Raw genomic sequence first — 55,257 nt, 5'->3', positions numbered from 1 at the left:
GGCGGTATTGGGCGCAGCCCTTGTCGGGATCGAAGACGGCCTGCACCCCCCTGCCCCGATCACAGGCAATGCTTACGATATTGAAGACCTGCCCCAACTGATGCCGGACTGGGCAACTGCAATTGACAGGTTTGAAACCGACCCCCTGGTCGCCCGACTTTTCTCGGCTGACCTGATCCAGTACCTGACCATGACCAAGCGACAGGAAGTTGAACGATTTGAACGCATCACTCCTGAAGATCACTGGCTGAGCTATCTCGAGGCGGTTTGACCCCCCTTGCCGCCTCATTCGGACTCAGCTAGAGTGAATTTGATCAAATTTGGTGACACATGAAAATCGGCATATTACAAACCGGCCACACACCAGATGCGTTGCATGGCGAATTCGGCGACTATGATGAGCTGTTTCCTGCACTTCTCGGTGGCAACGGATTCGAGTTCCAGACCTTCGCCGTGGTCGACGGCATATTCCCAAGCGGCGCGGATGACGCAGATGGCTGGGTCATAACCGGTTCGCGCCACGGCGCGTACGAAGACCTGCCGTGGATCGCCCCGCTGGAAGACTTGGTCAGAGAGATACAGCAAAGCGGAAAGCCACTGATCGGCGTATGCTTTGGGCATCAGATCATCGCGCAGGCACTGGGCGGCAAGGTCGAGAAGTTCAAGGGCGGATGGGCCGTCGGACGCACTGAATACGAGTTTGACGGCAACACAGTCTGGCTGAATGCCTGGCATCAGGATCAGGTTGTCGAGCTACCCGAAGGGGCGCGCGTTCTTGGTCAGAACGCATTTTGCGAAAACGCGATGCTGGCTTATGGAGACACGATCTGGACGGTTCAGGCCCACCCTGAATTCACCAATGGTTTTGTCGCGGGCCTGATGCGCACACGGGGAAAAGGCGTCGTCCCCGAAGACCTGATGCGCGAGGCCGCAAATCGCGAAACCGCCCCGGATGACAACGCCACAATCGCGCGCCATATGGCCGAGTTTTTAAAGAAAGAGAGAGCCTGATGGCTGATTGGACTGATAAACTGCCGGAAGCCGCCAAAGCCTATTTCCACGGACAGCGGCTGGACGAGGTTGAATGTATCATCTCGGACCTTCCCGGAATTGCACGTGGCAAGGCCGTGCCTGCCACGAAATTCGCCAAGCAATCCTATTTTCACCTGCCTGACAGCATATTCTTCCAGACCATCACGGGGGACTGGGGTGAAGCCGCAGGTGACGACGGGTTCATCGAAAAGGACATGATCCTGAAGCCCGACTATTCGACGGCTTCAGCCGCACCCTGGACAGGGGACTGGACGCTGCAGGTGATCCACGACGCCTATGACCGGGATGGTGATCCGATCCCTTATAGCCCCCGTAACGTGTTGAAACGCGTGGTCCAGCTGTATCACAACCGAGGCTGGAAACCGGTTGTTGCGCCAGAAATGGAGTTCTTTCTGGTCGCCCCCAACGTCGATCCCGCACAGGAAATCAAGCCGATGATGGGGCGTTCTGGCCGCCCAGCTGCGGCGCGGCAGGCGTATTCGATGACCGCGGTGGACGAGTTCGGCCCGGTCATCGACGATATCTATGACTTTGCCGAACATCAGGGGTTCGAAATCGATGGCATCACCCAGGAAGGCGGTGCGGGCCAGTTGGAGATCAACCTGCGCCACGGCAACCCGGTCAAACTTGCTGATGAGGTTTTCTACTTCAAACGCCTGATCCGCGAAGCGGCATTGCGGCATAATTGTTTTGCAACCTTCATGGCCAAACCGATCGAGGAAGAGCCGGGCTCGGCCATGCATATCCATCATTCAATTATCGACATGGAGACCGGCCAGAACATCTTTTCGGGCCCGCAGGGCGGCGAAACGGACGCGTTCTATCACTTCATTGCCGGGCTGCAGAACCATCTGCCCGCCGGTCTGGCCGTGATGGCACCTTATGTGAACTCGTATCGTCGTTACGTGAAAGACCACGCGGCGCCGATTAATCTGGAATGGGCTCGCGACAACCGCACTACCGGCATTCGCGTTCCTCTGTCCGGACCTGAATCGCGCCGTGTCGAAAACCGCATCGCCGGTATGGATTGCAATCCGTATCTGGGCATCGCCCTGTCGCTGGCGTGCGGCTATCTGGGTCTGGTCGAACAGGAGCGTCCGCGTCGTCAATTCTATGGTGACGCCTATGAAGGCGAAGGGGATATCCCGCAGGTCATGGGCGATGCACTGGATCTGTTTGACGAAGCCACAGCCCTGCACGAAATCCTTGGCCCCGAGTTTGCCCGTGTCTATGGCATCGTGAAACGGGCCGAGTATGAAGAATTTCTGCAGGTCATCTCTCCGTGGGAACGGGAACATCTGCTGATCAACGTCTGAGACTTTTCGTGAACCTGCTCTATTCCAATGACCGCAAGGGCGAATACCCTGCCAGCTGGTATGCCGCGACGGCAAACCCAACGGCACGCTTTCCTGTTTTGGCCGAAGATATTGTGGCGGATGTCTGCGTTGTGGGCGGCGGCTACACAGGCCTGTCCGCAGCATTGCATCTGGCCGAGGCGGGGTTCGATGTCGTTCTGCTTGAAGCCCACCGTGTCGGATTTGGTGCCTCGGGGCGCAATGGTGGTCAACTGGGCAGCGCGCAGCGGATGGATCAGGAAGACCTTGAGCGTCTTGTTGGCGACCCGGATGCCGCAAAGCTGTGGGACCTGGCCGAAGACGCCAAGGATCTGGTCAAATCACTGATCGCCAAGCATCAGATCGCGTGCGACTTGCAACCCGGTGTCGCGGTTCTGGGTCTGTCAGCTTCGGAACGAAAAGAGCTGCATGACCATGCAGGCCATCTGTCCGACCGGTATCACTATGACCAGATCAAGCTGCTGGATGAAGACGAAGGCCACAAACTGTGCCCCTCACCCGCTTATAAGGGCGGGTATCTGGACATGGGGGCCGCTCATCTGCACCCATTGAACTTTGCGCTGGGGTTGGCGCAGGCTGCGGCCAAAGCGGGTGTTCGCATTTTTGAGGGCACCGAAGTCATCGATATTGACGAAACCCGGCCTGCGCTGATCCGGACCGCCAAGGGGAACGTAAGGGCCGACCATGTTGTGCTGGCCTGCAATGGCTATCTTGGCAATCTCAACCGGACCGTCGCGGCCCGTGTCATGCCTATCAACAACTTCATCGCAGCGACCGAACCCCTTGGCAGCGAGGCTGCGCGGGTCCTGACTCAGGATGTCGCGGTCGCGGATACCAAGTTCGTGGTGAACTATTTCCGCCTCAGCGCCGATGGCCGGCTTTTGTTCGGTGGCGGCGAAAGTTATGGCTATCGTTTTCCTGCGGATGTCGCGGCGAAGGTCCGCAAGCCGATGACCGAGATCTTCCCACATCTGCGCGATGTCAAAATCGACTACGCATGGGGTGGAACGCTGGCTATTACCATGCGGCGGATGCCTTATCTGGTGCGTATCGCACCCAATATTCTGTCTGCTTCCGGCTATTCCGGCCATGGCGTAGGCACCGCGACCCACGCCGGGCAACTGATGGCACTGGCCATTCAGGGGCAGGCAGAAGGGTTCGATACAATGGCCCGCGTGCCAACCCTGCCTTTCCCCGGCGGCTCCGCCCTACGCAACCCGCTGCTCGTGCTGGCAATGACATGGTTCGCCATGCGAGACCGGCTTGGGATCTGATCCACGTTACTTGTGACAAATTGGAAAATTTCCGCTGGCACGGCGATTGAGGGCTTGGATTGCCACCTGAATAGCTTTATCTTTACCAAAGATAGAATTCGGGAAATCCAAATATGACGCTTCCACCAAACGTTCATGACGCCGAACCCATCCCAGAAGCAGCAAAAGAAGCCATCGACGCCCTGATGCAATCGGGCGACTTGTTTCGTTATACCGCCCCGCAAGATGCCCCGGTGTCTTTGCTAGAGGCCGAGTTTGCCGAACTGCTGGGCACAAAATACGCTCTCGCTGTTTCATCCTGTTCTGCTGCGCTGTTTCTGTCACTCAAGGCACTGGGTTTGCCGCGCGATGCGCGCGTCCTGATCCCCGGCTTCACATTTGCCGCGGTTCCCTCGTCAGTCATTCACGCGGACTGCATCCCGGTTCTGTGCGAAGTGGGTGAGAATTATCGCATCGACATGGCCGATTTCGAGGCCAAGCTCGACAGCGTTCATGCGGTGATCATCAGCCACATGCGCGGCCACACATCTGATATGGACGCGATCATGGCGCTGTGCGACGCGCGTGACATCCCGGTTATCGAAGACGCTGCGCATTCGCTGGGCACGACCTGGCATGGCAAAAATATCGGAACCATCGGCAAGGTTGGCTGTTTCTCGTTTCAGTCCTATAAGATGATCAATGCGGGCGAAGGCGGTATTCTGATCTCAAACGATGCTGATCTGGTGGCCCGTGCCGTCATCATGTCGGGCGCGTACGAACATAACTGGAAGAAACACAAAGGACCGCACGGCGACAACTCACCCGAGCTGGAAGAGGCCTTCGCTCGCTGGCAGAACAAGTTGCCGCTTTATAACCTGCGTTTGAACAACCTGAGCGCCGCTGTGATCCGCCCGCAGATCCCGGAACTGGCCCGTCGTGTTCGCGACGGTCTGGCGAACCACGACTATGTTGCCGGACGCTTGAATACCTCACCCCATATCGACGTGCCTGCGCCCTTGCTCCCCGAGCAGCGCGCGCCGGATTCGATTCAGTTCAATCTGGTTGGGTTGCAGGAACACGAGATTCGCGCATTTGCCGCCGCATCCGAGGCACGCGGTGTCAAAGTTCAGGTCTTTGGCCTGAGCCAGGACAATGCGCGCGCCTTCTGGAACTGGCAATTCCTACCGGAAACGTTCGAGCTTCCGCAAACACGTGACATGCTGATGAAAGCGTGTGACGTCCGACTGCCCGTACGCCTGACGCGCGCAGAGCTGGACGTGATTGCAGATATTCTGCTGGCCGCCGTTGGCGAAGTGACCGGCCCAATGCCGGTCTACGGTACCTGAGACTAGAACTGGCCCACTTAAATGGTGGGCCTTTTCCTCAGGCTCACCTTAATTCAGTTTCGAAAGCTTCTGTTGAAGTTCAGCCAACTGTTTCTTGATATCGTCAAGATCCTCTTTCGGCTCTGACTTTTCACTTTCCTTCTCTGGCGAGGACCATCTGCCAGACAACCCACCTGTCATAGCCTTCAGAAATGCCTGCTGCTGTGCTTGCAACGCTTCAAAACCCGGCATCTGAGACATCGGGTTCATGGCGTTCATGTTTTCCATCATCTTGCTTTGGCTTTCGCGCAGCATATCGAACGAACTTTGCAGGAATTGCGGCATCATGCCCCCGCCCGGCAGCATGTAGCTGCGCACCAGATCGTTCAGAACATTGACAGGCAGCACATTCTCGCCGCGGCTTTCATGTTCGGCAATGATTTGCAGCAGATACTGCCGTGTCAGGTCGTCGCCGGACTTCAGGTCGATAATCTGTACTTCGCGCCCGTCGCGGATGAACCCCGCGATATCTTCGAGCGTCACGTAATCGCTGGTCTCGGTGTTATACAGCCGACGGCTGGCATAGCGCTTGATCAGCAGCGGTTTTTCTTGGTCCGACACCGGGTACCCTCCCCAAGGATGATGCGTTGCAGCACAGGTTATGCGAGTGCAGCACAAAAAGAAAGGGCAGGTCAATGGACCTGCCCAACGCGATTGCACCTATAGGGAGGGTCGGGTGCGTTTCGCTGACTTTTCTTACTTCGCAGCAGCAGCTTTTTTAGCGGCTGTGGTAACGTCGTTGGTTGCTTTTTTAACAGCGGCGGATGCTTCTTCCGCAGCTTCTTTACCAGCAGCCATCAGCAGTTCGACGGTTTCGGTCTGAACTTTTTTCGCGATTTCTGCGAAAGCGGCCATGTTCTCGGCTGCAACTTCAGCAGACGCGCTTGCGAAATCGGTTGCTGCTTTTGCGTAGTCGGCAGGCTCTGCCTTGGCTTTCGACATCTCGGTCAGTTTGGCCAGCGTGTCTTTGGTCCATTTGCTCGAGATTTCTGCCGATTTCTCTGCTGCTTCCAGAGCAACGCCCGACAGCTTTTCATTCAGCGAAGCGGTCGATTTGAATGCGCCTTCCATCGCGGTTGTGTCCACGGGGAATGCGCCCATCATGTCTTTCATGATCGCGGTAAAGTCTTGGGTCTTAGCCATTGTCATAATCCTTTTAGCCAGTCCGGGCCCACCCCGGGTTTCATCAGCTTGAGGGCAATATGATTGCTGCAACGCAGCATTGCAAGTTTTTTCTTGCTGCGCTGCAGAAAAAATTAAGTTTCAGAATGAAATCAGGCGTTTGGTTTTGCCACTACATACGTTCCGGGTGCAGCAGCCAGGCTCGGGTGCTTCGAATCGCCAGGTTCACGGGCCGGTACCTGCTTGCCTGAACGTTTCTTAAGCCAGGCATCCCACATGGGCCACCATGACCCTTCATGAAAATCGGCTTCCTTTAACCAGGTGGCGGCGTCTGGTTTCAAATCCGGGTTGGTGTAATGCCCATACTTTTTCTTGCTGGGCGGGTTCACGATGCCCGCAATATGACCCGACTCGGAAACCACGAAAGTTTTTGATCTCGAGCCCATCTTTTGCACACCGCGATAGCAGTCTTTCCACGCCGCGATATGATCGGTTTCGCATGTGATGGCCATCAGGGGCACATCAACGTCACCGAGCTTCAGCTTATGCCCCAGTACCTCAAAGCCATCGGTCGCGAATTCATTGCGCTGGCATAGCCCACGCAAGTACTCCACCGCCATTTTCGCAGGCAGGTTGGCTCCGTCACCGTTCCAGTACAGCAAATCAAAGGCCGGGGGCACTTCCCCCATCATGTAACTGCGAATGGCCGGGCCATAGATAAGGTCACGTGATCTCAGGAATGACATTGTGCGCGCCATGATCCACGACCGCAGAACACCTTCCTTTTTCACTTCTTCTTCGATTCCGTCGATAAAATCGTTTTGAAGGAAAGGCGTGAACTCTCCCTGATCGGAAAAATCCGTCAATGCGGTGAACAGAGTCGCCGATTTGACCGACTTGTCTCCTCGTTGTTTCAGCAGTGACAGCGTCAGGCTCAGGGTGGTGCCCGCGATGCAATACCCCACAGCGTTGACCTGTTTGACCTTGCAAATCTTCTTGGCCGTCTCGATTGCGGTCAGGAAACCATCCTGAATGTAGTCTTCCATGCCTGTTTCAGCATAGCTTTCGTCCGGATTGACCCAGCTCACAACAAACAAGGTATATCCCTGCTCGGTGATCCATTTGATCATACTGTTCTGGGATTTCAGGTCCAGAATATAGAACTTGTTGATCCAGGGCGGGAACAGGACAATCGGAGTCTCATAAACCGTTTCGGTCGCCGGCTTGTACTGGATCAGTTCCATCATCCGGTTGCGAAAAACCACCTCCCCCGGCGTCGTCGCCAGGTTACCGCCGACCTCAAAGGCACTTTCATCTGCCAGTTTGACGACCAGTTCTCCATTATTGGCCTCAAGATCTGACACAAGGTTTTCCAACCCCTTGATCAGTGACTGGCCCTCGGTTTCGACCGCTTTTTGCAAGGCATCCGGATTGGTCGCCAGGAAGTTTGTCGGCGCCATCATATCGACGATTTGCTGCGAGAAATATTGCAGCCGCCTTTTGTCCTTGGCATCCAGATCGTCCACGGACGCAACAGCCTGCGCGATCGCTTGCGCATTGGTCTGGTATTGCTGGCGGATCAGACGGAAATAGGGGTTAGTTTCCCAAAGGGGGTTCGAAAATCGCTTGTCTTCTGGCTTGGGTGCTTCGCCTTCCGCGTCAGACGCAGTCAGCGCTTTCTGCGCCTCGGCAAAGTTCAGCACTGACTTACCCCAGAATTCTATCTGCTGTTCCAGTAATTTGGCGGGATTTTGCCAAGCCTCGGCCCAATAGGCACTTGCTGCTCGTGCGAAAAGCTCTTGATTCGGGCCGTCTAGCGCGGGAGTGTGGGGCCGTTTTACAGCCATGACCTCAATCAGGCGCTTCGATAACTTCTCGACCTTATCCATATTTTCTTTAAGGCGTTCAATGTGTTCTTCGGATACGTCTGGCATGTGGTCTTCACTAGTTGTCATTTTAACAATTCCCCCCTAACCTCGCTGCTATGCAGAATAACGTCGTGGGTGCTGGGGGGCAAAGCGACGAATGGTCCGAACTATCAGGCTGACACTCAGGAGGCCCCGTTTATGCGCTATATGATGACCTACGACCTGATGGAAACTGCGCGAAACACCAACCAATGGCTTGGTGCAACCGCCAGCGCGATGGCGTCCTATCCGATGTTTTCGATGGTGCCGAACCCCGCATTCAACTGGATGGCCGCTTGGGGCGAGGTTACCGAGCGTACGTTCCAGCGGATGGTTGCAAAGCCCGATTGGGGTATTCGCACGTTCACCTGCGAAGATGGCAAGGATCATCTGGTTGAAATCACGACTGTTCTGGAACGCCCTTTTGGTGATCTGGTACATTTCCGCGTCAATGGCCGGAAAGAACAACCCCGCAAAGTGCTGTTGGTTGCCCCGATGTCCGGGCACTATGCAACGTTGCTGCGCTCGACGGTCAAAAGCCTTCTGGTCAATTGCGAAGTCTACATCACCGATTGGCATAATGCGCGTGATATCCCTGTGTCCGCAGGTAAATTCGATGTCGAAGACTACACGCTCTACCTTGTAGATTTTATGAAAGAGCTTGGACCGGACACCCATGTTGTTGCCGTTTGCCAACCTGCGCCTCTGACATTGGCTGCAACGGCGTACCTGGCCGAGATTGAACCCAAAGCCCAGCCAAGCACCCTGACGCTGATTGGTGGCCCCGTCGATCCGGACGCCACGCCGACCGATGTGACAGACTTCGGCCGTCGCGTCACTATGGGCCAGTTGGAAGAAACAATGATTCAGCGCGTTGGCTTCAAGTACAAGGGCGTAGGGCGCATGGTCTATCCGGGACTGCTGCAATTGGCCTCGTTCATGTCCATGAATGCAGATCGTCACTCCAAAGCGTTTTCCGACCAGATCCAGCGCGTCATGCGGGACGAAGCCTCGGATCAGGATGCCCATAACCGCTTCTACGACGAATACCTGGCCGTGATGGACATGACTGCCGAGTTCTATCTTTCGACGGTCGAGCGGGTCTTCAAGAATCGAGAGATTGCGAGAAACGAGTTCGTGGTCGCGGGTCACAAAGTGGACATCAGTAAGATTACCGATGTTGCGGTGAAGACTGTCGAAGGTGCAAATGATGACATCTCTGCACCCGGCCAGTGTATTGCTGCGCTGGATTTGTGTACCGGCCTGCCCGACAGCAAAAAGGCAAGCCACGTTGAACCCGGCGCCGGTCACTATGGTATCTTCGCAGGCCGCAGCTGGCGCGACAACATTCGTCCCCTTGTGATTGATTTCATGAACGAAAATGCGCGAAAACCAAACCGTCGCGCGGCCAATTCCAACAAGGTTGCTTAAGCGACATGAGCGGGCCAGCGCAAAATGGCCTTACCTTTTCCTGCCAATGCGGCGCGTTGCAGGGGCGTATTTCACCCCGCGGTGTTCGGCAAGGCACACATGTTGAGTGTTTCTGCCATGATTGCCGGGCCGCTCAACTATATTTCAAGCAGCCGGACCCGGCACCCGGACCTGTCGGGATTTTTCAGATCGCACCGGATGAAATCGAAATCAGCGCAGGAAGACAGTATCTTGCGGCGATGCAACTCAGCCCCAAGGGTATGCTGCGATGGTACGCCAGCTGCTGTAACGCACCTTTGGCGGCAACGCCCAAATCCGCGAAATTCCCGTTTGCTGGCGTTATCGTCGGCCGGGTTGCGGGTGGAGCTTCGGCGCTGGGACCCGTCACGACACGTGGGTTTGTTCCCCAACCGGACGGAAAGCAGAAGCACGAAAAATCTGGCCCCGCCATTCTTGGGCTGTTGCGCAGGGCCGCCGGATCGCGCCTGTCCGGGCGGTGGAAGAACACACCGTTTTTCGACCAAAATACTGGTAAACCCGTGGTGACGCCAACTGTCATTTCAAAGACCGAATGCGCGACGCTTTACCAGTAATCAAACCGTTGCTGGGCGTCCAACCAGGTTTGCAGCGCCTCATTGACGAGGTCGGGCGTTTCGAGGGTCGGCAAGTGACCAGCCTTTTCAATAACCAGCAGTTCCGCTCCGGGTATGAGCTCTGCCATGAAAGAATGCCGTTTGACCGGTGTCAGAGTGTCATGCGCACCGCACAGAACCAACGTGGGTACCTTGATGCGACGCAATGCGGCTTGTTGATCCGGGCGGCGTTGCAGAGCACGCATTTGACGCACGAAGGTTTCAACACCCAAATCCTGTGCCATTGCCAACAAGCCGTTCAGGATGGGAATGCGCTGCGGGCCCGGTGCCAGCGTGTCGGACCCCACAAGTTTCCGCAGGACCTCCTCCAACCGGCCACCCTGCGCGCCAATGATCAGGTCTTCGCGACTGGCAGCCATTTGAGGCGTGTCCGCCTGTGCATCAGTGGCCATCAGGCACAGGCGTGACACACGTTCCGGTGCCCGGCGGATCAGCTCTAACGCGACCACACCACCCATGCTTAATCCGGCCAGTGCAAACCGATGTGGAAGCTGGTCCAGCAAACCCGAGGCGATCTCTTCGATACGCTCACCTGCTGAGATTGGCGCAACGGTTACGGGTCGCGTCCGCGAAAACACCTCAATCTGAGGGCGATACAGTCGGGCATCGCACATCAGTCCAGGTAGCAGTACCAGCGGCTCGATCACGCAGGGGCTCCATATGCTCGGTATTCCGAGCCCTTGGGTTTGTAGTCAGGTTGAGAATTTATCACATTCAAACAAGCGGAACGTCACGGATAGGCGATTGCCCGAAAAGCCGGAAAGTCAGCATAGCGGGACCGTCGTGAAGCCGCACTTTCCTCGGGCTCAGCGCCCGGTTTCAGAAGGCATCCGCGTGGCGCAATGTAGCTGTCAATCCGCCGCTGCGGTTTAGGGCGCCACACCAGATTGAAAGCGCAGAGTTTCGGAAAAAACCAGATTTCGGAATAATCCAGGTGATCATGCATCCACCATGCCAAATCCCGCCAATCCCGGCCCTGCGCAAACTGATCCGCAAACCAGGGAATTACAACAGACGCCCCGGCAATCCGCGCATCCCCGTCCCCACGATCCCAGATGTGGCATTCCAACGGGTGATCATTCCGGGCGCAGTTCAGTTTGTTTTCATTGCCAAACCTGTTTAGCGACGGTGAGCGATAGCCCGAGCGCACAGCGATCCTGCCAAAGGTCTCTTCCAGCGGGTCCAGCAGAGTTTCGCAGAACGCACGTCCTGTCTCGATAGCCAGATCCGGGTTGTCTGGAATGTTCTGTTTCTGGTGAAAGTTCCCGATCTCGGAATAGAGGAAATCGCGCATGAAGAAATACCGGGACAGACGAACGCGCCCCAACGTCTCAAGGCTCCACATACTGCCCGGCTTACGCATCGTCCCTCGACCCGAGGCCGCCATCATTCCACCCCCAGCCCTTTTAGCCAGTCCAGAATACCGGCCACAGCCGCGTCGGTCTGCCCTGGCGACATCAGGCGACCGGCAATAACATGGGATGACGGATCATCCTCAGGGCCCATTGTCACCAATTTGACGGATGTTGGCGCACCCCACGCTTTGGCGACCTCGTGTGTGCGGTCAGGGCGCACCACCTGATCGTTGTCCGAGAACCAGAACAGCACGGGCACCAGGGCATTCGAGAAATCCAGCGCATAGACTTTTTCGACCAGAACGGACATCGGCACGACCGACTCCCACGGATAGACGGTAGACCAATATTTGTTCTTTTCCGGGTCTGGCCCCGATACATCGCGTTCGTCCCCCATCAGGACCGGCAACCAATCCCTTGCCCATGGCAAAGTGGGGATCCATGCCACAGACGTGTTGACCCCGAAATTGGGAGAGACAAAGACCATGCCGACAACATCTTTGCTGAGGCTGGCATCCAAAGCGGCGGCGGCTGCAAGCGTCGCACCGGTCGACGTTGAGATCACGATCACCTTGTCCCCAACAGCACGTGCGGCTGCCAATCCCTCGGCAGTGTCCAGCATCCAGCCCGAGGCAGTGCCTTCTGCCATGGCTGATCCGGTTCGCCCGTGACCTTGCAGGCGTGTGTAAACCAGATTGGCCCCCAACGCGTCTGCTACAAGGTCTGGTACTGGCCGGATTTCCTCGGAACTTGCTGAAAAGCCATGGATGTAAAGAACGGAATACGGGGTGCGCCGCTCGTTATGGCCATCTTGCCAGATTACTCGTTTTTCGACACCCGGAACGATATCGTCAAACGCGGCTTCGGTGCTTTCGAAATAAACCTGTACGCCCTCACCAAACTTGCGCGGATCAAAGCTTGGGTGCAGGTTCACCTCTTCGCGCGGGCCAAACCAGTAGACAAGGCCGCCGGTGGCAATCAACGCAAGGAACAAGCGCCCCAGAAGCCATCCCAAACGCCGCATTACGCGTCTCCCAACACATCCAGAACCGCCGCCTCGATCAAGCCAAGACATGCATCATCCGAGAATCTGTGATCGGCATCCTTGACTAAAAGAAGCTGCATGTCCGGCCCTGTTGCATGGTCCAGCAACCGAACGGCCGTTTCAGTCGAAACGGCTGTATCCGCTGTTCCCTGCAGGAAACGAACCTTGAACGGCAGGTTCAACGTGTCGCGCAGAACAAGACGCTGCCGCCCATCTTCGATCATCCGTTTGGTGACGATATAAGGCTCCATGTAATCGGACGGCAACTCGACATGCCCGACCGTTTCCAGGGCGGCTTTCTGGTTATCGGTGAATGAAGCCCAATAGCCATCTTCCGTGAAATCCGGCGCGGCGGCGATCGTGACCATACCTGCTATCCGGTCCGGCATGGCCTTGGCCAGCAAAAGCGCCTGCCACCCCCCCATGGACGAGCCGACAACAATCAGCGGCCCCTTGGTCAAGGCATCGACCGCAGCAACAGTGTCCTCATGCCAATCCCCAATGCAGCCATCCGTGAAATCACCAGAGCTTTCGCCGTGACCGGAATAATCAAACCGCAAAAAGGCCCGCCTCCGCGCCTGCGCCCAAGCTTCCAGATGGACTGCCTTGGTGCCTTCCATATCCGACATGAGCCCACCCAGAAAAACGATGGTCGGCCCTGCCCCTTCGGTCTTGTGATAAGCCAGTCGCCGCCCCTGCGGCGTCTCCAGAAAATTCGTCGCTGCCATGAAACCTTCTTTCCTTTTACTGCATCATGCACGCCCCACCCCCGAGTGCAATTCCGCCCACTTCATCTTTTTTCAAATACTCCGGGGAGCGCGAGGGGCTGGCCCCTCGCCCCTACACTTGACACAGGCATATCCACCTGCCACATCAGCCAGACGCAAATAACCCGCAACCGGGCGTTCAGTGGGCGCCAAACCGACGAGGAGAGCCGACATGGCCCTGGATTCAAAATCCGTCTCTCTCACTTTCCCAGATGGCAACGCACGTTCCTATGACGCAGGGGTTACGCCTGCGCAGGTGGCTGCCGATATTTCAAGTTCGCTGGCCAAAAAGGCCATCTCAGCCACCGTTGACGGCAAACACTGGGACCTGCAATGGCCCATCGAAGCCGATGCACAGATTGCCATCCACACCATGAAGGATGACGTCCAGGCCAACGAGCTGATCCGCCACGATCTGGCCCACATCATGGCCCGCGCCGTGCAGGAAATCTGGCCTGCGACCAAGGTCACCATCGGCCCCGTTATCGAAAACGGCTGGTATTATGACTTCGACCGGGAAGAACCGTTCACGCCCGAAGATCTTGGCCTCATCGAGAAAAAGATGAAAGAGATCATCAACAAGCGCGATCCTGTCACCACCGAGGTTTGGGACCGCGAGCGGGCCATCGAGTTCTACAAGGCCAATAACGAGCCCTACAAGGTTGAGCTGATCGAAGCCATTCCCGGGGATGAGCCGTTGCGCATGTACTGGCACGGCCACTGGCAGGATTTGTGCCGCGGTCCGCATCTGCAACATACCGGTCAGGTTCCCGGTGATGCGTTCAAGCTGATGTCCATCGCTGGCGCCTATTGGCGCGGCGACAGCAACCGCGCGATGTTGCAACGCATTTACGGCGTGGCCTTCACCGGCAAGGAAAAGCTGAAAGACCACCTGCATATGCTGGAAGAGGCCGCAAAGCGCGACCACCGCAAACTGGGCCGCGAGATGGACCTGTTTCACATGCAGGAAGAAGCCCCCGGTCAGATTTTCTGGCACCCCAATGGCTGGACCATCTACACCCAGTTGCAGGACTACATGCGCCGTCAGCAGCGCAGGGGTGGTTATGTGGAGGTAAACACGCCGCAGGTCGTTGACCGCAAGCTGTGGGAACGTTCAGGCCACTGGGACAAGTACCAGGAAAACATGTTCATTGTCGAAGTCGACGAGGAACATGCCCGCGAAAAGGCCGTCAACGCGCTCAAACCGATGAACTGCCCCTGCCATGTCGAGATTTTCAAGCAAGGTCTGAAATCCTATCGCGACCTGCCGCTACGTATGGCCGAGTTCGGATCGTGCAACCGGTACGAACCCTCTGGCGCATTGCATGGCATCATGCGGGTGCGCGGGTTCACGCAGGACGACGCCCATATCTTTTCAACCGAAGAACAGATCGAGGCGGAGACCGCCGAGTTCATCCGTTTCCTCAGCGTGATCTACAAGGATCTGGGATTCGAGGATTTTTCGGTGAAGTTCTCTGACCGCCCCGAAACCCGCGCCGGATCGGACGAGGTCTGGGACAAGGCCGAGGCGGCGCTTTTGTCCGCCACCCGTGCCGCCGGGATCGAACCGGAACTGAACCCGGGCGAAGGTGCATTCTACGGGCCGAAACTGGAATTCGTGCTGACGGACGCCATCGGGCGTGACTGGCAATGCGGCACCTTCCAGGTCGATTTCGTTCTACCCGAACGGCTGGACGCCACCTATATCGGCGCAGACGGGGCCAAGCACCGTCCCGTCATGTTGCATCGCGCCACGCTGGGATCCTTCGAACGCTTTATCGGTATCCTGATCGAGGAACACGCAGGCAAATTGCCGTTCTGGCTGGCCCCGCGTCAGGTCGTCGTCGCGTCCATCACGTCCGACGCGGACGACTATGTCACCGAAGTGGTCGAAACCCTGCGTGCTGCGGGTGTGCGGGCCGAGGCCGACATCCGCAATGAAAAGATCAACTATAAGGTCCGTGAGCATTCGGTCGGCAAAGTACCTGTAATTCTGGCCGTCGGTCACCGCGAAGTTGACGAACGCACCGTAAGCGTGCGGCGACTGGGTGAAAAACAGACCCAGGTACAACCGCTTGATGCTGTAACAAATGAGCTGGCACGCGCCGCCACCCCGCCAGATCTGCTGTAACAAACAGCACCATATCCAAAAAAATCCGACCCCTCATATGGGGTCGGATTGTAACATTTCACCCTTTCTTCATCAAAAACAGTGTATTACGCTGCAAGGGGGCAGGCCGCCCCATGACGCGCTTGTGAGACACGGGCTCGTGAATTCAACTCTGCCCACCAAGCCACTACCTTTGTCATTGTCACAAGCAGACATACCCAGTCATCAAGAGGATTACCGAGATGTCGAAAACAGCTAAATCCCTGGTTATCGCAACCGCAGTCGCAGCCGCCGTATCGGGTGCCGCAACCACAGCCAGCGCACAAGCAAAAGAAAAGTGCTATGGTGTATCGCTGGCCGGTCAGAACGACTGTGCCGCAGGCCCCGGCACCACCTGCGCAGGCACCTCGACCGTTGATTATCAGGGCAACGCATGGACCCTGGTTGACGCAGGCACTTGCGCCGACATCGAACTGCCTGCGGAAGCAAACGGCACGCCGCGCAAAGGTTCGTTGGAAGCGCTGGAACGCGACCTGCCGGCATAAGATTGGCCTGACGATTTCAAGGGGCGGGCACCATCGCCCGCCCTTTCCCTTTCGTGATCAAGGAACTGGCCCATGTTGGATGACACCTGCCGGTCAAACCGCCTGCCCGCAGCGCCGGGCGTTGGTTACAAGCCGCAACACTTCGCTCAGATACTTGAACACGCACAGCCCGTCGCATGGTTGGAAATCCATGCCGAGAATTATATGGGCGACGGCGGGCGACCCTTGGCGCAACTGCGCCACCTTTCCGAAAAGTTCCCAATCTCGGTCCATGGCGTTGGCCTGTCCATTGGTGGTGAAGGCGCGCTGGACTCCGATCATTTGGCCCGGTTGAAACACCTGGTCGGCTGGCTGAACCCTGCAAGCTTTTCCGAACATTTGGCCTGGTCTACCCATGACAGCCATTTCTACAACGATCTGCTGCCCCTGCCCTATACCGACGAAACTCTTACGCGGGTTTGTGAACATATCGATCAGGTGCAGGACACCGTCGGGCGTCAGATGCTGCTGGAAAACCCGTCCAGCTATCTGGCCTTCGAGGAAAGCACCTGGTCCGAACCTGATTTCCTGAGGGAGATTGCCAAGCGCACCGGTTGCGGCTTGTTGCTGGACGTAAACAATGTCTTTGTCTCGGCGACCAATCTGGATTTCTCACCACAAGGCTATATTGACGCCTATCCGATTGAAAAGGTGTCGGAAATCCACCTTGGCGGCCATGATGAGGATGAAGACGATCACGGTCATCCGCTGCTAATCGACAGTCACGGACGTGAAGTGGTCGATCCGGTGTGGGCCCTGCTGGATTATGTGCTGGAGCGTTCGGGGCCAAAACCCGTTCTGATCGAATGGGACACTGATGTGCCTGATTGGCCCGTTCTGCGGGATGAGGCCATTCGCGCGCAAACCGCATTGGACCGGATACCGGTATGAGCGTTTCTCAATCTGAATTCCGCGCGGCCATGATGGATGCGTCAGCGCCCGTTCCCGGTGGATTGCTGGACGGCGGTGCGCGACCGGCCGGTCGCAGATTCAGCGTTTACCGCAACAACGTTGCGGTGTCGCTGACCGAAGCGATGCATCAGGCGTTTCCTGTGATTGCCAAATTGCTAGGGGCGCAGAACATGGATGGGTTGGCCGGGATTTTCCCGCGTCAGCACCCGCCCTCCTCTCCGCTGATGATGTTTTATGGCGAGGCGTTTCCTGATTTTCTGGCAGGAATGCCCCAACTTGCCCATCTTGGATACCTGCCGGACGTGGCCCGGTTGGAGATTGCCTTGCGCAAGTCCTACCACGCCGCCGACAGCGAACCTGCACCGGCAGATGTTCTAGCCGTCGAACCCGAACAGGTCATGCAGGCCCGGTTGCAGTTTGCACCGGCCATGCAGGTGATCCGCTCGGATTGGCCAATTTTCGCGATCTGGCGATTTAACAGCGAAGAGAACGCACCGAAACCGAATGCCGGTGCAGAGGACGTGTTGATCACACGCGCCGAGTTCGATCCCACACCCAATCCACTTCCGGCGGGTGGTGCAGACTGGATCGCCTGTATGCAGAACGGCGACACAATCGGTGACGCATATGAAAAAACGACTGCCAAACTGCCTGAATTTGATCTTGGAACCACTCTGGCACTGCTGTTGCAGGGCGGTGCAATAACCTCTGTGACTATCGAAAGGCTGGAGACATGACTGCTTTGATCTCAACCTACAATAACACCATGGGAAAACTGGACCTTGCCTCTGGCTGGTTGACCCCTACGCTGGCACGACTGGTCTTTGTTGCGGTTCTTCTGGTTTATTACTGGAACTCAGCCATGCTGAAGATCGACGGATCGATCTTTTCGCCTTCGGCAGGTGCCTTTGGTCAGATATTCCCAAAAGCGGCCGAGGCTGTTCTTTATGACGTCTCCCAAATGACGTTCTTCCAACGCATCGTCATCTTCATGGGAACAATTGCCGAATTTGTTCTTCCGACCCTTCTTCTGGTTGGACTGTTCTCGCGTCTGGCGGCTTTGGGCATGATCGGTTTTATCTGGGTACAGACTCTTGTCGACGTCACCGGCCATGGCGTGAAACTGGGCAGCCTGTTCGACGCGGCGCCGTCCCTGATGGATCAGCGCACGATGTGGACCTTCCTGATGCTGGTGATCGTCATCAACGGCGCAGGGCCGATCTCGCTCGACCGGATCCTTCGCCTTAAGTAACTTAGAAATGTGCCTTGGGCTGGTCCGGTTTTCCCGCGGCCAGCCCAAGTATCCCGGCGATCCCGGCAAATGTGATCGGGAACATGGTGAAAACACCAAAACCAAAGGCGTAGTACATCGCAGCCGCTGACCCCAGCAACAAGATCCCGCCAATCAACGCGCGCGCTGGTGCCATGGCCCCGCCCGCGATTGCCAGCAAGGGCGCGATAATCGAAATGGCTTGCACCAGATCAGGATTGTCGACCTGGCTTAGAACTCCGTCAATCTCGCCGACATGGTCAACCACGACCACCTTTGCATAGCCGAAGAACCCGACGATCATTCCGATCAACCCGGCGATTACACCCAATAACATTGCGGCATTACGCATTGAAAACCCTCATTGTAGCTTTCACGCAGATAAGCACCCGTTCAGGAAATGCCAAGCTGAGCACGGGTTTCAGCTGTCCAACCCAACAACAGCCTGCCATCGACTTCGATCAATGGGCGTTTCATCAGGGTCGGGTGCTCTTTCAAAAGCTCCAAAGGGGGCTTGGCACGCTGGGTTTCGTCCAATCCGCGCCATGTCGTCGATCTGGTATTAAGCAAGTCATTGCCGAACTCGGCAAAGGCCCGTGACAGCACCGAACCCGGCACACCGTCGCTGCGTACATCAGAAAATTTGACGTCTGGCAGCGATTTCAATGCCTTGCGACAGGTGTCACAGTTTTTCAATCCATAAAGCTGCATGTCTTTGACGCTCCTGCCCATGCTTTGATTTTAAGCAATCTTGCCCGCTTCTTGCGGTTATTCTTGATTTTTTACTTCACCGTGCAATGTTGAAAAAGGCGAAACACACGAATTGGACTGTTCAGCCAGTGCCAAAACAACTTTTTCGTGGTGACGCTGACCACAGCCCCCACCAATTTGTGGGACAATGCGTAAGTAGAAGGAGACACGGGACATGCCAACCGGCACCGTGAAATGGTTCAATACCACTAAAGGCTATGGATTTATTGCCCCTGACGAAGGGGGCAAAGATGTGTTTGTACATATCTCGGCCGTAGAACGGTCCGGCCTCACCGGACTCGCAGACAACCAAAAAGTTTCGTACGAGTTGCAGGACGGACGCGACGGCCGCCAAATGGCAGCTGATTTGAAACCACTGTAACGACATCCCGCTAAACACGCGGTTGATCATTAAGGATGACGGCCAATTTCCGGCCGTTATCCATCCCCCACCGGTTTCGTTCCATTACCCTCGCGCGGGCTTGGCGTCGGCGTGGGTATTCCAGTTTTCGCCCATGGCAACGATGCAGGATGTGCCTGTCGCGTAGGTGACAACCATGGTCCAGTCCCCGTGCTGACTTGCCCAGACTTCCATAATCTGTTCCGGCCCGCGAACACCCGATGCCACGCGCCGCGCACCGAACTGCCTTTCCAGTTTCTGGTGCAACCGGAGCGTCGGTTCGCACAAAACCTCAGCTATGGGGGACTTGGCCTGCGCAGGCAAGGCGAGACCAAAAAACAGACATAACAGAGCAAAATGCAAAATGCGGGCCATGGAACAAGTGTAACAATTCCATGACGACACGTATAGACAAAAGCTATGCAGCTCGTCAGCTCTATTTGCGAATGATCGCCTCGAACTCACGCCATTCGCGCGCTGTCATCCCCGAGTTTTCTTGCGTGACCGCCTCTCCTGCCAGCATGCGTTGCAGGCTTTCGACCATCTGGGCAGACAGGTTCACCGCACCCAGCCGGTAATCCTCGAACGCCTTATACGCAAACGGCACCCAATCAGCGACGATCTTGCACATCGCCTCGGCATAAACGCGGATTTCATACTGAGCATGCGGATCGGCCCGCAGGCGCAGGAAGTGGAACAGATTATGCAGATCCACCTTCCAATACCATTGCGTATAAACGTTTGCGGGTAGGTTCATGCGGGCCAGTTCACGTGCTAGCCCCTGCTGCCCGTCCTGGCTGATCATGGACTCGTAATTGTCATAGCACCGCGTGCTGTCGGCCTTGAGGGTTTCCAATACGCGCGCGGCCTCTTCACCTTCCAACGTTGCCCCACGGCCCTGATTGTTCACTTCGGACTGTGCCGCCACATGTTCTGGGGCTGGGATATAGAACTCGCGATCCAGAATTGAATACCGTGCCGAGTATTCATTCACATTGGCGGTCCGGTGCCGGATCCACTGCCGCGCCACGAACACAGGCAATTTCACATGCAATTTGACTTCGCACATTTCGAATGGCGTGGAATGCCAGTGCCGCATCAGATACCGGATCAACCCCTCGTCATTCTGAACGGATTTGGTGCCTGTGCCATATGAAACGCGCGCAGCCTGACAGATGGCGGCATCGTCCCCCATATAGTCGATCACGCGGACAAAGCCATGATCCAGAACCTGATGCGCCGTGTACAGGTGGTCTTCCATTCCCGCCGAGACAACTCGACGCGTGGGATGCGATTGCGCGCGTTGCGCGTCGATCTCGGCCTGTTGGTCAGGGGACAGCGGCATCGAATCTTCCTTTCTGGCAATGAGTCGCCTGCTACTATATATCGCCGATCCCGGCACAGGAACCGCGATATATGCCGCAGCGGACGCAAAAAACAAATTGCTGCTGAGGGCTCTATCGACACATCGAGGCGGAGCGCTAAGCTCTTGGCAATGTGAGTCGAAAAAGGATGGCCGAAATGGCGCTGAAATATCTTCACACCATGGTCCGCGTGAAGGATCTGGAAAAATCCATGGCATTTTACGAGCTTCTGGGTCTGAAAGAAACACGTCGGTATGACAGTGAAGCCGGGCGATTTTCTCTGATCTTCATGGCCCCTCCGGGACAGGAAGACGCGCCGATCGAGTTGACGTACAACTGGGACGGCGATGACGCGTTGCCAGCCGACAGCCGCCACTTCGGCCATCTGGCCTACGGTGTCGACAATATCTACGAGGTTTGCCAACATCTTCAGAACAACGGCGTTACGATCAATCGCCCGCCAAGGGATGGTCGCATGGCTTTCGTTCGATCGCCCGACAATATCTCGGTTGAGCTTTTACAGAATGGCGAAGCACTCGAACCAGCCGAACCCTGGGCCAGCATGGAGAGCAGTGGTCACTGGTGATCCGTTGGCTGATAGCGTTTGGGCTGGTCGTTCAGGCCAGCCCTGTCAAGGCCGAGCAATGTCGCTTGGCGCTGGCCTTGGCGATGGATATTTCCGTTTCAGTCGATGAGGCCGAAGATGTGTTGCAGCGGCAGGGGTTAGCCGCCGCCTTGATTGCACCCGAAGTGCAAGAGGCCTTCTTTTCTTCACCGATGCCCGTTGCCCTGGCGGTATATGAGTGGAGTGGCCGCTCAACCCAAAATGTCGTCCTGAATTGGACAATGATCGATGACGTTGGTGATCTGCTGTTCGCATCCAGCCAAATCAGCCAATCCGTCCGATCTGACAGCGGATCGGCAACAGCTATGGGCTATGCGTTGGCATACGGTGCAAACCTTATGGAGCAAGCGCCGCAATGCTTGTTTCAAACCATTGACCTGTCCGGCGACGGCACGAACAACGATGGCTATGGGCCGCAGATCGCCTATCGGCACTTTCCCTTTCAAAACACTGTCGTGAATGGGCTTGTGATCAACGCGGCGGATTTCGAGGGAGAATTGTTCCTGATCCCTTTCTTCGAAAATAATGTCCTGCACGGGCCCGGCGCCTTTTTGGAAATTGCCACCGGGTTTGAAGATTTCGAGCGCGCCATGCGAAAGAAACTGAAACGGGAACTGAGCGGTCTGCAAATCGGTGCATTACGGAATGAAGGCCCATGATACGTCAGGTGATCGTCTTTCTGGCTTGCCTGATATCAGGACCTGCCTTTGGCGAATGCCGGCAGGCCCTTGCGCTGGGGCTGGATGTGTCGGGTTCGGTGGACAGCCGGGAATACAGGCTGCAACTGGACGGGCTGGCGTCGGCCCTGAGCCGCCCCGAGGTCAGCCAGCTGATGTTGTCGGACGGCGCAACCTCCTTACGTCTGGCGATCTTCGAATGGAGCGAGCGGGGACATGAACGGATGCTGTTGGAGTGGACAGAAGTACGGTCCCCCGCCGACCTGATCGCAATCAGTGATCGTTTGGTCCGGACCTCGCGCAGCACAGCACCGCAGGGAACGGCGGTAGGGTCGGCCATGTTATTTGGCTCTTCCCTGCTTGATCAGCAAAGGGGATGCTGGCGCCGTACGCTGGATCTGTCCGGGGATGGTAAACATAACCTTGGACCGCATCCACGAGATGTGAAAGCCAGTTTACGACATGGCGGGATCACGATTAACGGGCTGGTGATCGGCGCTGACGATCCGAAGGAAGGTGATCGGAGATATGTTCAGGTGGGTGAACTTTCAGCTTATTATTCAGCCTGGGTCATTTTGGGGCCAAACGCGTTCGTAGAAGTGGCGCTGGGCTTTGAGGCGTATGAAGAGGCCATGACCCGCAAACTTCTTCGTGAGCTGGACAGTCTTGTCCTGTCTGACGCCCGCCACTGATCAATAGATATACCTTATCTGATCCGTCCAGTACCGTTCAACGCGACGCAGCGAACTGGTGATATCTTCGATGCCTTCAAGCCCAAGCACCCCCCTGCCTTGCAGGCCTTCGGCGTGACGTGCAAACAGCTTGGACACGATATTGCGGATTTCCCTGCCTTGCGGCGTCAGGCGCACGCGAACTGAACGGCGATCAATCTCGCATCTTTGGTGGTGCATATAGCCCATCTCAACCAGTTTCTTGAGGTTATAGCTGACATTGCTGCCCTGATAGTACCCACGGCTTTTCAGTTCGCCTGCCGTGACTTCGTGATCACCGATATTGAACAGCAACAACGCCTGAACCGCATTGATTTCCAATACGCCGACGCGCTCAAACTCGTCCTTGATGACATCAAGCAACAACCGGTGCAGTCGCTCCACCAGGGCCAGCGCCTCAAGATAGCTGGTTATGAAACCCTTGGTCTCTGGCGTGGAGACCTGCATTTCCATACTCATCCGACCCTCCGATTCAGTCGCGCTGTTTGACACACGATGAACCGAAAATCCGAAAAATCGGTTAAGCGGAACTTTGCCTTATTTCTGAAAGGTTTGCGCTATGTCTGCAATCAGGTTGGCAAATCGCGCCGGAGGCTGCACCTGCCCTGTGACCCATTGATAAAGGTCCTGGTCATTTTCATGCAACAGCGCGTCATAGACATCCAGCCCGGCGGTATCCATGTCGGCCAGATTGCGACCGGCATAGGCGGACAGGATAATGTCCATCTCTTTGATGCCGCGTCGCATCGACCGCATTTGCATGCGTTTGATGCGCACATCCCGGGGTTCGCTCAATTCTTCTGCTCCAGCATCTGACGCATTTTCTTTTCCAGACGCGCTGCGCGTTCAGAACAGGCGCGCATTTCCGCACGGATGGCGCGCAGTTCGGCCACGGCAGAGGACAGTTCCATACCGCCTTCGCCCTCATCCACGGGCGCATCCATGCCGTCGCCCTCGCCGGTCAACAACCACATGATTGAGACATTGACCATGCCCGCCATCATTGACAGCCTGTTGGCCCGGGGTTCGGACAGATCGTTTTCCCAATCTGAAATTGTCGCCTTTTTGACCCCAAGACGCCGCGCCAGTTGCGCCTGCGTCATTCCCGCGGCTTCGCGTGCGCCTGCCAGACGGTCTCCGAATGTCGCAGAATCCGGACCGTACCAGTCGTTTTCATCATTCATTCGGGTCTCCATCTCACATTGTCTATACTGCTTGATCGTCACTCGGACGCACCCTATGACAGTCGGGCTGAACATACAAACCGAGGCCGAGCATGAGTTTTCTGTCTGCGACACTGTCACGCGTCAAACCTTCACCCACCATCGCCATGACAGCCAAGGCAGCCGAGCTGAAGGCCGCCGGACGTGATGTCATCGGCCTAAGCGCTGGTGAGCCGGATTTTGACACGCCCCAGAACATCAAAGACGCCGCTGTTGCGGCCATCGCAGCAGGCAAAACCAAATACACCGCGCCGGACGGTATCCCCGAGTTGAAACAAGCGGCATGTGCCAAGATGAAACGTGACCACGGGCTGGACTATTCGCCGGCCCAGATCTCGGTCGGGACCGGTGGCAAGCAAACGCTGTACAATGCTCTGATGGCGACGATGAATGAAGGCGACGAGGTGATCATCCCTGCACCGTACTGGGTCAGCTACCCCGATATGGTGCTTTTGGCCGGTGGCACCCCTGTTGTGGTCGAGACGACGCTGGAAAACAGTTTCAAGCTGACCCCAGAACAACTGGAAGCCGCCATCACGCCCAAGACAAAGTGGTTCATCTTTAACTCGCCTTCGAACCCGACGGGCGCAGGGTACAGTCGGGATCAACTGAAGGCGCTGACCGATGTTCTGATGCGTCATCCGCATGTCTGGATCATGTCGGACGACATGTACGAACATCTGGCCTATGACGGGTTTGAGTTCTGCACCCCGGCCGAGGTTGAACCCGGCCTATTTGACCGAACCCTCACCTGCAACGGGGTTTCAAAAGCCTATGCCATGACCGGTTGGCGCATCGGTTATGCTGCCGGTCCGGTCGAAATCATCGCGGCCATGCGCAAGATCCAGTCGCAATCCACCTCGAACCCCTGCTCGGTCAGTCAGTGGGCTGCCGTCGAGGCCCTGAACGGAACTCAGGATTTTCTGGCCCCGAATAACGAGACATTCAGGCGCCGGCGCGATCTGGTGGTTCGGATGCTGAACAAGATTGACGGCGTCACCTGCCCCACACCCGAAGGGGCCTTTTATGTCTATCCGTCTATCGCCGGATTGATCGGGAAGACGACGCCCGCCGGGACAGTTCTGGTAGACGACGAAGCCTTTGCTACCGCACTTCTGGAAGAGGCCGACGTAGCTGTCGTATTTGGCGCCGCCTTTGGCCTGTCGCCGAATTTCCGCGTCAGCTATGCTACGTCCGACGCGGCACTGACCGAAGCTTGCAGCCGCATCCAGCGTTTTTGTGCTTCTCTGAGGTGACCATGTCCGCCGAACTGCCTGAGTATTACTTTCGCATACGTGAAAACGGTGCTGCGGTGTTTCGGATCGATACGGAAAACCGTCAGCGCCGGATCGAGATGGACCAGATTGCCGTCATCAATATCCGCAATGGCGAGGTCAAGCCGCACGGGCAGCGGACGCTGTCAGACCGGGATCAGGCCGAGATTGCCCAATGGATGGAAGAGCGCCGGGCCCTGTTGGCCCAGCGCGACATTGACGATATCCATCGCGCGGTCGACTATCTGAATCTGACCACGCAATGGGCACAGTCCAAGGCAAGCGACACGCAGCTGGAGGATGTGACAGACAGGTTATTGATGGCCATGCACGACCTGCGTACGGTACTGGTGCGAAAAAAGGCAGATCGGCTGGAGAAAGACTAGGCGGGCTCGGCCGATGCCTGTATCTGCTGTACCGAATACATCCAGAACCGGGTCATGAGAAGCACGGCCGCGAAGGCGAGACCAAGCACCAGGCCCAGCCAGACGCCGATGCCGTCCATATGACGGACAAAGCCGAAATAATACGACGCGGGAATCCCTACGACCCAATAGCTGAGCGCCGCCATGACCATTGGGATCTTGGCATCCTGCAACCCGCGCAGCAGGCCCAGCGCAATCACCTGCGCGCCGTCGACCAGCTGAAACAACGCCGCCATGGCAAGCAATCCGGTTCCGATGGTCAGGATTTGCCCCCGCTGCGGATCATCTGTTTCCATGAACAGGGAAATCAAAGGCTCGGCGCAGGTCAGGAACAGAATGATGGTTGCCACCGACATGACCAGCGACATACCAGTCACGGAAATTGCGCCCTTTTCCAGATGCGCCCTGTCCCGACGACCCAGCGCATTGCCAGCCCGGATGGTCGCCGCATTTGATAACCCCAGGTGAACCATGAAAGTGGCTGACGCCAGATTCAGGGCGATCCCATGCGCAGCCAGCGGGACCTGACCCAGCCAGCCCATCATCACCGCAGAAGTCGCGAACAGTGAAACTTCGGCCAATGTGGTCAAGCCGATGGGTACACCCAGCTTCCATACGCTGGCAAACATTTCCCAATCCGGTCGCCAGAACCGTTGGAATAGGCTGTGCTCTGGCAACGTCCGGATCACATAGATAACAACCGCGATCAGCGAAACAACTTGTGTCGTGATCGAGGCGATTGCCGCCCCTGTCACGCCCAGTTCGGGGGCACCCCAGTTGCCGAAGATCAGCGCATAATTGGTCAGCCCGTTCACAGCCGCCGCCGCAATTGTGATCCACAAAACAATCTGCGTTCGCTCCAATGCCGCCAGATAGCTTTTCAACACCATCACAATGAGGGCCGGAAACAATCCCCAACCGGCAACTCGCAGATATTCGGCTGCGGTTTCAGCAATTTGCGGTTCCTGCTTCATGGCGATCAGGATCGGATAGGACCACCACAGCAAGGGCATGACAACCACGGCATACAGCAACGACAACCACAGCCCCATCCGGGTCGAGCGGCGAATGCTGGTTTCGTCCCCTTCCGCCGCCGCTGTGGCAACCATGGGCATGACGGCCCATCCAAATCCCGCACCAAACAAAAACAACACGAAATAATAACTGTTGGCCAAGGTAACGGCCGCCAACGCCTCGACCCCGTACCAACCCAGCATGATGGTGTCGGTCAAGCCGATTGCGTATTGCGCCAGATGACCACCAACCAGTGGCAGGCCGAGAACGGCAATGGCCCGAAAATGGGCCGGATATGTCATCACCTTTGTCATCGCTCCAGCCATATGCGCGCCATTGGCGCGGGACAAGAGCGGATCGGCAATATTTCATATTGAGACTTTTATGCCCGACCATTTCCTGAGGCCGGGCATCTTTGCAATCAGCGGGCGTCGGGGTGCAGAGCCGTACCCAGAATATGCTCGGACCGGTGGATAACGTGATGCGCCTGCCCTACGATCAGCGGATCAGGCTCGCCCACGATATCGTGATCCTTGCCAGGGTAATCCAGCGAGGACAGGAAGTGACGCATACAGTTCAGGCGCGCGCGTTTCTTGTCATTTGACTTGATAATCGTCCAGGGTGCGTCAGCCGTGTCTGTGTAAAAGAACATGGCTTCTTTCGCCTCGGTATAGTCGTCCCACTTGCTGAGGCTTGCCTTGTCGATGGGCGACAGTTTCCATTGCTTCAAGGGGTCGGTTTCGCGGCTTTTGAAACGGCGCTGCTGTTCTTGCTGCGTAACCGAGAACCAGTATTTGTATAGCTGAATGCCCGAGCGCACCAGCATCCGTTCCAACTCGGGCGTTTGCCGCATGAACTCAAGATATTCGTTGGGTGTGCAGAACCCCATAACCCGTTCCACACCCGCACGGTTGTACCAGGACCGGTCATAGAACACCATTTCGCCTACGGTCGGCATCTCCTGAATGTAGCGCTGGTAGTACCACTGGCCTTTCTCTTCCCAGGTGGGTTTGTTCAATGCAACGACACGGGCCTGACGCGGGTTCAGGTGCTCCATGAACCGCTTGATCGTACCCCCTTTGCCGGCCGCATCGCGCCCTTCGAACAACAACACAAACCGCTGCCCCGTTTCCTGCGCCCACAGCTGAACCTTCAAAAGCTCGGCCTGCAGATTGGCTTTTTGCGTCTCATACACCGACCGGGCCATTTTGCGGCCATAGGGGTATTTCCCACTTTCAAACGCCTGCCGGATTTTCTCGGGGCTGGGCGCTGAAGGGTCGGTGTCTTTGGCGAGCGTGGTCTTGATCTGGGTGGGTTCTGCGTTGGTCGTGGCAATGGCGTCCATACATCCTGTCCTTTTCTACTGTCCTGAAGGGTGGCTAGCAGAAAGCTCGGAAATGCGCTTTGATTGGTGTCAAATAGATGCCTCAAAAACCCATGATTTCCAGCGCGGATCCCTTGTTCCAATGCAGACGTCTTTTTTCAAGCTGAACGGCCATTCTTTCCACGTCAGGACATGGGGCGACAAAGCCGCGCCACCATTATTGATGCTGCATGGTTTCCCCGAATACAGCGGTGCCTGGGCCGATCTTGCGCCTCATCTGGCCGAACGCTTTTATTGTATTGCTCCGGACCAGCGCGGTTATGGCCAAAGCTGGTGTCCCGAAGGGGTGCAGAACTATACCCTGTCGCAACTGGTCACAGACATGGCCGCACTGATTGAAACCTGCGGCGCGCCCGTTGCGCTGCTGGGTCACGACTGGGGCGCATCGGTGGCTTATGGCGTTGCCATGTTCCGCCCGGAACTCGTTGATCGGTTAATCATTGCAAACGGAGTACATCCGGTGCCGTTTCAACGCGCGATGGCATTGGGTGGCGCACAATCCACAGCCTCGCAATATATCAATCTGCTGCGAGCACCCGATGCCGCACAAAAACTGTCCGAAAACAACTTTGCGATGCTGGAACAGTTCTTTCGCCACGGTATGGGGCTGGATTGGTTGACCGAAGCTCGCATGGCCGACTACAGCACTGAATGGGCCCGACCCGGTCGGCTGCAGGCGATGCTGAATTGGTACAGAGCCTCTCCGTTGGTTGTCGCCAAACCCGGTGTCCCCGCGACAGACCTGCCCGACCTGCCGCTCGACCGGTTGCATGTCAGGTGTCCGCACTTGTTGATTTGGGGGCCGGATGACAAAGCCCTTTTACCAGAAGCCACTGAGGGGCTGGAGGCGTTTGCCACCCACCTCACCCGTGTCACGATCCCTGGGACCGATCATTGGTTGCATCATCAAAACCCGCGGGCCGTGGCACAGGCCATTCTGGAATGGACTGGCCTGACGTAATCAGGCCCCGCCCGCGCGCAACGGCAAGCCAGGCAGCCTTTGTCGCAGCGCCAACGACATCTTTAGCACCTTACCGGTGCCCCCAATCGTCAGGGTTGTCAGAGTTGTTCGGCGACAACCCCAACTCATCACCATCGGTTGAGCACCCAAGCCCCAGAACCGTCCGGTTTGCATATGAAAAGTAGGAGCAAACCTGATTGATCTCTAGGATTTCGCCATCATCCCACCCCGCGTCGCGCAGGGCGCTGACATCCGCCTCGACCAGATCGCCCGGCGCTTCGGTCAACTTGCGGGCATAATCCATCGCAGCCATTTGCGCCTTATCCAGCGGTGCAGCCGAGGGATCGCGCGCCTCAATCGCTGCCCTGATCGCGTTGCCACGCACCGTATCACCCAGCAAGCGCTGAAGACCTGCAAAGTGATGCTCGACGCAATACCCGCACCGGTTCAGTGAGCTGACCCAAACCCCCAGCACTTCCAGAAACCATTTCGGTATCTTGTTGCCAGAATGATGCAGCACTGCCTTGTACATGGCCATATGGCCTTCCATCGAGTGCGGGCGAAGGCTGTGTGCCATCATGATGTTGTCTACGTTATTGTTCGGCCCGGTCACGCGTTCATAGAGTTTCTTCAACTTTCCGGTCGCGTCTTCGAACGGAACGGTTCTGATCCAGCTCATTTATTCACCTCCGCTATACCGGGATCAAAGGACTGGTTATCTGCACGGATTGCAAGCGGCATGACAGAAAACGCACAACACCTCGCGTCCCTCTTCCCCCGGACCACATCACCTGCCATAATGGCGGAAACCCAAAAACAAGAGCAGCACCCATGCCCGAAGATCTGTTGACGCCCAGCGCCACTTCTACCTATGACGCCTCCTCGATCGAGGTGCTCGAAGGGCTGGAACCGGTTCGCAAACGCCCCGGCATGTATATTGGCGGCACGGATGAGCGTGCGCTGCACCATATGTTGGCCGAGATCCTCGACAACTCGATGGACGAGGCGGTGGCAGGCTTTGCCAACCGGATCGAGGTCGAGCTGCATTCCGACTACGCCCTGACCGTCCGTGACAACGGGCGCGGTATCCCGATCGACCCGCATCCGAAATTTCCGGGCAAGTCGGCTTTGGAGGTGATCCTGTGTACCCTGCACGCGGGTGGCAAGTTCTCGGGCAAGGCCTATCAGACCTCGGGCGGCTTGCACGGGGTTGGTGCGTCGGTGGTGAACGCGCTGTCTGATTCGATGGTCGTGCAGGTGGCGCGGGACAAGCAGCTATATGAACAACGTTTCTCGCGCGGTATCCCGCTTGGCCCGGTCGAAAAGGTTGGCGCGGCCCCGAACCGGCGCGGCACAACGGTGACCTTCCACGCCGACCCGGACATCTTTGGCCATCACAAGTTCAAACCCGCGCGGCTGTTCAAATCCATCCGCTCCAAGGCCTATCTGTTCTCGGGCGTCGAAATCCGCTGGAAAACCGCCATCGATGACGGCGAAACCCCGCTTGAGGCCTCGTTCCACTTTCCCGGTGGCCTGTCGGATTACCTGAAAGAGACGATGAACGGCTCGTCCACCTATGCCGAGCAACCCTTTGCGGGCACCGTCGATTTCAACGAGAAATTCGGCACCCCCGGCAAGGTCGAATGGGCGATCAACTGGACACCGTCGCGTGACGGGTTCATCCAGTCCTATTGTAACACCGTTCCCACCCCCGAAGGCGGCACCCATGTGGCCGGTTTCTGGGCTGCGATCCTCAAGGGGATCAAGGCATATGGCGAGTTGATCAACAATAAGAAAGCCGCGCAGATCACCCGCGACGACCTGCTGACAGGTGGCTGCGCGCTGGTGTCGTGCTTTATCCGCGAGCCGGAATTCGTAGGCCAGACCAAAGACCGTCTGGCCACGGTCGAGGCGCAGCGGCTGGTCGAAAACGCCGTCCGTGACCATTTCGACAACTGGCTGGCGGCTGATACGAAATCCGCCGGCGCGATCCTCGACTTCCTCATCCTGAGGGCCGAAGAACGCCTGCGCCGTCGGGCCGAGAAGGAAACGCAACGCAAGTCCGCCACTAAGAAACTTCGTCTTCCCGGCAAGCTGGTGGACTGTTCCAGTTCAACACGCGATGGCACGGAATTATTCATCGTCGAAGGCGATTCTGCGGGCGGTTCGGCCAAGATGGGCCGCGACCGCAAAACGCAGGCCCTGCTGCCCCTGCGCGGCAAGATCCTGAACGTGCTGGGCGCGGCCAGTTCGAAACTGGGCACCAATGCCGAGATCAACGACCTGACACAGGCGCTGGGTGTCGGGCTTGGCACCAAGTTCAACGTCGACGACCTGCGCTATGACAAGGTCATCATCATGACCGACGCGGATGTGGACGGGGCGCATATCGCGTCCTTGCTGATGACGTTCTTCTTCACCCAGATGCGCCCGATGATTGACGCGGGCCACCTGTACCTGGCCTGCCCGCCTTTGTACCGCCTGACCCAGGGTGCCAAACGCGTCTACTGTCTGGACGAGGCCGAGCGCGACGAATGGCTGAAGAAAGGTCTGGGCGGCAAGGGTAAGATCGACGTGTCCCGCTTTAAGGGTCTGGGTGAAATGGACGCCAAGGACCTGAAAGAGACCACGATGGACCCCAAATCCCGCAAACTGATCCGGGTCACCATTGACGAGGACGAGCCCGGCGAGACCGGCGATCTGGTCGAGCGTCTGATGGGCAAAAAACCCGAACTGCGGTTCCAGTATATTCAGGAGAACGCGCGGTTTGTGGAGGAGTTGGATGTTTGAGCAATCTGCCCGAAACGAATACGTCAGCCCGTTCACTTGCTTGGAGAACTTTTAGAGACGCGGCTGACGAAGACTACCTAACAGCTCGCTGGGCTGCTAAAGTTCGCCTAGCTCACCAATTTTACTGGAGTGCAGGCCAGGCAATCGAAAAATATAGCAAGTGCTTATTGCTCCTCAATGGCGGCAACGTGTCGAAGCTGGGTCATGACGTTTATGGTGCTTTCACAAGATGTGAGTTCGTGGCACAAGATTTACTGCCGAGCGTGCTTTGCCCGCCTTCCTGTTTTCCTGAAAGCGTTTTGCCGCGGCGCATTTTTGCGGCACACGGCATGTTCGAACCTACGAGACAGTTTGTCTCTCGCCTACATCGCTCAGGTGATACAAAACATCGCTACCGCACTGATAGCATTCACGTTGAGTTTTTTGACTTACACAAGCTGGACGAGTTAGTTTTTTTACTTCGTCGTACTTTGTTTCCGTTAGATATGAATTATTGTAAGCACCGCAAAATTACATTTCGACAAGCACTGCGGAGCGACAGAAATCTTCAAGTACATCCGAAAATGAGCTTCGCGGCTTCGCCCAATGACCCTTCGCTTAGCGAAAAGAAAGAATTGTTCGCTTGGCGAAACTTTTCCTTTTTCCAGAGCCAAGCGATTCAACATCGCAAGATCCACGTAGGCAGTGCTTGGAAGAATTCCGAGGTGTGGATGGCGCAGCACAGAGGCTCCGAAGCGAAAGAAGCACTCGAATGGCTACTTGATAACGTCCAACTTGGACAAACAGACAAGCAAGAAATTAGGAGCGCTATAGCCGAGTCGTAGTGCGCGCAGCAAAGACGTTCGTAATTGTTGCTCTTGCACACTGAGATGCGTTTTTTTCTGGTACAGCTTTTAACATCCGCAGCATCAAGCATTGACTGGGCGGAAGACACCACAACACCACACGCGCCCTCAAAAAACCAAAATCTACTGCAATTCAAATTCCTTCGGTTTACTAATCAAACAAAGAGCCGGCTTCCCTGTGACAAGCTGGCTTGGATTTAACGATTAAGGATTTGCAATGGCCCGCCTTTATGACAGTCGAAAACGTGTTCTCGTAACCGGTGGGGCCGGGTTTCTGGGCTCGCATCTGTGCGACCGGCTTCTGGATCAGGGGCATGAGGTTTTGTGCGTCGACAACCTGTTCACCGGCACCAAGCGCAATATCGACCATCTGCACAACAACCCGCGCTTCGAGTTCATGCGCCACGATGTGACCTTCCCGCTGTTCGTCGAGGTGGACGAGATATACAACCTCGCCTGCCCGGCCTCACCCGTGCATTATCAGCACGATCCGGTGCAGACGACCAAGACCAGCGTGCATGGCGCGATCAACATGCTGGGTCTGGCGAAACGTCTGAAATGCAAGATCTTTCAGGCTTCGACGTCTGAGGTCTACGGTGACCCGACGATCCATCCGCAGACCGAAGACTATTGGGGCAACGTCAACCCGGTTGGTCCGCGCTCGTGCTATGACGAGGGCAAGCGGTGTGCCGAGACGTTGTTCTTTGATTACCACCGGCAGATGGGGCTTGAGATCAAGGTCGCCCGCATCTTCAACACTTACGGCCCCCGAATGCACCCCGCCGACGGGCGCGTTGTGTCGAACTTTATCATGCAGGCCCTGACCGGCGAGGCGATCACCATCTTTGGCGACGGCACGCAGACCCGGTCATTCTGCTACGTGGATGATCTGATCGAAGGGTTCATCCGCCTGATGGATACTGGCAAGGAGGTCACCGGCCCGGTCAATCTGGGCAATCCCAACGAATTCTCGATGAACGAGCTGGCCCGCGAGGTGCAGGCGCTTGTTGGCGCGGAAACCCCCATCAGTTTCAGGGAGTTGCCCGAGGATGACCCAAAACAACGTCAGCCCGATATCACGCTGGCGCGGACCCTTCTGAACTGGGAGCCTACGGTGCAGCTGAAGGAAGGGTTGGATGCAACGATCCGGTATTTCCGGGCGCTTCAATCAGAAGGCGCAGCCGGATAACGCGTCTCGCCGTGGCTCAGAGAATGGATCAGACCGCCGTGCCGATCAGCGCGACGCCAATCGCCATGAGGACCGCGGCGCCCAGGCGTCGCATCCAGTTGCCTTCCTTCAGGAAAATGAACCCGATCAGCGCCGCAAAGATGACCGAGGTTTCCCGCAGGGCCGAAACCGCCCCCAGCGGCGCAAAGTTCTTGGCGTAAAGCACCAGACCATACGCTGTCATAGAAACCAGCCCGCCTAAAAGGCCCGTCGTCCATATTCTGGCTGGCAGGTCTTTCAGGGTGGCGCGTTTCCTGACTCCGACAAACCCTGCAATGAACAGGTGCAGAAAGGCCCCCCACGCCCAATAGCTGAGCGTATTGCCTGACAGCCGCACCCCGATGCCGTCAACGACCGAATAGATCGAAATGCAAAACCCGGTTCCCAGCGCGAATCCCAGCGCGCTGCGCCCGACGCCCGAACGCAGCGCGGCCCAGCTGCTCAGCTGAATGCCAACTGCAATCAGGGCGATTCCGCCCCAGGCCTGCCAAGGCAGAACCTCGCCAACCAACGCCATTGCCCAAAGCGAGACCAGTGCCGGAACAATCCCGCGTGCTATGGGGTAAACCACACTCAGATCGCCATGCTGGTAGGCCTTGCTCAGCATGAAGTAATAGCCGAAATGCACGACGGTCGAGAGCAGGATATAGACAAAGCTCTGTGTGTTCGGCAGGGGCAGCACCAACACCATTACCGCTGCCGGCAACACCTGACCCAACGCGACCAGACCCAGCATGGTGGTGCGGTCCGCCGCCGTTTTCACGATGGCATTCCATACGGCATGCAGCAACGCCGCCGACAGAATAATCAGAGTGACGAACAGGGTCATGCCCGACCTTTCCCGCAGAATACGCGCAACAAGGGTCTTGGGCCCTATTCACTTGGGCGTGGTGTCTGTCAAAACCGGGATTTTTGTCAAGCCGGATTCCAGTGGTTAAAGTACCGCCACTGTCGGGGATGTGTCCGCAAGCCGCTCCTGGTTTCGTACTGTGCGCCGGTGTCTGGTAAGAAGTTACAACTGCACGTGATCCCGGTTGCAGGCAGCGTGCGACGTTCTAAGATCGTGCACATGAGTTTTGTGACTGACAACCAATTGCCCCTGCTTATCCTGTTTTTTCTGTCAGGATCGATCGGCACCGCCTTTTTGTTCCGTAAACCAGCAGGGCACAGGGCATGGAAACTGGCCGATCTGGTCTGGGTCGTGCTGGGTGGCATCGGCGCATTGGTGGCTGTTCTGGCGGGGCTTTATACGTCGGACAGTTCGCGACTGGATCGCCAGATTGATGTAGCCTACGCCGCAACATTGGCATTCGACCGGGATGCCGCACGGTTTCGTCTGCGTTTCTGCGACCCTGCTTACGATCCTGACACGGCAGTGCTGTGCGACAAGGTTGAATTCCTGTCGGCATCAACTGCCAGCAACTCGGAGTTGCCCCTGTTCATCGCCGTAACCAACGAAGTGGCCCCCTTGCAGGGCCTGCACTTCCTGTTCGGAAGTCAGGGCAAAGATGAAATGGACGAGCTGCGGGATATGACGGCCAAAGCTGATGCTTTCGATATCGACCAGTTCCTCGTTTTCACGTCTCTGGACGACAAAACCCAGGTGGCCATCGACAACATGCGCCGCAAGGTGCCCGCGATTGCCGGAGATTATCAGATCCTGGCACAAAGCTATGACGACCTGATCCAGCAAGTCGGCAAGTTGAAGGACGAGTGGGAATACCTGCAGGCCAATGCCCATATTCTGGTTCTGCAAATCGTGGCGCTTTGTCTTGTTAGCTTTGCGGCCCCGTTTCGACTGGGAAAATCTTTGGTCGAATTGCGCCGGGCGCTCAACGTCGATAGCCCCGCGCCAACACCTGTGGATCAACCCCCAGAAAATAGCGCAGAAGTGTCCACAAGTTCCGCATGCCCCGTCGAGTCCAACCTGCCTGTTCATAGCGCTCCGCGCTCGTAAAGGCACGCGACTCGAGTATTGCGATCCGTGGCAATGCGCGCACCAGCGCCACATCTTCCATCAAGGGTTGGTCCGGATACCCACCAGCCGCCAGATAGACATCACGCGGAACCAGCAACCCCTGATCTCCGTACGGTAAACCGAACAGCCTGCTGCGCAAATTGGCCCATCCGGCCACCCAGGCTGGCGCAAGCCCACGCGCGCGAAAAGCCAACCGAAACGCCGCTGGTGCGTTGGATGGCAGATGGGCGCTTACGCTCTTGGCCCATCCCTCTTGCAACACGGTATCTGCATGAAGGATCAGAAGCCAGTCTCCATCAGCATGCGCGCACCCCCGGCGCAATTGACCGCCGCGCGATGGCTCACCTCTAATGACATGCGCGCCAACATCTTCTGCTATTCTCAACGTCTGGTCAGTTGAGCCTGCATCGCTGACGATCAGGTCCCGGATCAGCCCGGAATGCACCCCTTCCATCAGGGCTTCAAGGCACGCAGGCAAGGAATCGGCGGCATTCAAGGTTGGAATCACTACAGTGACGGGTGCGGGCACGTCCGATAACCTCTGGTCTTGGCTGCGAGACTTCCTATATCACGAGGCCAAAGGCAATGACGAGGACCAAGCCATGCCCACCCGCCGCATCCTGCGCCTGACTGGCTCGGACACCGAAAACTTTTTGCAGGATCTTGTAACCAATGACGTTCAGGGATTGGGCAATGGGTTGGTCTATGCCGCACTGCTTACACCACAGGGCAAGTATCTGGCAGATTTCTTTCTGAAACGCGATGACGTTGGGGTGCTGCTGGACGTGGCCGAGCCACATGCAGATGACCTGATCAAGCGCCTGAACATGTACAAACTCCGTGCGGATGTGGTGATCGAAGGCACGGATCTGCATCTGCAGCGCGGCACAGGTCCAGCACCGGACACCGCCCTGCCCGACCCCCGTCACGCGGATATGGGTTGGCGTGACTATTCGACAGCCCCAGATGGCGATGACGGAACCGACTGGGACGCGCTGCGCGTTCGACACTGCATCCCCGAGGCTGGGGTCGAACTTACGCCAGACAGCTATATCCTCGAATCCGGGTTCGAGGCGCTGAATGGTGTGGATTTCAAAAAGGGTTGCTATGTCGGTCAGGAAGTGACTGCGCGCATGAAACACAAGACCGAGTTGCGCAAAGGCTTGCGGCGGGTCTTTGTCGAAGGATCGGTTCCGGCGGGGACTGAGATTACCGCAAACGGCAAACCCGTCGGCACCCTGTTCACGCAATCAGGCGGCCAAGGAATCGCGTATCTGCGCTTTGACCGTGCGAATGCAGACATGATGGCCGGAGACGTCGTGGTTCGCCTGACGGACCAAGCGTAACTTGTTGCCAAATCGGCACGGCCTTATCCGCCGTATGTTTCATAAAGTTTGAACCCGTTACCCAGCCCTGCCAATGTGTCGTCACAGGGGCAACACGGATACCCGCATGTTTCAGCTTTATTCCGCGATTTGGCGCGCCAGCGCCGGGCGGCAGATTATCCTCATCCTGTTATCCATTGCCATTGCGGCGCTTGCCGCTGTTCCGCTTGAATTTCAGCGCGATATCGTCAACCACCTTACGTCCAATGATCTTCACGTCGAAAAGCTGGTTCTGCTGGGCATCGGCATGATGATTGTCATCCTGCTGAGCCTCGCCCTGAAATGGGTTCTGGGTTTTCGCGCGGGTACATTGGGCGAAGACATGATCCGGCTGATCCGGCAACGCTTGCTGTGGCGTGCTACCGACCTGAAGGAAACGGGTGAAAATCTGCGCAAAGGTACCATGACGACCGCCATCTCAGCCGAGGCTGAGGAGCTGGGCAAGTTCGCAGGGGGCGCGTTCTCGGACCCGGTGGTTCAGGTTGGAACGCTGGTCAGCGTGATCGGGTACATATCCTCAACGCAGCCAGGCCTTGGCCTTATCGCGTTTTCCATGATTGTGCCGCAGATCATTATCGTTCTGGTGTCGCAACGCAAAGTGAACACGTTTGTCGCCGAACGCGTCCGCCTTTTGCGCAGCGCCACTGATAGGCTGACCACCGAGGATATCGATGCCGTCGAGCGGGATATCAATGCCCTGTTCGACGACATCTATGACACAAGGCGGCGCATGTTTCTTTGGAAGCTTTCGGCCAAGTTCCTATTGAGCGTAATCAACGGCGCCGGAACCGTAGGTATTCTGATGTTGGGCGGTTATCTGGTGCTGCAAGGAAAGACCGATGTCGGCACGGTGGTGGCCGCGATCAGCGGGCTTGGCCGGATACAGGGCCCGACCGCGTTCCTGATCGCCTTTTACAGACAAGTCAGTGCCAACCGCATCAAATACGAGCTGATGCTAGAACTATTCGGCCCGGACCCCGCGCATTACCGGTACCGCAACAGTGCATAAAAAAGACCGCGCAGCGGCTGCTTGCGCGGTCTGACACAAAAAGCGACGAAACGTCACGCGCGTTCGGAATATTCCATCGTTTCGGTGTTCACGATGATCATTTCATCCTGACCGATGAACGGCGGCACCATGACTTTCACGCCATTGTCCAGAATTGCAGGCTTGAACGAGTTCGCGGCGGTCTGACCTTTTACGACCGGCTCGGTTTCGACAATCTTGCAGGTTACTTTCTGCGGCAGCGTCGCGTTCAGCGCTTCACTTTCGTAGAATTCGACAACAATCGTCATGCCATCCTGAAGGAACGGACGACGCTCGCCCAGCAAATCCGCTGGCAATTCAATCTGTTCGTATGTTTCGGCATCCATGAAGACCAGCATGCCATCGGTTTCATACAGGAACTGCTGATCCTTCTGTTCAAGGCGCACACGCTCAACCTTGTCAGCCGAGCGGAACCGTTCGTTCAGTTTCGAACCATTGCGCAGGTTGCGCAGTTCGACCTGCGCGAAAGCGCCGCCCTTGCCGGGCTTCACATGGTCAACCTTGACCGCGGCCCAAAGGCCGTCGTTATGCTCAAGCACATTGCCGGGGCGAATTTCGTTCCCATTTATCTTGGGCATTACATAATTCCTTCACAAACGGTTGATGCGTCAGTTGCGCCTCCTATATCTGGCGGGAACATACCTGACAAGACAACCAAACCTAGTGCTGCACGTGCAGCGAGATATGCAAGTGACGCAACGCAACTATGCATATTAGCTGTATCCGAATCGCACTTTATCGGTCATAAGGACCGTCACGCCGAAAATTGCAAGAGCAAGAAAAACAAGGAAGACGAGATGAGAGATTTCGTTGACGGCACTGCCTTTAACAACGAACAAGGCAATCGTGCTCGCAAACTTTTCGCGGCCGTTGTGTTGGCCGCACTCGATGACGCCATTGCCGATGACAAGAAATATGGCAATGGTCCGGAACAAATTGCCCGTTGGGCGCGCTCACGCGATGGGCGCGAAGTGCTGTCTTGCGCGGGAATCGACCCGAACGAACGGGTTGTCAGCGGACTGATGGAGTTCGTTGGACGTGGCGTGCGGACCTCGGTCGCACTGTCGCGTGAAGAAAGCGAGCGTCGCAATGCCGCTCAGCAGGCTGAAGCTGCCTGATCCAAGGTTGTTTCAACTCAGAAAAAACGCGCTCTGCCATCAGAGCGCGTTTTTCTATGCGTATACCGCCGCGATCCCGATCCCGGGCGTCAAGGTGAGTTCGGGGCTTCCCCTGCCCGCCCAAATCAGGTCATCTGCGCCTTGACAGGTAGGAGACAATCCATGGTTCGCGCCATCATGATTCAAGGTACCGGCAGCAATGTCGGAAAATCCGTTCTGGTGGCAGGGCTTGCGCGAGCTTTCACACGGCGAGGTCTTCGGGTTGCGCCCTTCAAGCCGCAGAACATGTCGAACAATGCTGCTGTTACGGAAAACGGTGGGGAAATCGGTCGCGCGCAGGCCCTTCAGGCACGGGCGGCAAGGCGGGCGACACATACCGATATGAACCCTGTATTGCTGAAACCCGAAACAGATACCGGCGCGCAGATCATTGTTCAGGGGCAGCGCGCGGGCACCATGAAAGCCGGTGATTACCGCAAGGATAAATCCAGACTGCTAAGCGCCGCATTGGAAAGCTTTGACCGATTGTGCAGCGACGCGGATCTGGTTCTGATCGAAGGGGCAGGCAGCCCGGCCGAAACAAACCTGCGCAAGGGTGACATCGCCAATATGGGTTTTGCCTGTGCTGCGAGTATTCCGGTGATACTTGTCGGCGACATTCACCGCGGCGGTGTGATTGCACAAATCGTTGGCACTCAGGCGGTTCTGGATGACGGCGATCTTGCGCGAATTCGGGGCTTTGCCGTCAATCGGTTCAAGGGGGATGTTTCCCTTTTTGCCGAAGGGCGCGATGATATCGCCTCTCGAACGGGATGGCCCTGTCTGGGGGTTGTGCCATGGTTTCAAGACGCCTGGAAGCTTCCGGCCGAAGATATGATGGACATCCGCTCTCACACAGGCGGCACATGCAAGGTTGTTGTGCCACAGCTTGAACGGATGGCGAATTTCGACGACCTTGATCCCTTGTCTGCCGAACCCGGAGTGAGCGTCGAGATCATTCCGGCCGGACGCCCTTTGCCCGGCGATGTCGATCTGGTTTTGCTACCGGGCAGCAAGTCAACCATCGGAGATCTGGCCTATTTCCGTGCACAAGGCTGGGACATCGACCTGTTTGGTCATGTCCGGCGCGGCGGGCGTGTGCTGGGTCTTTGCGGTGGCTTTCAGATGCTGGGCAAGACCATTTCCGACCCCGATGGCGTGGACGGTCGACCAGGTAAGGTCGAAGGGTTGGGGTTGCTGGATGTAGACACGGTCATGGGAGGACAAAAGCAAGTTGTTCTGCGTACGGCCCATGCCTTGCCGGACCGAGAGCCGGTCACCGGATACGAAATCCACATGGGCCATACAGACGGCCCGGATTGCACCAATGCATGGCTTGAGGTCGAAGGTCGCCCTGAAGGCGCGGCCAGCGCAAACGGGCGGATCAAGGGAAGTTATCTGCACGGTATCTTTTCGTCCGACGCATTCCGGGCGCGGTTTTTGTCAGCGTTAGGCGTGACCTCGAACCTGTCCTATGAGGACGGCGTCGAGCAGGCGCTGGACGATCTGGCCGATCATCTGGAGCGCCACATGGACCTTGACCTGCTGCTCAGCCTCGCGCAGCCCCCGCACCGTGGCTGAGAGTTACTCCAGATCCTGAGCCGCAAGAGCGCGGGCGATCTCTCGCCTGACCATCTTGCGCACATTTCGTGTAATCCGCTCACCCATCGTTCCTTGCAGCTCGGCGCGGACAACCTCTGCGATCAGGGTGCGCAGAGCGTCTTCATCCATGTCGATCGTCCTGACATTTTCGTCGGAACCAGGTTCTTCGGCATCAGCATCAGACACAACAGCCTGAGACGACCGGATGAATTCCGCCTGACAAGATGCGTCTTCGGCCTGCTGAACCGCCTCTGGTTCGTCACCACCGGCAGCATCAATCGACATCGCAGCGGCAAATTCTTCTTCGACATCCCATGGCAGCGCGTGTGACGGTGTGCCCGAATACGCATCCTGGCTGTCACCGTCCGGTTCCCACTGATCTTCTGTTTGCGCAATTGCCGCTTCCAGCGCTTCGATCTTTGCACTCAGGCTGCTTGTTGCATCATCCGACGGGGCGTGTTTCGTCTCGGCTGTTTCTGGCTTGTCCTGGTCAGCGTTCGCAGGTTGACCCGTCTGAACGATGTCACAGGTGCGCAACAACATGGGCTTGGCGGCATCTGAAACTTCGGGTTCCGACACAGCTTTAGCGGGAATCACCCCCAATTGATCTGGTGTGCTGATCCGCAAAGCATCAGTAAGCACCAGCCGCCCCGGCTTTCGTGCTTTAGTCGTTTGATCCGAGACGGTTTTATCACGACTGTCTTCACTGACCAGACGTTTGACCGAAGACAGAACGTCTTCGATCCCTGCTTTCACGACATTATCAGACATTGTTCTCTACCGCTCTATCCTTGGATCGAGTGTAGCCAAACAATCCGCGCCTCACAACAAATAGTATTGTCGATCAGTCCCGGCGCAATGCTTTGAGAACGCGATCCAGATCCTTGCTTTGCTTGCTGACCTGTGCCGGCGCATTCTTGACCAGATTGTAATACAAAGTCGGATCATAGATTTGCACCGCCAGCCCAAGACGCTCGGCTGTCAGAAGGCCCTGCGCCTGCAACAACTGATAGGCAGCCCGCGACCGTTCGGTGCGCGAAGCGACTTCTGCCAGTTGTGCATCCAGCAAATCCTGCTGTGCATTCAATACATCCAGAGTTGTTCGCGCGCCCAGAGTCGCCTCTTCCCGGATGCCATCAAACGCCACCTGCGAGGCGTTAACGCGCTCGGTTGACGCCCTTAGACTGGCACTGGCTGCCTGAAACGCCGCATAACGGTCGGTCACACCCTGCGTGATGTTCTTTTGAACGTTCAGAAGATTCGCACGCGAGGCATCCCGGCTGGCCATTGCGCGACGCACATTTGCCGCCAACCGGCCACCCGCGTAGATTGGTTGTGTGAAGTTCAGCGACACGGTCGCATCGTTCACATAGTCATTATTGTCATAGCGCTCGGACACGCCAGCATCGGCATTCAGGCTGACATTCGGCCCAAGGTTTGCCCGTTGCTGCTGCACGACCAGATCGAACGCCCTGACCTGATGCTGTGCCGACAGAATGGCCGGGTGGTTGCGTTGCGCCAGGTTCACAGCTTCAGCTTCGGAACGCGGCAGATTGGGCAGGCTCGGCTGACCAGCTGTTCGCCCCGGTGCCTTTCCGACTGCGTTCACGTATTCGGCCTGCGCAATGCTCAATTCACCGCGTGCCACAGCCAGATCCGCCTGAGAGCTTGCCAGCTGTGCTTCGGACAATGCGACATCCGTCCGGGTTACTTCGCCCACTTCGAAGCGGTCATTCGACGCCCTAAGTTCCTCTGCTGACACATCCACGTTGTTCTGGCGGATCGCCACGGTCTCTTCCTGCAACAGGACGCCCAGATAGGCATTTGCTGCGCGGATAAGAACCTGTTGTTCGATATCGATCAGGGTTTGCCGGGTCGATAGTACCGTTTCCTGCGCCGACTGCTTGCCCAGCACCGACGCGCCGCCATCATACAAAAGCTGGCTCAGCGTCAGGCCCGAAAAGAACCGCGACGGCTCGTTTGTCGTCACGACGTTATTGACCCGCGAACGGGTGTAATCCTGGCTGACCTGCACGGTCCAGTTGATGATTGGCCGCAACGCAGAAAGCGCAATGGCCACATCTTCATCCGCCGCGCGCAGCAACGCCCGGTTCTGCTCAAGCAAACCACTGGTGTTATACGCACCGATGAACGCATCCGTTATGTTGTCTGCCCACGCTGCACGCCCTGGCATCACGCTCATGGCAAGTCCTGCGGTCACAGCAAACGCCCTGACCAGCTTACCTGTCGCCGAACCACGCATACCAAAATCCTCTCAAACGAAATTACACTGCCCTACAGGCAGTTTGCGGCCTTCTTTTCAACTAATCAAGGCGATAGAAAAATCTATCGGCGGACTATAGCGAAAATGCACACTCTGCCGAAAAACCTTCCAGAACCGGCGCATTGGCATTGAACACATCACGCCAACTGACGCGACCACCGGTTTTTCGACCGATCCGCACGGTACCCAGGTTGCCCTTGACAAACAGACACACGATCCGACCGTGGTCCTTGAGCTGATCCAACAGGGCATCGGGCACCTGCTCGACACCGCCCTGCACCATGATCGCATCATAGGGGCCGTGTTCCGCCACACCCTGTTCCAGCGCGCCAACGTGGATGATGGCGTTGTGCACGTCAGCTTCGGCCAAGAGGTTTTGCGCCTCGGCTGCAAGGGTTTCGTCGCATTCAACACCCACAACCAACTCAGCCATCCGCGCGGTGACAGCCGTGGAATACCCCATTGCCGGAGCGATATCGAGGACCATCTCATCCTTGGATATGTTCAGCGCGTCCAGCATTTTAGCCAGGGTCCGCGGCTCCAACATGCTGCGCCCGTCCCCCAGATCAATCAGGCCGTCCACATAGGCCGCCTCGCGTTGAGAATCGGGCACGAAGCTTTCCCGCGGAACACTCAGCATCGCCTCAATGATCGGGAACTTGGTGACGTCAGAGGGGCGGATCTGTGTATCAACCATTGTGCGGCGCCGGGCTGCGAAGTCAGTCATTGGATATCTCGTATCATTCCCAAAGATGTCCGGCTTGTGCCATATCCTGAACCTTCCAGCAACGCCCCTGTTGCCGCAACCTGAATCTTGATCAACTCCTTGGGCGTGGACTTCGGCAAATTTCGATCTTGCCGGCAATTTCGCGCGCAATCCACTGGACGCCCCAGAGGAAAGCTGTTAAAAACCCAGTCACACCACAGCAAGTATTTGATTTTACTTGAAAAGGCGAGTTGGCGGAGTGGTGACGCAGCGGATTGCAAATCCGTGTACACCGGTTCGATTCCGGTACTCGCCTCCAACCACATCCTAATCGCTGACTTAACCCCGCAGTACGCGCGTGCGACGCTTGGTATTTTCAGACGTTCATGGCCCGCGATTCTGTCGAATTGCGGGCCAGATATTGCGTGTTTTTCGGAACTCCTGCCTACCCCTGCTCGTTCACGGGGCGCGATTTTGTCTGGTATATGCTTTACGTTCAGGCGCGCCCTTGTGGCACAACCTCGTATCCCGGCTCTTCCGGCTCATCATCCGTCATTTCGGCTGGAAAGCCCGGGGCGGTGATATCCAGGCCGGTTGCCTCTTCCAGCCGTTTGATAATATTTGGTGAAAGCTCGCGTTCGCCATAGCGCGCGATACCATCGTTAAAGATGCTGATCATCACCGGGTTTATTTCCAGCGGCACCCCGGCGCGGTCGGCGACCTCCTGAAACAGACCGATATCCTTCTTCACCAGATCCATGGTGAAGGAAATATCGCGCGACCCGTTCAGGATGACCTGACTTTCGGTTTCGTGCACGAAGGACGTGCCGGACGAGATTTTGATCGCCTCATAGGTCGTGTTCAGATCCATCCCCGCAGCCTTTGCCGTAACCAGTGCTTCGGCGCAGGTGATCAGGTTGGCGGTGGCAAGATAGTTGGTCATCACTTTCAGCACCGACGCCGAGCCCAGTTCACCGGTGTGCAAAACCCGGCGGCCCATTGTCGTCAGGAACGGCAGAATTCGTTCAAACGTTTCCCGGTCGCAGCCCGCAAAGATCGAGATATTGCCCGTCGCGGCACGGTGGCACCCGCCAGAAACCGGGCAATCGACGGCCGCACCGCCGCGCGATATGACTTCGGCACCCAGGTGTTTGACTTCGGCCTCGTCCGTGGTCGACATCTCCATCCAGATCTTGCCGGGGCCCACTTCGGGCAACATCTCCTGCATGACTGCGTCCGATGCTGCCGGAGACGGCAGACAGGTGATCACCGCATCGCAATCGCGCATCAACTGGGCGGGCCCTTCTGCCGCCTTTGCGCCTTTGGCGACAAACTCGGCCACCAGATCCGCGTTCAGGTCATGCACAGTCAGATCAATGCCGTTGCGCAAAAGGGATCCCGAAAGCTTGCCGCCTACGTTACCCAGACCGATAAATCCCACTTTCATATGACGCATCTCCAAGTTCGTCGTTTTCCCGTCATGCGACCACATACCGAACACATTCTTCATGCCGCCGAACGACGCCTACAGGTCGCTTTTTTCTCCTTGGCTTATTTGTTGCGCGCGAACCGCTTGACAAGCGGGTCAGCGGTGCCGCATGTCCCTGTCGTTGGTGTCGGCGACAGCCGATGAAAAGGGAATGCGTCAACGGTTCATCCGCCAAACGCAGCCGCCCCCGCGACCGTGACCGGAGAGGATGCCCAATGCCACTGGCCTGTGCCGGGAAGGCGGGACATCCGACAGAGCGACCGCTCTGGCATCCGCAAGCCGGGAGACCTGCCAACACCCGAAGTTGAAACCGGGCGGGGTGTTCCGGTGTCGGGTCCATGTGCAGACGTGGTGCCCGCATGAAACCCCGTCCCCCGCGAAGAGGATTTGGGGGGATGAGAGACATGAGCGAGAACGCACCGGTAGAGCTACTGGTCTGCACGACTTGCCGCCGGGGTCTGCCCGTCGAGGATGACGCTGAGCGACCCGGCACATTGTTGCACAAGGCCCTGGAACAGGCTGTCCTGCCGGATGGCATCATTCTGAAACCGGTCGAATGCCTTTCGAACTGCGATCAGGGCTGTTCCATCGTGCTTCGGGGCGGGCCGGATCGCTGGACCTTTGTTTACGAGAATCTGAACGAAATCGATCACGTCGATGTCATCATCGATGGCGCGACTAAGTATCTGGCCACAGGCGATGGTCTGGTGAAATGGCGCGACCGTCCTGAACATTTCCGCAAAAACTGCGCCTCGCGCATTCCCCCGATTGGAGCCTGAGATCATGTCGAACCTTGAAAAACTCCCCGTCACTGTGATCACCGGCTTTCTGGGCTCGGGCAAAACCACGCTGGTGCGCCATCTGATGCAGAACCCGCAGGGAAAGCGGCTGGCGATTGTTGTTAACGAGTTTGGAGATGTGGGTGTTGATGGCGACATTCTGAAATCCTGCGCGATACCGGATTGCCCTGCGGAAAACATCATGGAACTGGCAAACGGCTGCATTTGCTGCACCGTGGCTGATGATTTCATCCCGACCATCGAGGCGCTGATGGCGCTGGAACCGCGCCCGGATCACATCCTGATCGAAACATCCGGCCTTGCACTGCCCAAACCGCTGCTGAAAGCATTTGATTGGCCTGATATCCGTTCGAAAATCACTGTTGATGGCGTGATCGCGCTGGCCGATGCCGAGGCCGTGGCCGCCGGTCGCTTTGCTCCGAACGTTGAAGCGGTGGATGCCCAACGGCTGGCTGATGACTCGATTGATCACGAAACACCCTTGTCCGAGGTGTTCGAGGATCAGATCTCGTGCGCGGATATCATCCTGCTGACCAAGCCCGATCTGGCAGGTCCCGAAGGTGTCGCGAAAGCTAAACAGATTATCGCCGCCGAGGCGCCGCGCCCGCTTCCCGTCGTCGAGGTCGCAGAGGGTGTCGTCGACGTACGTGTCGTGCTTGGCCTTGAGGCTGCCGCCGAAGATGACATGGACGCCCGCCCGTCACATCACGATGGCCATCACGATCATGAGCATGACGATTTCGAAAGCATCATCGTCGAGTTACCGGAACAGACCGACCCGGCGGAACTGGTAGCCAGGATTGAACGTCTTGCATCTGAGCTGAATATCCTGCGCGTCAAAGGCTATGCCGCCGTCACAGGCAAACCGATGCGCCTGCTGGTTCAGGCTGTCGGCGCGCGGGTTCGTCACCAATACGACCGCCCGTGGGAGCCCGGTGAAGAGCGCCGCTCGCGCCTGGTCGTGATTGCCGAGCATGACGACATCAAAGAGGCCGAGATCCGTGATATCCTCGTGGGTGTGACCGAGGTTGCCGAGTAAGTCATGCACGTCGTCTTTCGCGAAAGCCACGGGCTCGAGGAAACCGAGACCCCAACCGATCTGGGCCAAAGCCCGGCTGATCTGGTTGTGCTGTCCTTTTCCGACAGTGACCTGGGCGCTTTCGCGGCGGGCTGGCATCGCGGCGGCGGACCTGAGGGGCGGATGCCCACGATGCGGCTGGCCAATCTTGCAGCACTGAAACACCCCCTGTCCGTCGACACCTATGTTGAACAGACACTTGAAGGCGCAAAAGGCATCCTGATCCGTCTGATCGGTGGCGTGCCCTATTGGTCTTACGGATTGCAACAGGTTCTGGCACTGGCGCAGGCCAAAGGCATCGCTCTGGCCGTTTTACCGGCGGATGGGCGCGAAGACACTCGGTTGGATGAGTATTCGACCCTGCCCCTCTCGACCCTGCGGCGGCTGGCACATCTGTGTGACACCGGCGGCGAAGTCGCCGCGCAGGCCGCATTGGCCCAGATGGCGTTGGCAGCAGGGCTTTATGCCGGGCCGGTGATGGGCGCGAAAACCCTACCCGAATGCGGTGCGTGGTGCCCGGATCAGGGTGTCGTCCCGGTGGATTCCGCGTTCGATAACGATGCGAAACGCATCCTTGTCACCTTCTACCGCGCATATCTGACATCCGCAGACACCGCCCCGGTCGCGGCCCTGATCCGCAGCCTGCGCGCCCGCGGGCTCCAGGCGGTGGGTCTGTTTGCCCCGTCACTCAAGGCACCGGTCGCTGCCGACTGGCTCAGGGAACAGGTCGTTGCCCTGAGACCATCGGCGATCATCAACGCCACTTCATTCTCGGGCAAGGGTTCATCCGGCACGTCGCCTCTGGACGCAGCGGATGTGCCGGTGTTTCAGGTCGCCCTCGCCACCTCGCGACGCAAGGCCTGGGCCGAGGCGGAACGCGGCCTTTCACCCGCCGACCTCGCCATGCACGTGGTATTGCCCGAAGTGGACGGGCGAATATCGGCAGGCGTTGCCTCCTTCAAAGAGCCGGGCAAGCGCGATCCGCAACTGGAATACTCGCGTTTTGCGCATCGGGCCGAGCCGGACCGGATCGAGGCGATCATCGACCGGGTATCGGGCTGGCTTGCCCTGAATGACAAACCAAAGGCAGATCAGATTCCCGCATTGGTGCTGTCCACATATCCGGGCAAAGACTGGCAAATGGCCCATGCGGTCGGTCTCGACGCACTGGCCTCGGCTGAGGCGATGTTGTCTGATCTTTGCGGTGAAGGCTACAACATCGCGGCTGGCGAACCAATTGCCGACACACTCTTGGACGCCCGGATATCGTGGCCGCTTGAGGATTATCTGAGCGCACTCGCTGAATTACCCCAGACCCTGCGCACCGATCTGCACACCGTATGGGGCAATCCCGAGCAAGACCCAACTTTCGCTCATGGCGCGTTTCACTTCACGGCTTTGCGACGCGGCAAGGCACTGGTCGCACTGCAACCAGAACGCGGAACACCCGAGCTGCGGGATGACGACTATCATGACCTCTTGCGCACCCCGCGCCACAGTTATGTCGCCTTCTATTTGTGGCTGCGCAAAGGTCTAGGAGCGGATGCGCTGATCCATATCGGTGCGCATGGAACGCTGGAATGGCTGCCCGGCAAATCAGTTGCCCTATCGGCAAACTGCTGGCCCGAGGCGCTGATCCGTGACCTGCCGGTGATCTACCCGTTCATCGTCAACGACCCGGGCGAGGCCGCGCAGGCCAAACGCCGGATCGGCGCGGTGACTCTGGGCCACATCCCGCCTCCCATGAAAGAAAGCGGAACGCCGGATCGGATGGTGCGGCTGGAAGCCCTGCTGGACGAGTTTTCAAACGCGGACGGCCTTGACCCCAGACGCCGTGACCGGTTGCAGGAAGATATCCGGGAAGAAGCACAGGCCATTGGGCTGGAGAACGATCTGGGTCTGGACCAGGCCACCAGCACCGCCGAAGCAATCACCCGCATCGACCGCTTTGTCTGCGATATCAAGGAAAGTCAGTTTGGCGACGGGCTGCACGTCTATGGGCGTGTCCCGGATGTGACCGGCAGTTTCGACCCAGCCCCATCCGCCCATGCCGAACGCAAGGCCCTGATCAATGCGCTGGCCGGCAAGCGGATCGAGGCTGGCCCGTCCGGCTCGCCCTATCGGGGCCGCTTTGACGTGCTGCCGACCGGGCGAAACCTTTACACCACCGATCCGCGATCTGTGCCCACCCGCGCAGCTTACACGCAAGGCGTGAAACTGGCCGAGGAACTGGTACGGCGGCACTTGCAGGAGGAAGGTGATTACCCGAAAGGGCTGATTGTCGATCTGTGGGGATCGGCCACCATGCGCACTGCGGGCGAAGAATTCGCCATGGCCCTGCACCTGCTGGGTGTAAAGCCGGTTTGGGACAAGGGATCCGAGCGGGTTTCGGGTATCGAAGTTTTACCCATCACCGACCTGAGCCGCCCGCGTCTGGACGTCACCCTGCGGGTTTCGGGCTTGTTTCGCGATGTGTTCCCCACATTGTCAGCCCTTTATGGTCAGGCGGTTCGGGCTTTGTCAGAGCGTGATGAAGCGACCGACTGGAACCCCTATGCCGGTCACGCCCCGGCTACGCGGGTGTTTGGCCCGGCACCCGGCAGTTACGGCCTGAACATGACCCATCTGTCCGAGACCTATACGGACGAAGCGCGCACCCAAGCCGGGGAGGCATGGCTGGAGGCCAGCTCGTACGCGCTGGAAGGTGAGCACGTTGCGCAAGACAAAGAGGGAATCACGGATCGTGTCGCCAATGCCGACAGTTTTGTTCACCTCCAGGATCTGACGGAAACTGACCTGCTGCTGGCCAACGATTATGCCACGCATGAGGCCGGTTTTGCCGCCGCCAAGAAATTCGTCGGCGGATCCGCGCAGCTTTACCATCTGGACAACACCAACCCCGATAATCCGCGCGCCCGGACTCTGCCGGAAGAAATCAGCCGCGTCGTTCATGCCCGTGCTGCCAACCCTGGCTGGATCGCGGGGATGCAGCGCCATGGTTTTCGCGGCGCCGCCGAGATTGCTGCGACGCTGGATCACATGGCCTCTTTTGCGCATCTGTCCGGAACCGTCGCTCCGCATCTATTTGATCTCTACCACGAAGCCACATTGGGCAATGAGGCCGTTGATGCCTTTCTGCAAGAGGCCAACCCGAAGGCCCATCAGGCCATGCAAGACAGGTTCCGTGCATTGCTGGAAGCGGGGCTTTGGAACACACGCCGGAATTCGATCCGTGCCGACTTGGAGGGTTTGGGATGAGTGCACCTATCGTTCAAGGCTGGTGCCCTGGCGCACATCGCCCGATGATGTCAGGCGACGGGCTGGTCGTGCGGGTCCGTCCGCGTCTGGCGCGACTGAATGCCAGGCAGGCTATTGGCTTGTGCGAACTGGCTGAACAGTTCGGCAACGGCACCATTGACCTGACCAATCGTGCCAACCTGCAGCTGCGCGGCGTGGATGAGCGCGACCACCAGCCGTTGCTTGTGGAGCTTGCGGCGCTGGACTTGCTTGATACGGAACCCGGCATCGAAGTACGCCGCAATATTCTGGTCACTCCGCTCTATCAGGCGGGCGATTTGACCGCGCGGCTGACACAGGAGTTGATTGATCGACTGGCCGAATTGCCTGCTCTGCCCGCTAAGTTTGGTTTTGCCATAGATACAGGCCCGAAGCGCCTGTTAGCCTCAGATTCCGCAGATATTCGTCTGGAACTGGGTGCCGACGGTCTGATCCTGCGCGCCGACGGCTGCAAAACCGGGCGATGTGTGACCGAGGATGACGCCATTGACCACGTGATCGCACTGGCCCAATGGTTTGCCCAGACTTATACGGCCGAGACACGTCGCATGGCGCGGGTCACTCACGCGTTGCCACAGGAATGGCAGGGATTTGCCCCCGGTCCTGTCGGTGAAAAACTGCAACCCGGCCCCTGTGAACTGGGCGCTCTCTATGGCGCGGCGTTCGGCTCGCTGCCTGCGCGCAAGCTTTGTGAACTGATTGAAGCCAGCGGCGCTTCAGCCCTGCGTGTCACCCCGTGGCGACTGATCCTGCTGGAAAGCGGGGCGGCGATACCCGCCCCGAATTTTGTCACGGACGGAGCCGATCCGATGATGACAACCGACGCCTGCCCCGGCGCGCCGTTCTGCCCGCAAGCGCAAGTGGAAACCCGCGACATCGCCCGTGCATTGGCCCAGCGTATTCCCGGTCGCCTGCATGTCTCGGGCTGCGCCAAAGGATGCGCCCATATGGGCCCGGCCGACATCACAGTGGTCGGAAACAACGGGCGATTTGATCTTGTCAAAAAGGGCCGCGCAGGGGATGAGCCCTGCCAACGCGGGCTCGCCCCCGAAACACTCATGACCATGGACTTCACCTGATGCCCTACACTTACGAAACTGATGGCGCGGCGATCTACAAGGAAAGCTTTGCCACCATCCGGTCCGAGGCTGATCTGACCCGCTTTGATGCCGATGAAGAGCAGGTCGCCGTTCGGATGATCCACGCCGCCGGCATGGTCGGGCTGGAGGAGTTTGTACATTTCTCACCCGGATTTGTGCAGACCGCACGCACGGCGCTGGAAAACGGCGCGGCGATCCTGTGTGACGCGCGCATGGTCAGCGAGGGTGTGACCCGCTTCCGTCTGCCTGCAGACAATCAGGTGATCTGCACCCTACATGACGAACGTGTGCGCCCTCTGGCCGCCGAGATGAGCAACACCCGTTCGGCCGCTGCGCTGGAACTCTGGCGACCGCATCTGGAAGGTGCTCTGGTCGCCATCGGAAACGCGCCCACCGCGCTGTTTCACTTGCTGAACATGCTGGAAGACCCGGATTGCCCGCGCCCTGCTGCGATCATCGGCTGCCCGGTCGGATTTGTCGGAGCGATGGAATCCAAAGATGCGCTATGGCAGGCGCAACCGGTGCCGTCCTGCATTGTCAAAGGTCGTCTGGGCGGCAGCGCCATCACCGTGGCGGCCATCAACGCCATTGCAAGCCGGGCAGAATGAAGATGGGCACCATATACGGTGTGGGCCTTGGCCCCGGCGATCCGGATCTGATGAGCGTCCGGGCTGATCGCCTGCTGCGCAACGCCAAGCATGTGGCATTCTTTCGCAAACCGGGTCGCAGCGGTCAGGCCCGCAAAATCGTCAACGGGATGATCCCCGAAGGCGCGATTGAATTCCCGATGGAATACCCTGTGACCACCGAGATCCCGGTCACCGATCCGCGTTATAACGAGTTGCTGGCCACATTCTATGAAGAGTGCACAGCACACCTGAAGACGCTGTCGGAACAGGGCGAGGATGTGGTGGTCCTGTGTGAGGGCGATCCATTTTTCTACGGCTCGTTCATGCATCTTTACAATCGGTTGCGTGACGAAGCTCCGGTCGAGGTTGTTCCAGCCATCACCGGCATGTCCGGTGCGTGGACGGCCACGGGCGATCCGATCACATGGGGCGATGATGTGCTGACCGTGCTGGTCGGCACCCTGCCCGAGGAGGTTTTGGCTGAACGTATGGCGCAGACAGATGCTTTGGTCGTGATGAAAATCGGGCGGAACATCGACAAGGTAAAACGCGCACTGAAAACCTCGGGGTTGTACGACCGCGCTTGGATTGTCGAATATGCGCAAATGCCGAACCAGACGGTGACAAAACTGTCCGAAGCCTGCGGGAAGATCACCCCGTATTTCTCGATCATCGTTGTGCACGGTCAGGGGCGGCGACCATGAGCGGCTGGGTCAAGATCGCAGGCCTTGGTCCGGGGGACGAGACGCTGGTCACCCCCGAAGTTACAGCGGCTTTGGCCGACGCCACCGATGTGGTGGGCTACATCCCTTATGTAGCCCGCGTGGCCGACCGACCCGGCCTGACCCTGCACGCCAGTGATAACCGGGTTGAAATCGACCGCTCGCAACACGCGCTGCAAATGGCCGTCGAAGGCAGGCGGGTGGTTGTTGTGTCCTCGGGCGATCCCGGTGTGTTTGCGATGGCTGCCGCTGTGTTCGAAGCGTTGGAGAATGGCCCAACAGAATGGCGTGACATTCAGGTAGATGTGCTGCCGGGGATCACCGCGATGCTGGCCGCATCTGCCCGCGCGGGCGCTCCGATGGGGCATGATTTCTGCGCCATCAACCTTAGCGACAACCTAAAGCCTTGGACGCTAATCGAAAAACGCCTGCGCTTGGCTGCGCAAGCCGATTTTTCGATGGCCTTCTATAATCCCCGCTCGAAGTCTCGCCCGGAAGGCTTTGTAAAGACACTGGAAATCCTACGCGAAGAATGCGAGCCCGAGCGGGTGATCCTGTTTGCGCGCGCCGTGTCACGAGCGGATGAGGTGATCCGGGTTTCTACCCTGGCCGAGGCCACGCCCGAGATGGCGGATATGCAGACCGTGGTTATTGTCGGTTCGTCGCGCACCCGAGTCATCGAACGCAAAGGCACGCCGATCGTCTATACGCCACGCTTCACCCCGGTCGAGGATCAGGGATGAGACACCCAGTCCAGCACCTGTGCGACAGTCGAAAGCTCGGTCCGCTTAGGCAGAACAGGGCGCTCGATCATAAGCACTGGCAGGCCCAGCGCCCGCGCTGCGTCCAGCTTGGCGCGCGCACCCAAGCCGCCCGCGTTCTTGGACACCACAAGCTGCGTCCTGTGTTGCTGCATCAATGCGCAGTCATCGGCTTCTGCAAAAGGACCCCGGGCCACGACAACCTGCGCCAAAGGAAAAGGCACGCTGTCAGGCTCGTCCACCAGACGCAGCAGGTAGTGATGCTGGGGCTGGGCTGCAAAGTCTTCAAGATGCATACGCCCGACAGCCAGGAACACACGCTGCGGATCACCTGCAAGCGCATCGACGGCGGCAGTGATATCGGGCACGCGGTGCCAGACATCGCCGGGTTGCAGCTTCCACGCCGCGCGGGTCAAGGCGGCCAGTGGAACCTGAGTTGTGTGACACGCCTCAATCGCGTTCCGGCTCATCTGCGCCGCAAATGGATGGGTCGCATCCACGACATGGGTGATCGCGTTTTCACGGATGTAGTGGGCCAGACCTTCCGGGCCGCCAAACCCGCCAACTCGCACCGGCAACGGCTGCGGACGCGGGGTTTCCACCCGTCCCGCATAAGAATACACAGCCGCAATCCCCTGTTCCGCAACAGCTTTGGCCAGAGCGTTGGCCTCGGTCGTGCCGCCAAGAATCAGGAGGTTGGGCATGTCTGAATCTCCGTGGCTGACCGTTTTGGGATTGGGCGAAGATGGGCTTGATGGCCTGTCGCCTGCAAGCCGTCAAGTGCTGGACCGGGCCGAAGTGATCATGGGGCCGCCTCGTCACCTGTCGCTGCTGCCGGAAAACGAGGCTGAGCGGGTCGAATGGCCGGTGCCGTTCTCGGACGGATTGCCGATCCTGAAAGGCCTGCGCGGACGGCAGACGGTGGTTCTGGCGTCAGGTGATCCGTTCTGGTTTGGCGCGGGGTCCGTCATCGCGCGTAACTTTGATGCCAAAGAGTGGACCGCCCTGCCCGGCCAGTCTACATTTTCGCTGGCCGCCGCGCGGCTGGGCTGGCCTTTGGAAAGCACGCTGACCTTTGGCCTGCACGCTGCGCCTTTGACCCGATTGCGGCCGCATCTGGCCCCGGGACTTCATGCCATTGTGCTATTGCGTGACGGCAAGGCAGTTGCTGAACTGGCGACATATCTTAGCGAAACCGGATTTGCCGACAGCGCGTTGCATGTGATGCAGGCCCTCGGCGGCCCGCGTGAAAGCGTCCAGACAGTGAGCCTGACCGAAGCTTTGCTGGGAACCTTCGATCATCCCGTCTGCGTCGGGTTGGAAGT

59 protein-coding genes, 1 tRNA gene, 1 pseudogene and 1 riboswitch (2 of these 62 cut by a window edge) are annotated in these 55,257 nt (G+C 57.7%); of the genes and pseudogenes, 36 read left to right on the top strand and 25 right to left on the bottom strand.

Annotated elements, in window-relative coordinates:
* From ACR0AP_RS00575 to ACR0AP_RS00555, 5 genes are all read left to right on the top strand, one after another.
* A protein-coding gene (locus tag ACR0AP_RS00575; RefSeq protein ID WP_480504627.1) for a glutamine synthetase family protein crosses the window boundary here: on the top strand, positions 1–271 show its final stretch. 1,049 nt of this gene lie to the left of the window's left edge; 271 of the gene's 1,320 nt are visible here — the last part of the coding sequence; the start codon falls outside the window, past its left edge; it ends in the stop codon at positions 269–271.
* A 59-nt stretch (positions 272–330) separates the two neighbouring features.
* The gene (locus ACR0AP_RS00570; RefSeq protein ID WP_480473448.1) at positions 331–1,011 is read left to right on the top strand and encodes a type 1 glutamine amidotransferase; all 681 of its coding nucleotides are present in this window, start codon (positions 331–333) and stop codon (positions 1,009–1,011) included.
* The gene (locus ACR0AP_RS00565; protein ID WP_209596891.1) at positions 1,011–2,369 is read left to right on the top strand and encodes a glutamine synthetase family protein; all 1,359 of its coding nucleotides are present in this window, start codon (positions 1,011–1,013) and stop codon (positions 2,367–2,369) included. The genes ACR0AP_RS00570 and ACR0AP_RS00565 overlap by 1 nt, the downstream gene beginning before the upstream one ends.
* Before the next feature lie 8 nt (positions 2,370–2,377).
* The gene (locus ACR0AP_RS00560) at positions 2,378–3,682 is read left to right on the top strand and encodes an NAD(P)/FAD-dependent oxidoreductase (protein WP_480504625.1); all 1,305 of its coding nucleotides are present in this window, start codon (positions 2,378–2,380) and stop codon (positions 3,680–3,682) included.
* Between the two features lie 113 nt (positions 3,683–3,795).
* Complete coding sequence (locus ACR0AP_RS00555) at positions 3,796–5,010, top strand: DegT/DnrJ/EryC1/StrS family aminotransferase (RefSeq protein WP_480504623.1); 1,215 nt, start codon at positions 3,796–3,798, stop codon at positions 5,008–5,010.
* Positions 5,011–5,058: 48 nt separating this feature from the next.
* Here the strand turns inward: ACR0AP_RS00555 and phaR are convergent, their stop codons facing one another.
* The 3 genes from phaR to ACR0AP_RS00540 form a co-directional block, all read right to left on the bottom strand.
* Positions 5,059–5,610 carry a polyhydroxyalkanoate synthesis repressor PhaR gene (gene phaR, locus ACR0AP_RS00550; RefSeq protein WP_267365377.1) on the bottom strand — a complete coding sequence of 184 codons (552 nt, stop codon included), beginning with the start codon at positions 5,608–5,610 and terminating at the stop codon, positions 5,059–5,061.
* A 135-nt stretch (positions 5,611–5,745) separates the two neighbouring features.
* Positions 5,746–6,192: a phasin family protein gene (locus ACR0AP_RS00545; RefSeq protein ID WP_209503426.1), complete on the bottom strand. Its 447-nt coding sequence runs from the start codon at positions 6,190–6,192 to the stop codon at positions 5,746–5,748.
* 131 nt (positions 6,193–6,323) lie between these two features.
* Complete coding sequence (locus tag ACR0AP_RS00540; protein ID WP_480504620.1) at positions 6,324–8,126, bottom strand: PHA/PHB synthase family protein; 1,803 nt, start codon at positions 8,124–8,126, stop codon at positions 6,324–6,326.
* 111 nt (positions 8,127–8,237) lie between these two features.
* Between ACR0AP_RS00540 and phaZ the strand changes: the two genes are divergently transcribed.
* Positions 8,238–9,509 carry a polyhydroxyalkanoate depolymerase gene (gene phaZ, locus ACR0AP_RS00535; RefSeq protein ID WP_480473454.1) on the top strand — a complete coding sequence of 424 codons (1,272 nt, stop codon included), beginning with the start codon at positions 8,238–8,240 and terminating at the stop codon, positions 9,507–9,509.
* A gap of 5 nt (positions 9,510–9,514) precedes the next feature.
* Positions 9,515–10,102 (top strand): DUF6151 family protein, encoded by a 588-nt coding sequence (locus tag ACR0AP_RS00530; RefSeq protein WP_480504618.1) that lies wholly within the window; start codon positions 9,515–9,517, stop codon positions 10,100–10,102.
* Here the strand turns inward: ACR0AP_RS00530 and ACR0AP_RS00525 are convergent.
* From ACR0AP_RS00525 to ACR0AP_RS00510, 4 genes are all read right to left on the bottom strand, one after another.
* The gene (locus ACR0AP_RS00525; RefSeq protein WP_480504616.1) at positions 10,093–10,809 is read right to left on the bottom strand and encodes an alpha/beta fold hydrolase; all 717 of its coding nucleotides are present in this window, start codon (positions 10,807–10,809) and stop codon (positions 10,093–10,095) included. The genes ACR0AP_RS00530 and ACR0AP_RS00525 overlap by 10 nt on opposite strands.
* An 83-nt stretch (positions 10,810–10,892) precedes the next feature.
* On the bottom strand, positions 10,893–11,507 hold the full coding sequence (locus tag ACR0AP_RS00520; protein WP_480484272.1) for a hypothetical protein: 615 nt from the start codon (positions 11,505–11,507) through the stop codon (positions 10,893–10,895).
* Between the two features lie 41 nt (positions 11,508–11,548).
* Positions 11,549–12,541, bottom strand: a complete 993-nt coding sequence (locus ACR0AP_RS00515; RefSeq protein ID WP_480484196.1) for an alpha/beta hydrolase — start codon at positions 12,539–12,541, stop codon at positions 11,549–11,551.
* On the bottom strand, positions 12,541–13,290 hold the full coding sequence (locus tag ACR0AP_RS00510; RefSeq protein ID WP_480504614.1) for an alpha/beta fold hydrolase: 750 nt from the start codon (positions 13,288–13,290) through the stop codon (positions 12,541–12,543). Before ACR0AP_RS00510 ends, ACR0AP_RS00515 begins: the two co-directional genes overlap by 1 nt.
* 211 nt (positions 13,291–13,501) lie before the next feature.
* Here ACR0AP_RS00510 and thrS point away from each other — a divergent pair, with 211 nt between their 5' ends.
* The 5 genes from thrS (at position 13,502) to ACR0AP_RS00485 (ending at position 18,187) form a co-directional block, all read left to right on the top strand.
* Complete coding sequence (gene thrS, locus ACR0AP_RS00505; RefSeq protein WP_480504612.1) at positions 13,502–15,460, top strand: threonine--tRNA ligase; 1,959 nt, start codon at positions 13,502–13,504, stop codon at positions 15,458–15,460.
* Positions 15,461–15,681: 221 nt separating this feature from the next.
* Positions 15,682–15,984, top strand: a complete 303-nt coding sequence (locus ACR0AP_RS00500) for a BufA1 family periplasmic bufferin-type metallophore (RefSeq protein WP_267365389.1) — start codon at positions 15,682–15,684, stop codon at positions 15,982–15,984.
* 72 nt (positions 15,985–16,056) lie between these two features.
* A complete protein-coding gene (gene bufB, locus ACR0AP_RS00495) occupies positions 16,057–16,914 on the top strand; it encodes an MNIO family bufferin maturase (protein ID WP_480484199.1) in 858 nt (285 codons plus the stop codon).
* Positions 16,911–17,672: an HvfC/BufC family peptide modification chaperone gene (locus tag ACR0AP_RS00490; protein ID WP_480504610.1), complete on the top strand. Its 762-nt coding sequence runs from the start codon at positions 16,911–16,913 to the stop codon at positions 17,670–17,672. Before bufB ends, ACR0AP_RS00490 begins: the two co-directional genes overlap by 4 nt.
* Complete coding sequence (locus ACR0AP_RS00485) at positions 17,669–18,187, top strand: DoxX family protein (protein WP_480504609.1); 519 nt, start codon at positions 17,669–17,671, stop codon at positions 18,185–18,187. Before ACR0AP_RS00490 ends, ACR0AP_RS00485 begins: the two co-directional genes overlap by 4 nt.
* Before the next feature lies 1 nt (position 18,188).
* On the opposite strand, the gene ACR0AP_RS00480 is transcribed toward ACR0AP_RS00485, so the two are convergent.
* Complete coding sequence (locus ACR0AP_RS00480) at positions 18,189–18,557, bottom strand: hypothetical protein (RefSeq protein WP_480504607.1); 369 nt, start codon at positions 18,555–18,557, stop codon at positions 18,189–18,191.
* 41 nt (positions 18,558–18,598) lie between these two features.
* Positions 18,599–18,916: an ArsC/Spx/MgsR family protein gene (locus tag ACR0AP_RS00475; protein WP_480484202.1), complete on the bottom strand. Its 318-nt coding sequence runs from the start codon at positions 18,914–18,916 to the stop codon at positions 18,599–18,601.
* A gap of 214 nt (positions 18,917–19,130) precedes the next feature.
* Here ACR0AP_RS00475 and ACR0AP_RS00470 point away from each other — a divergent pair, with 214 nt between their 5' ends.
* On the top strand, positions 19,131–19,337 hold the full coding sequence (locus tag ACR0AP_RS00470; RefSeq protein WP_008758035.1) for a cold-shock protein: 207 nt from the start codon (positions 19,131–19,133) through the stop codon (positions 19,335–19,337).
* A gap of 84 nt (positions 19,338–19,421) precedes the next feature.
* Here ACR0AP_RS00470 and ACR0AP_RS00465 read toward each other — a convergent pair whose 3' ends face one another.
* Both ACR0AP_RS00465 and thyX read right to left on the bottom strand, forming a co-directional pair.
* On the bottom strand, positions 19,422–19,730 hold the full coding sequence (locus ACR0AP_RS00465) for a hypothetical protein (RefSeq protein ID WP_480484203.1): 309 nt from the start codon (positions 19,728–19,730) through the stop codon (positions 19,422–19,424).
* A gap of 61 nt (positions 19,731–19,791) precedes the next feature.
* Positions 19,792–20,700, bottom strand: coding sequence for an FAD-dependent thymidylate synthase (gene thyX, locus ACR0AP_RS00460; RefSeq protein WP_480484204.1), 909 nt, complete (start codon positions 20,698–20,700; stop codon positions 19,792–19,794).
* A 176-nt stretch (positions 20,701–20,876) separates the two neighbouring features.
* On the opposite strand from thyX, the gene ACR0AP_RS00455 reads away from it, so the two are divergent.
* Genes ACR0AP_RS00455 through ACR0AP_RS00445 form a run of 3 tightly spaced genes read left to right on the top strand, consistent with a single transcriptional unit; the run spans position 20,877 to position 22,713 of the window.
* Entirely contained in the window at positions 20,877–21,305 is a 429-nt protein-coding gene (locus tag ACR0AP_RS00455; RefSeq protein WP_480504605.1) for a VOC family protein, read from the top strand.
* On the top strand, positions 21,302–22,003 hold the full coding sequence (locus tag ACR0AP_RS00450) for a DUF1194 domain-containing protein (RefSeq protein WP_480504603.1): 702 nt from the start codon (positions 21,302–21,304) through the stop codon (positions 22,001–22,003). Before ACR0AP_RS00455 ends, ACR0AP_RS00450 begins: the two co-directional genes overlap by 4 nt.
* Positions 22,000–22,713: a DUF1194 domain-containing protein gene (locus tag ACR0AP_RS00445; protein WP_480504601.1), complete on the top strand. Its 714-nt coding sequence runs from the start codon at positions 22,000–22,002 to the stop codon at positions 22,711–22,713. Before ACR0AP_RS00450 ends, ACR0AP_RS00445 begins: the two co-directional genes overlap by 4 nt.
* Here the strand turns inward: ACR0AP_RS00445 and ACR0AP_RS00440 are convergent, their stop codons facing one another.
* The 3 genes from ACR0AP_RS00440 to ACR0AP_RS00430 form a co-directional block, all read right to left on the bottom strand.
* Positions 22,714–23,211, bottom strand: a complete 498-nt coding sequence (locus tag ACR0AP_RS00440) for a MarR family winged helix-turn-helix transcriptional regulator (protein ID WP_480484207.1) — start codon at positions 23,209–23,211, stop codon at positions 22,714–22,716.
* A gap of 78 nt (positions 23,212–23,289) precedes the next feature.
* Complete coding sequence (locus ACR0AP_RS00435) at positions 23,290–23,514, bottom strand: succinate dehydrogenase assembly factor 2 (protein WP_480505786.1); 225 nt, start codon at positions 23,512–23,514, stop codon at positions 23,290–23,292.
* A gap of 29 nt (positions 23,515–23,543) precedes the next feature.
* Positions 23,544–23,936, bottom strand: coding sequence for a helix-turn-helix domain-containing protein (locus tag ACR0AP_RS00430; RefSeq protein ID WP_267366820.1), 393 nt, complete (start codon positions 23,934–23,936; stop codon positions 23,544–23,546).
* A gap of 92 nt (positions 23,937–24,028) precedes the next feature.
* On the opposite strand from ACR0AP_RS00430, the gene ACR0AP_RS00425 reads away from it, so the two are divergent.
* Entirely contained in the window at positions 24,029–25,231 is a 1,203-nt protein-coding gene (locus tag ACR0AP_RS00425) for a pyridoxal phosphate-dependent aminotransferase (RefSeq protein WP_480504598.1), read from the top strand.
* 2 nt (positions 25,232–25,233) lie between these two features.
* Positions 25,234–25,635, top strand: coding sequence for a hypothetical protein (locus ACR0AP_RS00420; RefSeq protein ID WP_480504596.1), 402 nt, complete (start codon positions 25,234–25,236; stop codon positions 25,633–25,635).
* Here the strand turns inward: ACR0AP_RS00420 and ACR0AP_RS00415 are convergent.
* Positions 25,632–27,002, bottom strand: coding sequence for an MATE family efflux transporter (locus tag ACR0AP_RS00415; protein ID WP_480484274.1), 1,371 nt, complete (start codon positions 27,000–27,002; stop codon positions 25,632–25,634). The two genes, ACR0AP_RS00420 and ACR0AP_RS00415, sit on opposite strands and share 4 nt — an antisense overlap.
* A gap of 107 nt (positions 27,003–27,109) precedes the next feature.
* On the bottom strand, positions 27,110–28,033 hold the full coding sequence (gene ppk2, locus ACR0AP_RS00410; RefSeq protein ID WP_267367366.1) for a polyphosphate kinase 2: 924 nt from the start codon (positions 28,031–28,033) through the stop codon (positions 27,110–27,112).
* Between the two features lie 121 nt (positions 28,034–28,154).
* Between ppk2 and ACR0AP_RS00405 the strand changes: the two genes are divergently transcribed.
* A complete protein-coding gene (locus tag ACR0AP_RS00405) occupies positions 28,155–29,033 on the top strand; it encodes an alpha/beta fold hydrolase (RefSeq protein WP_480504594.1) in 879 nt (292 codons plus the stop codon).
* Positions 29,034–29,103: 70 nt separating this feature from the next.
* Here ACR0AP_RS00405 and ACR0AP_RS00400 read toward each other — a convergent pair whose 3' ends face one another.
* Entirely contained in the window at positions 29,104–29,712 is a 609-nt protein-coding gene (locus ACR0AP_RS00400) for a carboxymuconolactone decarboxylase family protein (RefSeq protein ID WP_480485209.1), read from the bottom strand.
* Positions 29,713–29,864: 152 nt separating this feature from the next.
* Here ACR0AP_RS00400 and parE point away from each other — a divergent pair, with 152 nt between their 5' ends.
* The 3 genes from parE to ACR0AP_RS00385 all read left to right on the top strand — a co-directional run bounded on the left by parE (position 29,865) and on the right by ACR0AP_RS00385 (position 33,857).
* Positions 29,865–31,823 carry a DNA topoisomerase IV subunit B gene (gene parE / locus ACR0AP_RS00395; protein WP_267364771.1) on the top strand — a complete coding sequence of 653 codons (1,959 nt, stop codon included), beginning with the start codon at positions 29,865–29,867 and terminating at the stop codon, positions 31,821–31,823.
* Complete coding sequence (locus ACR0AP_RS00390) at positions 31,820–32,647, top strand: hypothetical protein (RefSeq protein ID WP_480504591.1); 828 nt, start codon at positions 31,820–31,822, stop codon at positions 32,645–32,647. The genes parE and ACR0AP_RS00390 overlap by 4 nt, the downstream gene beginning before the upstream one ends.
* Positions 32,648–32,885: 238 nt before the next feature.
* On the top strand, positions 32,886–33,857 hold the full coding sequence (locus ACR0AP_RS00385) for a UDP-glucuronic acid decarboxylase family protein (RefSeq protein ID WP_480504589.1): 972 nt from the start codon (positions 32,886–32,888) through the stop codon (positions 33,855–33,857).
* A gap of 28 nt (positions 33,858–33,885) precedes the next feature.
* Here ACR0AP_RS00385 and ACR0AP_RS00380 read toward each other — a convergent pair whose 3' ends face one another.
* Entirely contained in the window at positions 33,886–34,725 is an 840-nt protein-coding gene (locus tag ACR0AP_RS00380; protein WP_480504587.1) for an EamA family transporter, read from the bottom strand.
* A 240-nt stretch (positions 34,726–34,965) separates the two neighbouring features.
* Here ACR0AP_RS00380 and ACR0AP_RS00375 point away from each other — a divergent pair.
* Positions 34,966–35,721 (top strand): annotated as a pseudogene (locus ACR0AP_RS00375) (hypothetical protein); the annotation flags it as partial.
* A 7-nt stretch (positions 35,722–35,728) separates the two neighbouring features.
* On the opposite strand, the gene ACR0AP_RS00370 reads toward ACR0AP_RS00375, so the two are convergent.
* Positions 35,729–36,403, bottom strand: coding sequence for a TIGR04283 family arsenosugar biosynthesis glycosyltransferase (locus ACR0AP_RS00370; RefSeq protein WP_480504585.1), 675 nt, complete (start codon positions 36,401–36,403; stop codon positions 35,729–35,731).
* Between the two features lie 73 nt (positions 36,404–36,476).
* Between ACR0AP_RS00370 and ygfZ the strand changes: the two genes are divergently transcribed.
* Both ygfZ and ACR0AP_RS00360 read left to right on the top strand, forming a co-directional pair.
* Positions 36,477–37,220 carry a CAF17-like 4Fe-4S cluster assembly/insertion protein YgfZ gene (ygfZ, locus tag ACR0AP_RS00365; RefSeq protein ID WP_480504583.1) on the top strand — a complete coding sequence of 248 codons (744 nt, stop codon included), beginning with the start codon at positions 36,477–36,479 and terminating at the stop codon, positions 37,218–37,220.
* A gap of 106 nt (positions 37,221–37,326) precedes the next feature.
* A complete protein-coding gene (locus tag ACR0AP_RS00360; protein WP_480504582.1) occupies positions 37,327–38,268 on the top strand; it encodes an ABC transporter transmembrane domain-containing protein in 942 nt (313 codons plus the stop codon).
* 53 nt (positions 38,269–38,321) lie between these two features.
* On the opposite strand, the gene efp is transcribed toward ACR0AP_RS00360, so the two are convergent.
* On the bottom strand, positions 38,322–38,885 hold the full coding sequence (efp, locus tag ACR0AP_RS00355; RefSeq protein WP_209503361.1) for an elongation factor P: 564 nt from the start codon (positions 38,883–38,885) through the stop codon (positions 38,322–38,324).
* 219 nt (positions 38,886–39,104) lie between these two features.
* On the opposite strand from efp, the gene ACR0AP_RS00350 reads away from it, so the two are divergent.
* Both ACR0AP_RS00350 and ACR0AP_RS00345 read left to right on the top strand, forming a co-directional pair.
* Positions 39,105–39,425, top strand: a complete 321-nt coding sequence (locus ACR0AP_RS00350) for a DUF6280 family protein (RefSeq protein WP_037310273.1) — start codon at positions 39,105–39,107, stop codon at positions 39,423–39,425.
* A 162-nt stretch (positions 39,426–39,587) separates the two neighbouring features.
* The gene (locus ACR0AP_RS00345; RefSeq protein WP_480504580.1) at positions 39,588–41,045 is read left to right on the top strand and encodes a cobyric acid synthase; all 1,458 of its coding nucleotides are present in this window, start codon (positions 39,588–39,590) and stop codon (positions 41,043–41,045) included.
* 3 nt (positions 41,046–41,048) lie between these two features.
* Here ACR0AP_RS00345 and ACR0AP_RS00340 read toward each other — a convergent pair whose 3' ends face one another.
* The 3 genes from ACR0AP_RS00340 to ACR0AP_RS00330 all read right to left on the bottom strand — a co-directional run bounded on the left by ACR0AP_RS00340 (position 41,049) and on the right by ACR0AP_RS00330 (position 44,077).
* Positions 41,049–41,837, bottom strand: a complete 789-nt coding sequence (locus ACR0AP_RS00340; RefSeq protein ID WP_480504578.1) for a hypothetical protein — start codon at positions 41,835–41,837, stop codon at positions 41,049–41,051.
* A 73-nt stretch (positions 41,838–41,910) separates the two neighbouring features.
* A complete protein-coding gene (locus ACR0AP_RS00335; protein WP_209503355.1) occupies positions 41,911–43,329 on the bottom strand; it encodes a TolC family outer membrane protein in 1,419 nt (472 codons plus the stop codon).
* A gap of 94 nt (positions 43,330–43,423) precedes the next feature.
* A complete protein-coding gene (locus ACR0AP_RS00330) occupies positions 43,424–44,077 on the bottom strand; it encodes a protein-L-isoaspartate O-methyltransferase family protein (protein WP_480484220.1) in 654 nt (217 codons plus the stop codon).
* Between the two features lie 224 nt (positions 44,078–44,301).
* On the opposite strand from ACR0AP_RS00330, the gene ACR0AP_RS00325 reads away from it, so the two are divergent.
* A tRNA-Cys gene (locus ACR0AP_RS00325) sits at positions 44,302–44,375 on the top strand.
* A gap of 177 nt (positions 44,376–44,552) precedes the next feature.
* Here the strand turns inward: ACR0AP_RS00325 and ACR0AP_RS00320 are convergent.
* A complete protein-coding gene (locus ACR0AP_RS00320; RefSeq protein ID WP_480505784.1) occupies positions 44,553–45,548 on the bottom strand; it encodes an NAD(P)-dependent oxidoreductase in 996 nt (331 codons plus the stop codon).
* 102 nt (positions 45,549–45,650) lie between these two features.
* Positions 45,651–45,855, top strand: a riboswitch (cobalamin riboswitch).
* A gap of 94 nt (positions 45,856–45,949) precedes the next feature.
* Between ACR0AP_RS00320 and ACR0AP_RS00315 the strand changes: the two genes are divergently transcribed.
* Genes ACR0AP_RS00315 through cobJ form a run of 7 tightly spaced genes read left to right on the top strand, consistent with a single transcriptional unit; the run spans position 45,950 to position 53,914 of the window.
* Positions 45,950–46,324: a DUF1636 family protein gene (locus tag ACR0AP_RS00315; protein ID WP_480504576.1), complete on the top strand. Its 375-nt coding sequence runs from the start codon at positions 45,950–45,952 to the stop codon at positions 46,322–46,324.
* A gap of 4 nt (positions 46,325–46,328) precedes the next feature.
* Positions 46,329–47,384 carry a cobalamin biosynthesis protein CobW gene (gene cobW / locus ACR0AP_RS00310; protein ID WP_209597013.1) on the top strand — a complete coding sequence of 352 codons (1,056 nt, stop codon included), beginning with the start codon at positions 46,329–46,331 and terminating at the stop codon, positions 47,382–47,384.
* A 3-nt stretch (positions 47,385–47,387) separates the two neighbouring features.
* On the top strand, positions 47,388–50,681 hold the full coding sequence (cobN, locus tag ACR0AP_RS00305) for a cobaltochelatase subunit CobN (RefSeq protein ID WP_480504574.1): 3,294 nt from the start codon (positions 47,388–47,390) through the stop codon (positions 50,679–50,681).
* Positions 50,678–51,799, top strand: coding sequence for a cobalamin biosynthesis protein CobG (locus ACR0AP_RS00300; protein ID WP_480504572.1), 1,122 nt, complete (start codon positions 50,678–50,680; stop codon positions 51,797–51,799). The genes cobN and ACR0AP_RS00300 overlap by 4 nt, the downstream gene beginning before the upstream one ends.
* Complete coding sequence (locus tag ACR0AP_RS00295) at positions 51,799–52,428, top strand: precorrin-8X methylmutase (protein ID WP_480504570.1); 630 nt, start codon at positions 51,799–51,801, stop codon at positions 52,426–52,428. The genes ACR0AP_RS00300 and ACR0AP_RS00295 overlap by 1 nt, the downstream gene beginning before the upstream one ends.
* Positions 52,425–53,153: a precorrin-2 C(20)-methyltransferase gene (locus tag ACR0AP_RS00290; protein ID WP_480504568.1), complete on the top strand. Its 729-nt coding sequence runs from the start codon at positions 52,425–52,427 to the stop codon at positions 53,151–53,153. Before ACR0AP_RS00295 ends, ACR0AP_RS00290 begins: the two co-directional genes overlap by 4 nt.
* Positions 53,150–53,914 (top strand): precorrin-3B C(17)-methyltransferase, encoded by a 765-nt coding sequence (gene cobJ / locus ACR0AP_RS00285; protein ID WP_480504566.1) that lies wholly within the window; start codon positions 53,150–53,152, stop codon positions 53,912–53,914. Before ACR0AP_RS00290 ends, cobJ begins: the two co-directional genes overlap by 4 nt.
* Here the strand turns inward: cobJ and ACR0AP_RS00280 are convergent.
* Positions 53,905–54,636 (bottom strand): cobalt-precorrin-6A reductase, encoded by a 732-nt coding sequence (locus tag ACR0AP_RS00280; RefSeq protein WP_480484228.1) that lies wholly within the window; start codon positions 54,634–54,636, stop codon positions 53,905–53,907. The genes cobJ and ACR0AP_RS00280 overlap by 10 nt on opposite strands.
* On the opposite strand from ACR0AP_RS00280, the gene cbiE reads away from it, so the two are divergent.
* On the top strand, positions 54,635–55,257 hold the 5' portion of the coding sequence (gene cbiE, locus ACR0AP_RS00275; RefSeq protein WP_480504564.1) for a precorrin-6y C5,15-methyltransferase (decarboxylating) subunit CbiE. Its footprint extends 577 nt past the window's final position; only the first 623 of its 1,200 coding nucleotides appear in the window; its start codon is at positions 54,635–54,637; its stop codon lies off the right edge, out of view. The two genes, ACR0AP_RS00280 and cbiE, sit on opposite strands and share 2 nt — an antisense overlap.

The organism is Ruegeria sp. AF7 (assembly GCF_056541885.1).
The sequence above is the reverse complement of the archived record's forward strand: the minus strand, read 5'-3'. Positions and strand labels throughout refer to the sequence as shown.

Excerpts from the sequence above, each read along its gene's own strand:
- ACR0AP_RS00425 (WP_480504598.1), top strand. The coding sequence starts at position 24,029 with ATGAGTTTTCTGTCTGCGACACTGTCACGCGTCAAACCTTCACCCACC.
- ACR0AP_RS00445 (WP_480504601.1), top strand. The coding sequence starts at position 22,000 with ATGATACGTCAGGTGATCGTCTTTCTGGCTTGCCTGATATCAGGACCT.
- ACR0AP_RS00530 (WP_480504618.1), top strand. The coding sequence starts at position 9,515 with ATGAGCGGGCCAGCGCAAAATGGCCTTACCTTTTCCTGCCAATGCGGC.
- ACR0AP_RS00340 (WP_480504578.1), bottom strand. The coding sequence starts at position 41,837 with ATGTCTGATAATGTCGTGAAAGCAGGGATCGAAGACGTTCTGTCTTCG.
- ACR0AP_RS00290 (WP_480504568.1), top strand. The coding sequence starts at position 52,425 with ATGAAGATGGGCACCATATACGGTGTGGGCCTTGGCCCCGGCGATCCG.
- ACR0AP_RS00540 (WP_480504620.1), bottom strand. The coding sequence starts at position 8,126 with ATGACAACTAGTGAAGACCACATGCCAGACGTATCCGAAGAACACATT.
- ACR0AP_RS00350 (WP_037310273.1), top strand. The coding sequence starts at position 39,105 with ATGAGAGATTTCGTTGACGGCACTGCCTTTAACAACGAACAAGGCAAT.
- ACR0AP_RS00565 (WP_209596891.1), top strand. The coding sequence starts at position 1,011 with ATGGCTGATTGGACTGATAAACTGCCGGAAGCCGCCAAAGCCTATTTC.
- ACR0AP_RS00465 (WP_480484203.1), bottom strand. The coding sequence starts at position 19,730 with ATGGCCCGCATTTTGCATTTTGCTCTGTTATGTCTGTTTTTTGGTCTC.
- ACR0AP_RS00300 (WP_480504572.1), top strand. The coding sequence starts at position 50,678 with ATGAGTGCACCTATCGTTCAAGGCTGGTGCCCTGGCGCACATCGCCCG.
- efp (WP_209503361.1), bottom strand. The coding sequence starts at position 38,885 with ATGCCCAAGATAAATGGGAACGAAATTCGCCCCGGCAATGTGCTTGAG.
- ACR0AP_RS00475 (WP_480484202.1), bottom strand. The coding sequence starts at position 18,916 with ATGCAGCTTTATGGATTGAAAAACTGTGACACCTGTCGCAAGGCATTG.
- ACR0AP_RS00400 (WP_480485209.1), bottom strand. The coding sequence starts at position 29,712 with ATGAGCTGGATCAGAACCGTTCCGTTCGAAGACGCGACCGGAAAGTTG.
- ACR0AP_RS00480 (WP_480504607.1), bottom strand. The coding sequence starts at position 18,557 with ATGCGTAATGCCGCAATGTTATTGGGTGTAATCGCCGGGTTGATCGGA.
- thrS (WP_480504612.1), top strand. The coding sequence starts at position 13,502 with ATGGCCCTGGATTCAAAATCCGTCTCTCTCACTTTCCCAGATGGCAAC.
- ACR0AP_RS00510 (WP_480504614.1), bottom strand. The coding sequence starts at position 13,290 with ATGGCAGCGACGAATTTTCTGGAGACGCCGCAGGGGCGGCGACTGGCT.
- ACR0AP_RS00335 (WP_209503355.1), bottom strand. The coding sequence starts at position 43,329 with ATGCGTGGTTCGGCGACAGGTAAGCTGGTCAGGGCGTTTGCTGTGACC.
- ACR0AP_RS00405 (WP_480504594.1), top strand. The coding sequence starts at position 28,155 with ATGCAGACGTCTTTTTTCAAGCTGAACGGCCATTCTTTCCACGTCAGG.
- ACR0AP_RS00435 (WP_480505786.1), bottom strand. The coding sequence starts at position 23,514 with ATGCAAATGCGGTCGATGCGACGCGGCATCAAAGAGATGGACATTATC.
- cobN (WP_480504574.1), top strand. The coding sequence starts at position 47,388 with ATGCACGTCGTCTTTCGCGAAAGCCACGGGCTCGAGGAAACCGAGACC.
- ACR0AP_RS00520 (WP_480484272.1), bottom strand. The coding sequence starts at position 11,507 with ATGTGGAGCCTTGAGACGTTGGGGCGCGTTCGTCTGTCCCGGTATTTC.
- ACR0AP_RS00345 (WP_480504580.1), top strand. The coding sequence starts at position 39,588 with ATGGTTCGCGCCATCATGATTCAAGGTACCGGCAGCAATGTCGGAAAA.
- ACR0AP_RS00280 (WP_480484228.1), bottom strand. The coding sequence starts at position 54,636 with ATGCCCAACCTCCTGATTCTTGGCGGCACGACCGAGGCCAACGCTCTG.
- ACR0AP_RS00380 (WP_480504587.1), bottom strand. The coding sequence starts at position 34,725 with ATGACCCTGTTCGTCACTCTGATTATTCTGTCGGCGGCGTTGCTGCAT.
- thyX (WP_480484204.1), bottom strand. The coding sequence starts at position 20,700 with ATGCCGCTGTCCCCTGACCAACAGGCCGAGATCGACGCGCAACGCGCG.
- phaZ (WP_480473454.1), top strand. The coding sequence starts at position 8,238 with ATGCGCTATATGATGACCTACGACCTGATGGAAACTGCGCGAAACACC.
- cobW (WP_209597013.1), top strand. The coding sequence starts at position 46,329 with ATGTCGAACCTTGAAAAACTCCCCGTCACTGTGATCACCGGCTTTCTG.
- ACR0AP_RS00295 (WP_480504570.1), top strand. The coding sequence starts at position 51,799 with ATGCCCTACACTTACGAAACTGATGGCGCGGCGATCTACAAGGAAAGC.
- ACR0AP_RS00515 (WP_480484196.1), bottom strand. The coding sequence starts at position 12,541 with ATGCGGCGTTTGGGATGGCTTCTGGGGCGCTTGTTCCTTGCGTTGATT.
- bufB (WP_480484199.1), top strand. The coding sequence starts at position 16,057 with ATGTTGGATGACACCTGCCGGTCAAACCGCCTGCCCGCAGCGCCGGGC.
- ACR0AP_RS00555 (WP_480504623.1), top strand. The coding sequence starts at position 3,796 with ATGACGCTTCCACCAAACGTTCATGACGCCGAACCCATCCCAGAAGCA.
- ACR0AP_RS00455 (WP_480504605.1), top strand. The coding sequence starts at position 20,877 with ATGGCGCTGAAATATCTTCACACCATGGTCCGCGTGAAGGATCTGGAA.
- ygfZ (WP_480504583.1), top strand. The coding sequence starts at position 36,477 with ATGCCCACCCGCCGCATCCTGCGCCTGACTGGCTCGGACACCGAAAAC.
- cobJ (WP_480504566.1), top strand. The coding sequence starts at position 53,150 with ATGAGCGGCTGGGTCAAGATCGCAGGCCTTGGTCCGGGGGACGAGACG.
- ACR0AP_RS00470 (WP_008758035.1), top strand. The coding sequence starts at position 19,131 with ATGCCAACCGGCACCGTGAAATGGTTCAATACCACTAAAGGCTATGGA.
- ACR0AP_RS00500 (WP_267365389.1), top strand. The coding sequence starts at position 15,682 with ATGTCGAAAACAGCTAAATCCCTGGTTATCGCAACCGCAGTCGCAGCC.
- ACR0AP_RS00545 (WP_209503426.1), bottom strand. The coding sequence starts at position 6,192 with ATGGCTAAGACCCAAGACTTTACCGCGATCATGAAAGACATGATGGGC.
- ACR0AP_RS00360 (WP_480504582.1), top strand. The coding sequence starts at position 37,327 with ATGTTTCAGCTTTATTCCGCGATTTGGCGCGCCAGCGCCGGGCGGCAG.
- ACR0AP_RS00385 (WP_480504589.1), top strand. The coding sequence starts at position 32,886 with ATGGCCCGCCTTTATGACAGTCGAAAACGTGTTCTCGTAACCGGTGGG.
- ACR0AP_RS00315 (WP_480504576.1), top strand. The coding sequence starts at position 45,950 with ATGAGCGAGAACGCACCGGTAGAGCTACTGGTCTGCACGACTTGCCGC.
- ACR0AP_RS00440 (WP_480484207.1), bottom strand. The coding sequence starts at position 23,211 with ATGAGTATGGAAATGCAGGTCTCCACGCCAGAGACCAAGGGTTTCATA.
- ACR0AP_RS00430 (WP_267366820.1), bottom strand. The coding sequence starts at position 23,936 with ATGAATGATGAAAACGACTGGTACGGTCCGGATTCTGCGACATTCGGA.
- ppk2 (WP_267367366.1), bottom strand. The coding sequence starts at position 28,033 with ATGGACGCCATTGCCACGACCAACGCAGAACCCACCCAGATCAAGACC.
- ACR0AP_RS00485 (WP_480504609.1), top strand. The coding sequence starts at position 17,669 with ATGACTGCTTTGATCTCAACCTACAATAACACCATGGGAAAACTGGAC.
- ACR0AP_RS00490 (WP_480504610.1), top strand. The coding sequence starts at position 16,911 with ATGAGCGTTTCTCAATCTGAATTCCGCGCGGCCATGATGGATGCGTCA.
- parE (WP_267364771.1), top strand. The coding sequence starts at position 29,865 with ATGCCCGAAGATCTGTTGACGCCCAGCGCCACTTCTACCTATGACGCC.
- ACR0AP_RS00420 (WP_480504596.1), top strand. The coding sequence starts at position 25,234 with ATGTCCGCCGAACTGCCTGAGTATTACTTTCGCATACGTGAAAACGGT.
- ACR0AP_RS00570 (WP_480473448.1), top strand. The coding sequence starts at position 331 with ATGAAAATCGGCATATTACAAACCGGCCACACACCAGATGCGTTGCAT.
- ACR0AP_RS00330 (WP_480484220.1), bottom strand. The coding sequence starts at position 44,077 with ATGACTGACTTCGCAGCCCGGCGCCGCACAATGGTTGATACACAGATC.
- ACR0AP_RS00320 (WP_480505784.1), bottom strand. The coding sequence starts at position 45,548 with ATGTGGTCGCATGACGGGAAAACGACGAACTTGGAGATGCGTCATATG.
- ACR0AP_RS00415 (WP_480484274.1), bottom strand. The coding sequence starts at position 27,002 with ATGACAAAGGTGATGACATATCCGGCCCATTTTCGGGCCATTGCCGTT.